Below are 57671 nucleotides of genomic sequence, written 5' to 3' on the forward strand. Positions count from 1 at the left end.
TTAAAAGGCCTGACTCCGGTTGAATATCGAAATCAGGCCTTACAAGCCGCTTAATAAAAGTGTCCAACTTTATGGGGTCACTTCAATTCATGGCGTTTTTTTATATAACTTTTATGTAATTACACTTCTAAATTAGTACAAAATTATCGTCAGTAACCTTATCCCTTTTCTTCTAACCTATTAAGTAATATATGGTTATTTTCTGAAATTCAGTATATTCAAGATGAGTATGGCGAAAGTTATATGGTGGAAATAATTAGTCTTACTCAATGACAACAAAATAAATTTTATTTATAAAAATCTACTAACAGTATTAAGATTTAATATTGGACAAGTAGAAAACAAGAAAACACTTTAAAAGTTTGATGTGGTTTATAACTGAATTTAAAATATTTCTATCATTAACCCCAGTGAGGACTGGGGTTATTATGTATTTTATTGTTTATAGGTAGATAGGAATTTAGCGAATCTTTCAATCGCATCTTCAAGTTCACCTGTATGAGGTAAGGCGACAATCCTAACATGATCGGGTTGATGCCAGTTAAATCCGGTTCCTTGTACCAGTAATACTTTTTGTTGTAACAAAAAGTCTAAAACTAATTTTTGGTCGTTATGAATATTAAATTTTTTCTGATCAAGTTTTGGGAATAAATATAAAGCACCTTGTGGTTTAGTGCATGATACGCCAGGGATATCATTGAGTAATCGCCATGCCAGCATACATTGATCATAGAGTCGCCCGCCGGGTACGATAAACTCATTAATACTTTGGTACCCCCCTAAAGCCGCTTGAATGGCATGTTGCAGTGGCACATTTGCACATAAACGCATTGAAGCTAGCATGTTTAAACCTTCAATATAGCCTTTAACGTGCTGTTTTGGACCACAAAGTGCCATCCATCCTTGTCTAAATCCTGCTGCTCGATACGTTTTTGATAAACCGCTCATGGTTATGACAAAAAGATCGGGAGCTAGAGCTGCGATTGAATGATGAACAGCATCATCAAATAAAATTTTATCGTAAATTTCATCAGCAAAAATAATCAAATTATTCTGTCGAGCAATTTCGGCAATCTCAAGTAACACCTCTTTACTGTAAACTGCACCGGTTGGATTGTTAGGATTAATAATCACAATTCCTTTGGTTTTGGAAGTGATTTTACGCTTAATATCTTCTAGATCGGGTGACCAATTAGCCTCTTCATCACATAGATAGTGAACCGCATTACCTCCAGATAGACTAATTGAGGCTGTCCATAATGGATAATCAGGCATCGGAACCAAAACTTCATCTCCACTATTAAGTAGTGCTTGCATGGATTGAACGATTAATTCTGAAACACCATTTCCGATATAGATATCTTCCACATCTAAATCAGTAATTCCTCTGGATTGATAATATTGCATAACCGCTTTACGGGCAGAGTAGAGACCTTTTGAATCACAATATCCTTGTGAAGTAGGTAGATTGCGGATGACATCCACTAATAATTCATCTGGAGCAGTAAAGCCAAACGGGGCGGGATTTCCAATATTGAGTTTGAGGATAGTTTGGCCTTCTTCTTCAAGACGTTTTGCATGTTCAAGAATTGGTCCACGTATATCGTAACAAACATGATCCAATTTATTGGATTTTTGGAAATTTACCATGATTCTGCCCTTTCTATTTATTGTGATAGTTTTTATTTTTTAATTAAAAAAACAATCTACTCCTATTTAGATAATTTTTGAAGATGTTATTATACTTAGCCTAAGAAATATCTTTTGATTGTGTGAAATTTGTGCGGAGAGTGTTATGAAAACTATTTTAACGGTAATTGGAAAAGATCAAACGGGGATTATTGCAGGTATCAGTCAGAAATTATATGAGTTAAATATTAATATTTTAGATGTGAGTCAAACCATTATGGGTGAATATTTCACCATGATTATGTTATTAGATTTATCTAAAATTAATATGTCATTTGATGATGTTAAAACTGCATTGACTGAGACTGGTGACAAACTAAAAGTAAAAGTGAATATTCAACGGGAAGAAATTTTTGATGCGATGCATCGTTTATAATCTAAATTTTGTACTTTATTATTAAAGGATAATACTTATGGAAACTAAACAAATCCTCGAAACAATTAAAATGATTGAGGAAGAAAAACTTGATATCCGCACAATTACCATGGGTATTTCACTTCTGGATTGTATTGACAGTGATGGTGAAAAAGCACGTCAAAAAATCTATGAAAAAATTACGCGATTAGCGAAAGATCTGGTTAAAGTTGGGGATGAGATTACCTCAGAATTTGGTATTCCAATTATTAATAAACGTATTTCAGTTACCCCTATCTCGCTGATTGCTGGTGCGAGTGACGATAAAGATTACGTTGAGTTCGCTAAAACACTTGATGCCGCAGCTAAAGCAGTGGGTGTTAACTTTATTGGTGGTTTTTCGGCATTAGTACAAAAAGGGTGCCATAAAGGCGATGAAATTTTAATTAAATCAATTCCTCAAGCATTAGCACAAACGGAAAGAGTCTGCTCATCGGTTAATGTTGGCTCCACACAAACAGGCATCAACATGAATGCTGTAAAACTAATGGGGCAGATCATTAAAGAAGCCGCGGCATTAACGGCAGATAATAGCAGTATGGCATGCGCCAAATTAGTGGTGTTTGCTAATGCAGTTGAAGACAATCCTTTTATGGCTGGGGCATTTCACGGTGTCGGTGAGGCCGATTGTGTTATTAATGTGGGGGTCAGCGGTCCTGGCGTTGTAAAACGAGCGCTTGAAAAAGTGAAAGGTGAATCGTTTGATGTTGTTGCTGAAACGATCAAAAAAACCGCATTTAAAATTACTCGAATGGGACAGCTTGTTGGTAAAGAGGCATCAGAGCGTTTAGGGGTGAAATTCGGTATTGTTGATCTATCCTTAGCACCAACTCCAGCTATTGGTGATTCAGTTGCACATATTTTAGAGGAAATGGGTTTAGAAGCCGTTGGTACCCATGGAACAACGGCGGCACTTGCCATGTTAAATGATGCCGTTAAAAAAGGTGGTGTAATGGCTTGTGGACATGTGGGTGGCTTAAGCGGTGCCTTTATTCCTGTATCAGAAGATGCGGGGATGATTGATGCAGTAAATAATGGCGCATTAAATTTGGAAAAACTTGAAGCAATGACCTGTGTTTGCTCAGTAGGGCTTGATATGATAGCCATTCCGGGCGATACCCCAGCAGAAACTATTTCGGCAATTATTGCTGATGAAGCTGCAATTGGCGTCATTAATCACAAAACTACTGCGGTGCGAATTATTCCAGCTGTTGGTTTAAAAGTAGGGGATAATATTGAATTCGGTGGGTTACTTGGACATGCGCCAGTGATGTCAGTAAATAAATTCTCCTCTTGTGATTTTATCAATCGTGGTGGACGAATTCCGGCTCCAATTCATTCATTCAAAAACTAATTAATTAGTCATAAATTGGTTATCTTTCATATTCCGTCTGTGGAAAGCAGACGGATATCAATCTATTTATCTTTTATTTTTCCTCAAAAATGTATTTATAAAACTCTGCTCAGTAAAATTGTTGTTACTGTTGTTATAACGCTCCCTATGATGAGCAATACCATGGCGACTATTTGGTATCAAATCCATTAGTTTCTTTTATTTTTATTTCCTAAAATCAATCACATCTAAACAATGCTAATTTAATTCTAGCAGTAGCAAATGGCTAATATTTTAAAAATTTGCTGATCACATAATGATGGAGGATGAAATGGGGAATGAATCTAGCGAGCAAATGTTTTTTGAAGATTTAATTCTTTTAGATAAAGACTTCCAAAATACTAATCAATTTTTTGAGTTCACATTTTCTGTTTTAAGAAAAAAAGGATATGTTAATGACTCTTTCTTAGAAGCAATTAAAAAAAGAGAATCTTCATTTCCAACCGCTCTACCTACAGAACCTTATGTAGTTGCTATGCCTCATACTGACATTGAACATGTGATTAAACCATTTATCTTTTTTACTCGAGTTAAAGGAACCATTCCATGGTGCGAAATGGCAAATAATGACCATGTTTTAAATGCTAATTTTGTTTTTTTACTCGGGTTTAACGAAAAAAATGGACATATTGATTTGTTGCAAAAATTAATGTCCTGCTTTGTGAATTCATGTTTTTTAGAGTCGCTTTTCCAGGCAAAAAACAAACATGAAGTTTTTACACTACTCACGTCGAATATTAATTTATAAGGAGGCATTATGAAAAAAGTTATTGTTGCATGTGGCAGTGGAGTTGCTACATCTCAAACAGTTGCAAGTAAGGTTACACGTTTATTAAAAGAACGAAATCTTGAAGACATAAAGGTCGAAGTTGTTGATCTCAAATCGGTTGATTCTCATATCAAAAGTAGCGTGGCATACATAGCGATAACCAAAATTGAAAAACAATATCCTATCCCAGTGATTAATGGCATTGCATTTTTAACGGGAATAAATATGGAAACTGAATTACAAAAAATTATCGATGCCTGTAAATAGGAGTGCATTATGGACTTTCTTGGAACAATTATAAATTATATTTTAAATTTAGGTGCTCCAGTTTTTGTACCTTTCATTATGCTCATTGCGGGTTTAATTGTCCGAATGAAATTTAGAGATGGTGCATCAGCCGCTATTACATTAGGTGTTGCATTTGTTGGTATGAGTATGTTGATCGGTTTTATGGTAAGCGCCATTGGCTCAGCAGCACAAACTATGATGGAACGCACAGGCATAGAACTTAGTATTGTTGATGGCGGTTGGACAACTATGGCAAACGTATCTTGGGCTTGGCCGTATGCTTTTCTTATGTTTCCTTTACAAGTGGGCGTCAATATTTTAATGCTCGTTTTAAAAAAGACAGATACATTTAACGCTGATTTATGGAATGTATGGGGAAAAATTTTTACAGCTTTTATTGTTGTCGCCGTTGCTACACCAATTTTAGGCTCTATTGTGGCATTGGCTCTTGCTTTTATTGTTGCTACATTACAAATCATATTGGAACTTAATTCTGGTGATATTAATCAACATCGTATTGAAAAATTAACCGGTATACCAGGCGTTACATGTACTCACCGAATGTTATTTTTCAGTGCAATTTATTATCCTTTTGATCTATTACTTCGCAAAATTCCTATTTTAAATAAACCAATGGATGCAGCAACATTACGTGCCAAAATTGGTATTTTTGCTGAAAATCATGTGATTGGTTTTTTATTGGGTGTGACCTTTGGAATTATTGCCGGTTATGATGTGGCAGCCATCTTAATGTTAGGTGTGCAAGCTGCTACTGCATTGATGTTATTTCCAATGATTTCTAAATTATTTATGCAGGCACTTTCGCCAATTTCTGAAGCAATCAGTGATTACATGAATAAGCGTTTTGCTGGACGTAAATTGTTTGTCGGTTTGGACTGGCCATTTATGGGAGGAGCCAGTGAGATTTGGTTTACTATAATTGTTGCTATTCCTTTTACTTTAATTTGGGCTGTTATTTTACCGGGTAATAAACTTTTACCATTTGCTGGCATTATCAACATTGCTCTTATTGTTCCTGCTTATATTTTAACTAAAGGTAATACTTTGAGAATGGTGATTTTAGCAATCATAGGTGTGCCATTTTTCTTATTTGTTGGTACCCAATTTGCGCCTATTATCACAGATTTAGGATTATCAACTAAAGCAATTGATATTCCAGCCAATCAATTAATTTCAAATAGTTCTATTGATGCACCGGTTTTTACCTATGCGTTTTCTTTTATTTGGCAATGTTTGCAAGGTTATTTTGTACCCTTAATTTTTGCAGTCTATTGGTGTGTAGGATATTTCTTTTATGCCCGTGAACTGCGCAGGGAAACAATACAAGATTTAGCTGAAAGTAATGGATAAATGAGCATTTAAACATTCGTTGAAAATAGTGTTTAGTATCTCTGATGGTAATGATAATTACCATCAGACAACGAACAAAAAGGTAATTGTTATATGGTTGTTGATAAGAGAATTCATACTGTTCTAAATGCCTTGATTCAAAATCCAAGTGTTAGTGGCGTAGAACTTCAAGCTGAATTTGGGTTAACACGCAAACAACTTAGTTATACATTTAAGAAAATTAATGATTTCCTTGAGTCTTCTAATCTTGAATTAATTAAACGTTTTAAAACAGGAAAATTTAGTGTACCAAAACATGTCATTGAAACATTTAGGGATGAACCTGTTTCAAAGGCTATCGGACGTTATATATATTCAGAAGATGAGCGAGTCCATTTGCTTTTGTTCTTTTTATTAACTCGGACCGAAAGATTTTCATTAATACATTTATCTTCCGCGCTGACTGTTAGCCAAAATACTGTTATTAATGATATTAAAAAAGTACAACTCATGATAGTGCAATATCATCTACAAATAAGTTATGACCGTGAAAATGGTTACAGAATTATTGGTAACGAAATTGACAAGCGGTATTTATTGTTGAAATTGATTCGTAGAATTATCAGTATGCCAGTCGCGGATAAAATATTTAAAGAAAACGATATTATTACCCAAGGTGGATTAGAACAAGTAGGGCAAGTATTTAGTGAAATAGAGAAAAAATTAAAAATTATTTTTACCGATGAGCAGTTACAAGAACTGACCTACTTTATCTGTTTTATGTTACAGCGCATTGAAACCGATAAAAAAATTGAGCACTTACCTGAAAATTATGCTGAAGTTGCCAATAGTCGTGATTTTCAATTGATGAAAAAGTTGATTGAAAAATTTGGTATTACCGATCTTAATGAGCAAATTTTTTTAACGATTCTTGTGCAAAGTTCAAATATCCAAACTTTATCAGACAAATATTTCCATTTAGATACTGTATTATTGGAAAGTGCGGTTGAAGTTATTAATAATTTTGAGCAGATTAGTTGTATCACTTTTAAGGATAAAAGTGAACTCATTGAACGCATCTATCAACATTGGAAACCTGCATATTATCGAATTCGTTATCATATTACCAATATTAATAGCGTCTATGACATAGTATTACAAGAGTTTGGTCATTTACATGAAATGGTACGAAAAGCCATTGCACCGTTTGAAAAAATTTTACATTGTAATATGCCTGATGAAGAAGTCGCTTTTATAACTGTTTTATTTGGCGGTTGGTTAACTCGTGAAGGTTTGATAAATCAAATCAAAACAAAAAAAATTGCGATTGTTGTCTGTGAAAATAGTGCAACGGTTTCAACTTATCTTTATTTAACTTTGCAGGTCTTACTACCCGAATTGCATTTTTCCGATGCGATGTCTAAACGTGAGTTTGAAAAATATAATCATTATTACGATATTGTGTTTTCAACATCCTATTTATCGACGGATAAACTTTTATTTATTGTTAATCCATCCGTTAATAATTTTCATAAAAATGCTTTTCGTAATCAGGTGATCGGTACTTTACAAGGAATTGATCCAAGCATAATTCAAGTTGAAGAACTGATGTTAATTATTGAAAAGTTCAGTAATATAAAAGAGAGAAAAGCCTTACAAAAAGAGTTAACCGCCTATCTGTATAACGATGAAGTAAATGACAACCCTTTACGTATAACCCAACAGGAAATTCCATCACTTGCCGATTTAATGCAACCAGAACATATCAATATTGCGCAATCAGCCGATATTTCATGGCAAGATGCACTTGAATTAGCTGCAAAACCACTTTTAAGTAATCAATCCATAGAGCGTTATTATCTTGAAAGAATGGTTAACAAAATTCAATTTGAACAACCTTATATTATGTTAGTTGATGGTTTAATCATTGCTCATGCTGGTATTGATGATGGTGTTAATAAAGTTGCGATGTCTTTACTTAAACTTCCTCAAAAAATTGATATTTGTGGTTACATGCATGCCGATTTAATCGTTGTTCTTGCTACCAATAATCCACAAAAACATCTTAAAGCTTTAGCCCAATTAAATGAATTATTAGAGCTTCATGAAGGAGCTGCAAATATACGAAAAGCAAACAATAACCACGAAATTTGGAAATTGTTTGCAAACTATCAATGAATATTTTGCCAAAAATAGGAGTCATAAAATGTTAGAGATTCAAAAGCAATATGTTGTCGATATGGCACAAAAATCCAGCGAATGGGGATTATGTAAACATAAAGCGGGTAACTCAAGTGTTAGAGATAAACAAACAGGGTATGTGCTTGTAACACCAACTACAATTGATAAAAAATTATTAACAATTCGGGATATTGTGGTCATGGATCTTGACGCTAATGTTATTGAAGCTGATTCAGGATTAAGACCTACCAGTGAATGTTTAATGCATCTTGAAATTTATAAGGCGCGTGAGGATGTTTTTGCTATTTCACATACGCACTCTATTTTTGCCACTTCATTTGCCGTACTCGCAAGGCCTATACCTGCCGTAGTTTATGAATGCGCCATCCTTAATTTGAAAGATGGTGTTATTCCAGTTGCGCCTTATGGCAGACCAGGAACAACAGAACTTTCACATAGTGTTATTGAACCAATTAAGCGTGCTGATGCGATTTTAATGGAAAAACACGGCGCTATAGCTGTTGATAAAGATCCTTATGAGGCCGTATTAAAAGCAGCCTATATTGAAGAAATGGCCGAAATTTATTATCACGCATTACTTATTAATGATGGTAAAGATCCTGGCGGTTTTCCACCCGAAGAGTTGCAAAGTTGGGCGTATCCTTCACAAATTAAATTTAAACACTAATGTTTCATGTTCTCTAATTTTATAACGTAATAACTTAACATTACGTTATAAAATGCAGATGTTTTAATTTATTTTGATAATATTAATTTAAGAATTTTTTTTGTGTTGTTTAATAGGGGGGATTTATAGACTGTTTTTGGATCTCCATACGCTTGCAGAAATCCGCCGATGACCAGCGGATTTTATTCTTTATTACATTTGAATTTTATTGCATATGAATATAGTCATTCATGTATTTTAAAATAAATGCCATTGAAACTGCGCCAGGATCCATATGTCCAATAGTCCGATCACCTAAATTTTTGGCACGCCCAAATACTGCAATCATTTGTTTGGTTTTTTCTGCACCTTCCATCGCTGATTTAGCAATTATTGGCAACGCTTCATTGAGTGGAAGCGTGGTTAATTCATTGGCTGATTTTGACGCTGCTGATAATGCATCAACCATCGTTTTATCGCCTGGCTCCGCATTACCGCGTTGATATACCCCTTGCCAACCGTCGTTAAGAAATTTTGCGAAGACTTCAGAATTCAATTCCATTGTGCCAACAATACTTTTTCCGCCAGTTCTAAATAATGTTCCAAATATAGCGCCCGAAGCACCACCCATACTGGTCATTAATTTTGTGCCAATCTTAATAAAAAAATCACCTATATCAGTAGGTTGAAATTTTTCATCTTGTAGCAACTCAATAATAGATGAAAATCCTCGTTTCATCCCAATCCCATGATCACCATCACCAACAATCTGATCTAACGCTGTTAATTCGGGTTCGCTTTCGACCATTTTTTGAGCGGTAAATAACATCATTTTACGTACTTGTAATAAATTCATTTTATTTTCTCCATCCAAGCGTTTGACAAGGTAGATCATAAAGACGTTGCAATTCATCATCTAACTTCATTAGTGTGATTGAAAAACCTGACATTTCAAGTGATGTACAAAAATGTCCGACAGCAATATCGTGACTGATAATACCTCGGTTATTAAGTTCAATACCGACTTTGCGTGTTATCACTAATAGTTCTGTATTACTAAGAGCGCCTAAATTGTTAATCAGTACGCACACACGGTCACCTGTTTGGAAAGGTAAATCATTACATAGGCGATCTATCATCTCTTTGACAACTTCATCACTTGATGTCATTGCTTGTCGACGTAATCCAGCCTCACCATGAATACCTATCCCAATTTCGATCTCATTTTCATCCAATTCAAAATTAAAATTATTTGACTGAGGTAAGGCACATCCATCAAGCGCGACACCTATAGTGCGAACATTACCGTTAGCTTTTGCAACAACTTGATAAAGATTTTCAAGATTGTATTTTTCAAATTGAGAAGCTGCGCCTGCAATTTTATATAAAAACATAATACCAGCTACACCACGGCGGTCGGACAGTTTGGATAAAGGGGCTGAGGCAATATCATCGGTTGCTCGAATAGTTTTAGTGACGATGTTTTCTTCCGCTAATATTTCGGCTGAAATATCAAAATTCATTCCATCACCTGAATAGTTACCATATAAAAAAAGCACACCATTACCCTTTTCAGTCGCTTTGGTAATTTCAATTATTTGGTCTGGTGATGGTGAAGTGAAAACTTCTCCTAATGCACAACCATCAATGCCTCCTTCACCGATAAAACCAGCAAAAGTTGGTTCATGACCACTACCACCACCCGAAATAACTACGACTTGATCGTTTGATATATGGTTACCATAAACAGCACAATAATCTGCAATAGCTGTTAATTTACCATTATAGGCATATACCAATCCTTGCATGACTTCTTGTCTTACGTTATTTGGATCGTTAAGTAATTTTTTGGGTTTACGCATTGATTTTTCCTCTTTATTAATCATATTTAACGACATTTATTGTAGGTAAAACTAGAAAGTCAAACGAATACATTTAATGACAAATAATATCCCTTTGATTGCTCATCACAGGGAGCAATCGCTTTCAGTTACTCATTTAGCAAAATATAAATTAGTTTGTAAAAAAGTTTCAGGTTATGGGTATGTTTCAGTAAAAATCATATTATGAATTCAATAAGATAAAGGCTATTTAAACCCTTTAGTTTGGTATTAGAAAAATTTTTGTTAAGAGATTCTGATAATGACAAAAATAACCCTTTGATTACTCATCATAGGGAGCAATCGCTTTCAGTTAATCATTTAGCAAAATATAAATCAGTTTGTAAAAAAGTTTCAGGTTATGGGTATGTTTCAGTAAAAATCATATTATAAATTCTATAAGGTAAAGGCTATTTAAACCCTTTAGTTTGGTATTAGAAAAATTTTTGTTAAGAGATTCTGATAATGACAAAAATAACCTTTTGATTGCTCATCATAGGAAGCAATCGCTTTCAGTTACTCATTTAGCAAAATATAAATTAGTTTGTAAAAAAGTTTCAGGTTATGGGTATGTTTCAGTAAAAATCATATTATGAATTCAATAAGATAAAGGCTATTAAACCCCTTTGGTTTGGTATTAGAAAAATTTTTGTTAAGAGATTCTGATAATGACAAAAATAACCTTTTGATTGCTCATCATAGGGAGTAATCGCTTTCCGCCACTCATTTAGCAAAATATAAATTAGTTTGTAAAAAAGTTTCAGGTTATGGGTATGTTTAAGTAAAAATCATACTATGAATTCAATAAGATAAAGGCTATTTAAACCCTTTAGTTTGGTATTAGAAAAATTTTTGTTAAGAGATTCTGATATAAATTGCTAACTTACATAATAAGGTTATAATCGACTTTAACGCATGATGATTTAATGAATAAATAGAGTAGAGAGTATGAAAAAACTTGGAGCGATCTTTACTGCATGCATTTTAATAAACATGCCAATTAATCAAGTATTATCTGCACCTAAAACGGATAAAATTTCAATTCAATCATCTGATGAAGCCTCGCCACAATTTCAGTTACCAGAGCAAAGTCGATTTCTTTCTGTCGATTTTAAGAAAACCGAATCGTTTACTTCTAATCATATCCAAAATTTCACTGATAATTATGTCGCACTTTATAGTAATGACTTGAATGGCGCACGAATTTTAATTATTAATGAAGTTGTTGCCAATGAACAAGAGGCCATGCAAATATTTCTTGGACAAGCTAAAACACGAGGTAATCAAAAACCAGAAATCAAGCTTTATAATAATGTGAAATATATTGAGGGCATTGATTCCAAATTAAACAGGCGTTATATCCTGATTCAACAATTTGATAAGGCTAACAGTTTAGTAACAATAAAATCATTAGTTTATCTATTAAATGCTAACAATAGTGATTTTTGTAAAAATGTAAATCTTATTGAACCACAGCAACTGGTTGGTGAATTAATAAATTTTGCTAAATAACAATTAATGTTGGCATTAGTATTTTGACGAGAATTAACCACAATATTGGTTAAATGTTCTTATATTTATGAATGATGTCGTTTTTTAATAAAAATCATTGATAACTTTAAAAGACATTTGGTGAGTTATAACAAATACCAAAAATTATTAGAATTAAAAATTTATTTATGATTTTTGCTTATTTAAATAATAACCATTTATGGAGATTGGTTAACATATTGCGCTTGTATTTGTGCGCTGTTAGTATGCTGGTATAATTTGATAGATGAATGGTACTTATGCAAAACACATTTTCAGATTCTTATTTTCAACGTTTTAGCGGAATTGCACGGTTATATGGTGAGTCTGCATTAACTTCTTTTTCTCAGGCACATGTTTGTGTAATTGGTATTGGTGGAGTAGGTTCTTGGGTTGCTGAATCACTCGCGCGTAGTGGTATAGGGCAAATTACCTTAATTGATATGGATGATGTATGTGTAACCAATACTAATCGTCAGATTCACGCCTTAAAATCTAATATTGGCAAACCTAAAACATCCGTCATGGCCGAACGAATTTTGCAAATTAATCCCGAATGTATTGTTAATGAAATCGATGATTTTATTAATATTAATAATGTTAGCCAATATTTGGGAACTAAACAAAATCCTCGTTATAATTATATTGTCGATGCGATCGATAGCGTTCGTGATAAAGCGGCTGTTCTTGCTTATTGTAAGCGTCAAAAATTAAAAATTATTACAATAGGGGGAGCTGGTGGTCAAAAAGATCCTACGCAAATAAAAATTGCGGACTTAGCAAAAACCATTCAAGATCCTTTAGCCGCTAAATTACGTGAAAAGTTAAAAAATGATTATAAGCTAAGTAAAGACAGTAAAGGTAAATATTCCATTCCGTGTGTATTTTCTACTGAACAGCTGACTTATCCAACTAAAAACGGTCAGATTTGTTTTGCTAAAAATCAAGCAGACAGTAATAAAAAAATGGACTGTGAATCGGGATTCGGAGCGATAACAACAGTAACCGCAACGTTTGGTTTTGTTGCTGTTAGTTATGTATTGAACAAATTGTGTAACGGATGATTATCTCACTTTAAATTAAAAGAATTTCTATTTTTCTAAAATAAATACCGCCAAAAGACAATTAAGATTTGACTAAAGTAATTGTCTTTTGGGTTCCTATTGCAAATATTCTTCTTAATTTACATTTTAAAATACCTAAATATATCTATTGATTAAAAAAAATAATCTTTTTTTGCGCATATCTTATTGTATAAAGCACAAATCTGATTTACGATAATGCCAATTTCGTTTTGTATTATGTCCAGGCATTAAAAAGTTTCAAGGAAGAGGCCAAACGATCCCTATTTATTTTTTATATTTCAAGGAGAAATCTATGGCAGTAACTAATATGAATGAGTTAAATGAGTTAATGGCTCGTGTGAAGAATGCACAAGAAACTTATTCAAATTATACTCAAGAGCAAGTCGACAAAATCTTTGTAGCGGCAGCAACAGCCGCAGCAGCAGCTCGAATTCCTCTCGCACAACAAGCGGTTGCAGAGTCAGGAATGGGAATTGTTGAAGATAAAGTTATAAAAAATCTTTTTGCTGCAGAGTATATCTTAAATAAATATCGTCACGATAAAACTTGTGGCGTAGTGGCTGAAAATGAACCATATGGTACAATTACTTTAGCCGAACCTTTAGGGATTATTTGTGGCATCGTGCCAACCACTAACCCAACTTCTACGGCGATTTTTAAATCGTTAATCAGTTTAAAAACTCGTAATGCGATTGTCTTTTCACCTCACCCAAGAGCTAAAAAATCCACTATTGAAGCCGCTAGAATTGTATTAAATGCTGCAATTAAAGCGGGTGCACCAAAAGATATTATTGGTTGGATTGATGAGCCATCTATCGAATTATCTAATGCATTAATGCATCATGATGATGTCGCAGCTATTTTAGCGACAGGTGGACCAGGTATGGTAAAAGCCGCATACAGTTCTGGTAAACCAGCACTAGGTGTTGGGGCAGGTAATACACCAGTAATTATTGATGAAACTGCTGATTTAAAACGTGCTGTTGCTTCAGTACTGATGTCTAAAACTTTTGATAACGGTATGATTTGTGCGTCAGAACAAGCAATCGTTGTAGTTGACTCTGTTTATGATGAAGTGCGTAGTTTATTATCTGAATATGGTGCATATGTTTTAAATGCTAAAGAAACCAAAGCGGTACAAGGTATCATCTTAAACGATAAAGGTGCTTTAAATGCTAATATCGTTGGTCAACCAGCAGTTAAAATTGCAGAGTTAGCTGGATTTAAAGCCCCAGCAGGTTCAAAAGTACTTGTTGGTGAAGTAACTAAAGTTGATTTATCTGAACCATTTGCTCATGAAAAACTTTCTCCTACTTTAGCAATGTTTAGAGCAAAAGATTTTGCTGAAGCGGTGGAAAAAGCTGAAAAATTAGTAGAAATGGGTGGTATGGGTCATACCTCTGTACTTTATACAGATCAAGATAGCAACCGTGACCGTATTGATTATTTCGGTAGTAAAATGAAAACTTGCCGTATTTTAATCAATCAACCTGCAGCCCATGGTGGTATTGGTGATTTGTATAACTTCGATTTAGCGCCATCTTTAACATTAGGTTGTGGTTCTTGGGGTGGAAACTCGGTATCTGAAAATGTTGGACCGAAACACTTACTAAACAAAAAAACCATCGCTAAGAGAGCAGAAAACATGTTATGGCACAAATTACCAAGTTCTATCTATTTTAAACGAGGCTCACTTCCAGTTGCTTTAAATGAAGTTGTTGAACAAGGCGCAAAACGAGTCTTTTTAGTAACTGATAAATTTTTATTTAACAATGGTTACTCAAAACAAATTACTGACCAATTAGAATCACAAGGCGTTATCTGCGAAACATTTTATGATGTTGAAGCCGATCCAACCTTGAGTGTGGTTCGAAAAGGTACTGAATCAATGACATCATTCCAACCTGATACTGTTATTGCTTTAGGTGGTGGTTCTCCAATGGATGCGGCTAAAATCATGTGGGTTCTTTATGAACACCCTGAAACAAAATTCGATGAGCTAGCATTGCGCTTTATGGATATCCGTAAACGTACCTGTCATTTCCCTAATATGGGTAAAAAGGCGAAACTAATTTGCGTTACAACCACTTCTGGTACAGGTTCTGAAGTGACACCATTTGCTGTGGTTACTGATGATGCAACTGGTCAAAAATATCCTTTAGCTGATTATGCAATTACGCCAAACATGGCTATTGTTGATGCTAACTTAGTAATGAATATGCCAAAATCACTTTGTGCTGCTGGTGGTTATGATGCGGTAACTCATGCTTTAGAAGCTTATGTTTCAATTATGGCAACTGAGTTTTCTGATGGACAAGCGTTACAAGCGTTAAGCATGCTTAAAGCTTATTTACCGGCAAGCTATAAAGAAGGCGCTAAAAACCCACAAGCACGTGAAAAAGTGCATAGTGCTGCAACATTAGCAGGTGTCGCTTTTGCACAAGCATTTCTAGGTGTTTGTCACTCAATGGCGCATAAGATTGGTGCTGCATTCCATATTCCTCATGGGGTGGCAAATGCAATGCTAATTAGTAATGTAGTGCGTTTTAATGCAACTAATAAACCGACTAAACAAGGTACCTTTAGCCAATATGGTTATCCTCAAGCTGTTAGCCGTTATGCAGAGGTAGCCGATCATTTAGGTTTAACTGCTGCAGCTGACAAAGATGAGAAGAAAGTTGAGAAATTAATTGGTTGGTTAGATCAATTAAGAAAAGAACTTGATATTCCATTCTCAATTAAAGAGTTTGGCGTGGATGAGAAAGCTTTCTTGGCACAAGTGGACCAACTTGCTGTTGATGCCTTTGATGACCAATGTACTGGCGCTAACCCGCGTTATCCGCTCATTGCTGAATTAAAACAAATCCTACTTGATACATACTATGGTCGTGCATATCAAGATAAAGGGGATATTAGCGAAGATGTTGCTGTACATACAGCAGCCAAAGGCGTAGCAGCTACTAAGAAAAAAGCACCAAAAAAGAAATAATCTAACACATTATTTTTGATTCAAAAAAAGCCTGAAATAGCCTATATTTCAGGCTTTTTTATGTTTTTTGACTTTTTTTTAAGCAAACAAAATAAAATTTGTTTTTTTTGCTTGCAAGGTTAAATGTTCTAGTACATAATGCGCAGCACTTAGGCCGGCTTAGCTCAGTTGGTAGAGCAACTGACTTGTAATCAGTAGGTCGCCAGTTCGATTCCGGCAGCCGGCACCATTTTCCTAAGTAGACAAATTAATAAAGATTCGGGGTGGGGTTCCCGAGCGGCCAAAGGGAGCAGACTGTAAATCTGCCGTGTCACACTTCGAAGGTTCGAATCCTTCCCCCACCACCATTAATCTAATATTAGCAATAGCTAATCGAAGCATTTAGGTAGCCGAGTTTGAACATGCGGGCATCGTATAATGGCTATTACCTCAGCCTTCCAAGCTGATGATGCGGGTTCGATTCCCGCTGCCCGCTCCAATTGCTGATATAGCTCAGTTGGTAGAGCGCACCCTTGGTAAGGGTGAGGTCGGCAGTTCAAATCTGCCTATCAGCACCATTCTTGTTATTCTCCTAAACTTCTAAAAATATCGAATTTGCCTGCTTTAAAGCTTGTCACTATACGGCTTTATCTGTTATTATTCAGAGCTAATTTTAAGTTAGTATTATGTTGATAATTAAATATGATACTTGGTTAATGTGGTGAATAACCACCGATTTGTATTACATTTGAGGGACAATCGATGTCTAAAGAAAAATTTGAACGTACAAAACCCCACGTTAACGTTGGTACAATCGGCCACGTTGACCATGGTAAAACAACTTTAACTGCAGCTATTACTTCTGTACTTTCTAAAAAATACGGCGGTCAAGCTCGTGCATTCGATCAAATCGATAACGCACCAGAAGAAAAAGCTCGTGGTATCACCATCAACACTTCACACGTTGAATACGATACACCAACTCGTCACTACGCACACGTAGACTGCCCGGGCCATGCTGACTATGTTAAAAACATGATCACTGGTGCAGCACAAATGGACGGTGCTATCTTAGTAGTAGCAGCAACAGATGGTCCTATGCCACAAACTCGTGAGCACATTCTTTTAGGTCGTCAAGTAGGTGTTCCTTACATCATCGTATTCTTAAACAAATGCGATATGGTTGATGATGAAGAATTATTAGAATTAGTTGAAATGGAAGTACGTGAACTTCTATCTCAATACGATTTCCCAGGTGATGACACACCAGTAATTCGTGGTTCAGCGCTAAAAGCGTTAGAAGGCGATGCAGAATGGGAAGAAAAAATTGTTGAATTAGCAGAAGCATTAGACAGCTATATTCCAGAACCAGAGCGTGACATTGATAAACCATTCTTATTACCAATCGAAGACGTATTCTCAATCTCAGGTCGTGGTACAGTAGTAACAGGACGTGTAGAGCGCGGTGTAATCAAAGTTGGTGAAGAAGTTGAAATCGTAGGTATCAAACCGACAGCGAAAACAACTTGTACTGGTGTAGAAATGTTCCGTAAATTACTAGACGAAGGCCGTGCAGGTGAAAACGTTGGTGTATTATTACGTGGTACAAAACGTGAAGAAATCGAACGTGGTCAAGTATTAGCAAAACCAGGTTCAATCACTCCACATACAGATTTTGAATCAGAAGTGTATATCCTAAGCAAAGATGAAGGTGGTCGTCATACTCCATTCTTCAAAGGTTACCGTCCACAGTTCTACTTCCGTACAACTGACGTAACAGGTACTATCGAATTACCTGAAGGCGTAGAGATGGTAATGCCAGGTGATAACATCAAAATGACTGTATCATTAATTCACCCAATCGCGATGGCAGACGGTTTACGTTTCGCTATCCGTGAAGGTGGACGTACTGTTGGTGCTGGTGTTGTTGCTAAGGTTATCAAATAATCTATGCTAACTTATTTAGAGCATTATGCTTAATGCTCTTTATCAGTACAAGAGGCGCGTATAATACGCGCCTTTTTTATGTTTATCTCGATTGCTTTAATAACGGCAATTTGTCATTTTAATTTTTATAAACTTTATTTGTCTTTTATAAAAGATTATTTCTAAACACTAACCACTTTTTTAAAATGAACGTTGAAAAGGTAGAGTAAGCTCTTTCAAATAAGTTTCATTTAGTATATTAATTCGATTATTTTCAACTTGAATAATTTGTTGTTTTCGCCAGCTCGACATTAATCGGCTTAACGTTTCATAACGAATACCTAACTTTGTTGCTAACTGACCACGAGAAATAGGCAATATAAATTGATAAGTGTTATCAGCGGAACATAATGACAATAAATAACTAGCCAAACGCTGTTCTGAGGAACTTGACGTTAACCAATCGATATTATTTATTTGCTCATATAATTTAGTACTGAAACGTATTAATAAACGTTGCATAATAATGGGATTAGTTTTGCAAACTTGCAATAAACTCTGTTTTTCAATTAATAATACCGAGCAATCTGTTTTAGCTCTAATCGTCATTGGAAAACGATTATGCGGCATAAAGATAGCAGCAATAGCCACTAATTGATAATGATTAAAAATACCAAAAATCTTTTCTTCACCTAAATAAGTACTGCGATAAACTTCAACCTCCCCAGTTAAAACAAGCACACAACAAGATGAGGGTTTACCTTCATAACTGATCATATCCCCTTTCGACAATTTCTTATAGCTAGCACTTTCAATAATAGGCATTAATGCCTCTTTGGTTAATCCTTGAAACAGCTCAACTTGAGTTAACCAACCAAAAATCTGTTGTTCAGTTGGTATATTTTTGACAAATATCATAGGTTTTGCCTGAAGATGCTTCTAGAATAAATTCAATATAATTGATAATAGTTCTTATTTCAATACTCATAATTACTTTAAATCATTGAAATAACCTTATGAAATATATGGCTTTATTCGCAAAACTGCAACAAATCGTCTACTCAATAAATATAGGAGTTGTTTATGACAAATAATACCATTAGCCCTGCTCAAGCATTCGAAATCACTTCATTAATTAACGCAACAGAACAAAGTATTGCCAGTCGGATTTTAGCTAAAACGACAGGTGGCAATTTAACGCTCTTTGCTTTTGATAAAGGGCAAGGATTATCCGAACACAGTGCCCCTTTTGATGCCATTGTCATGGTTATTGAAGGTGAACTAACCTTAATTATTGATGGCCAACCCGTTAAGGCTGTACCCGGTACCCTTGTCAGAATGCCTGCTAACATTCCTCACGCGGTTGAAGCTCCACAAGCAGCTAAAATGCTACTCATCATGTTAAGAGAAATTACACAAAATGCTAATTAAGGTGCTATATAATGGACGACATAAAAAAAGAAGCTGGGCATAAATTTCTTGCTCGCTTGGGTAAAACCAGATTACGCCCGGGCGGTAAAAAAGCTACCGAATGGTTATTTAAACAAGCACACTTTACACCACAAAGTCAGGTGCTTGAAATTGCATGCAACATGGGTACAACATCCATCGAAATTGCTCAACGTTTCGGTTGCCATATAATTGGTGTAGATATGGATAAACTTGCTTTAGAAAAAGCAAAGCAAAATGTTATTAAAAATAAAGTTACTCATTTAGTAGATATACAACAAGCCAATGCATCAACATTGCCCTTTGCTGATAATAGTTTTGACATAGTGATTAATGAAGCGATGTTAACAATGTATGCGAATAAAGCTAAAACGCATTTAATTAAAGAATATTATCGAGTATTAAAACCAGGAGGCAAACTCCTCACTCACGATATTATGCTAGTTAATCCAGCACAATCACAGGAAGTTATACAACGAATTCATCAAGCAATTAATGTTAATGCCCAGCCGATTAGCAATGAATCTTGGCACGCCCTTTTTGCGGATGTTGGATTTGTTGATATTCATTCACAACATGCTGCCATGACATTAATGTCTCCTAAAGGCATGATTCATGATGAAGGTTTATTAGGAACATGCAGAATTATTCGCAATGCACTACGTAAACAAAATCGACCACAATTTTTTAAAATGTTTAAAACATTCAAACAATACCGAAACCAACTTAATTATATTGCCATCTGTTCAGTCAAACCTAAATCAGCGATTTGACAACCACTATAACGCTATCAAAGAGGGGAATACCATGACTTTATAGCGTTTTTTTGCTATAGTAAACGCCATTTTATTTAATTTGGATTATTCATAACTATGGAATCTATACCTAACTGCCCTGTTTGCCAGTCTGAACATACTTATCATGATGGTTCATTTTATGTTTGCCCTGAATGTGCTCACGAATGGGATCCGAACGATGTTGCTTCAACTGATGAAGGATTACAAGTGAAAGACAGTAATGGTAATTTACTTGCTGATGGCGACGATATTATTTTAATTAAAGACCTTAAATTAAAAGGTTCTTCTACCGTTTTGAAAAAAGGTGCTAAAGCCAAAGGCATTCGTTTAGTTGAAGGCGATCATGAGATCGATTGTAAAATTGATGGCATGAAAATCATGCTTAAAGCTTGTTTTGTAAAAAAAGCTTAATTGATATCAATAAAATGCTGATTATATCAGCATTCCTTTCTTGTTTAGTTTTAACGCATCTTTTTTAAATTATTATTTAATGTAATTCAACCTATTTTTATACTGAAACGTATAGTTAACCTGAAACTTTTTTACAAAAATGAACATTGAATGTGATGAATAGCTAATGAAAAGCGTAATTAAATAAGAATTAAATTAATAAATTTCTCAATTATATAATCAATATCACATTACTGAACATCGCTTAAAAACCATAAAATAACAGAAATGTGATTAAACATCTGTTCAAAAACAAACTCAGTAAATGTCGGCAACATTGAAATTAAATAGCTTAACATGATTAATCCTAACAATAGTGTTAGTGGATAACCGACCACAAAAATGGATAATTGTGGTGTAATTCTATTTAATAACCCCAATGATATATTGATGATCAACAGTAAAGTCATCAAAGGAAGCGCTAACATAATACCATTAATAAACAGTTGGTTACTTACATCAATTAAGGCTAAATAACCATTTGCAGGCAATGTCATAAGTCTAATTGGAACAATATCAAAGCTATTTGAAATACCATATAATAACCATAAGTGACCATCTAAACTTAAAAAAATCAGTAACGCTATAATATTAATTAAGCGAGATAAAACTGAAGTGGATGGCCCCCCGATTGGATCAAAAAAAGTTGCCATTCCCAATCCCATTTGCATTCCAATTAATTCACCCGAAATTCTGACGGTTATAAACGCAAGTTGCATAGTAAAACCAATCAACACGCCAATCATTATTTGCTGAGCGATAACCCATACCCCCGTTAAAGAATAGATTTTTATATTTTCATCAAGATGAGGAATGGGTAGAAGCATAACAATTACTAATGCTAAACCAACCTTTATGCGATTTGGTACTTCTTTTTCACCAAAAATTGGCGCAACCATAATTAATGCCAAAATTCGCACAAACGGAAAAAAAACATCTTTAATCCAAGAAAAGAAATCAATATTAAATAGACTGTTAATATTAAAATCCATCATTTTTAATGAGTTAAGTTAGGAATATCGGTGATAACAATTTGAATGTAGTCAATCATTGTTGACAACATTGATGGTCCCAAAATAATTAAAACCACGATCACTGCTAAAATTTTGGGAATAAATGATAAGGTCATTTCGTTAATTTGCGTAGCCGCTTGCAATAAACTAATGACTAAACCAGTAACTAAAGCGGCTAACAGTAAAGGGCTAGCAAGAGAGGCTGCAACTTTTATGGCTTGCATTGCTAAGGTACTAATATACTCAGGTGACATACTATTCCTTCATTCGAATTTCTTAACTAGAATTTTTTGACTAAAATTACTTAACTAAAATTCCCTAACTAAAGAAGCTTTGCGCTAATGAACCAAGTAATAAGTGCCAACCATCTGCTAATACAAACAACATTAATTTAAATGGTAATGATACCGTTGCAGGTGGAACCATCATCATCCCTAATGCCATAAGTGTACTGGCTACCACTAAATCGATAATTAAGAAAGGAATAAAAATCGTAAAACCTATTTGAAAAGCGGTTTTTAACTCACTGACTACAAAGGCAGGTACCAAAATTTTTAACGGAATATCTTCTCGGCTTTGGATCTCGTTTTGGTGGGACATATTCACAAATAACGCTAAATCATTTTCGCGGGTTTGAGTAAGCATAAACGCCTGCAATGGTTTAGTTGCGGTGGATAAAGCTTCTTGCATAGTGATTTGATTTTGTGAATAAGGTATATAAGCATCTTGATAAATTTTATCAGTCACCGGTGACATAATAAAAAATGTCATAAAAAGAGCAATACCTAAAATAACTTGGTTAGGTGGAGCAGATTGTGTCCCTAAAGCATTACGCAATAAACCCAATACAATAATAATGCGGGTGAAACTGGTCATTAGCAGTAGTATTGCAGGAATAAAAGTGAGTAAGGTCAAAAAGACCAATGTTTCTACGGGTAATGACCAGCTTTGTTCATTGTCCAACGTAGTACGAGAAATGATAGATAACGGTGAGATTTCAGCAAAACTATATTGGCTAATCGACAATAAGCTCAGCAAAATAACAGATTTTAACCGCACTACCCATTACTCCTTTCTTAATTTCAAAATGGACTGTAACATTTGCTCAAATATCCTATTTCTGGAAAAATCTTTCACTCTTGAAGAAGGTTCTGCTAGTAGCATATCGGTTCGTTGTTCATTTATGGTATGCAGTAAAGTCATCTGCTGCCCAGTCACACCAACAACTAATAATTGATTATCGACATGAACCAAAACAATTCGTTCTTTAGGATTGATATTGTAAGTGGCTTTTACCTCAATCAATTGTTTATTTGGCGTTTTCCAATTAAAACGTTTTACTATCCACCCTAATAATAAAATTACTGCAATCACACCGATAAGCGACATCCCCATTGATGTAACTATTTGCGTGTTTACTTTTAATTCAGGTGATACAGAAGTTATCGCAATTGTATCTGTTGCAGATATTGAAGGCTGAGCCTTATTTTCGTATATAATATCCATTAACGACTCAACCTACGTACACGCTCTGATGGAGTTATAATATCAGTGATGCGTATGCCATAATTATCACCGACAACCACAATTTCGCCTTGGGCAATTAAATAACCATTAATTAATATATCTAAAGGTTCACCAGCAAGACCATCTAATGCAATGACTGATCCTTGAGTTAAATTCAATAAATCTTTAATTGCCATCTTGGTTCGACCAAGTTCGACACTCAAATCAATCGGAATATCTAAAATAAGATTAATATCCTGCTTTTGTTCTTCAGTTTGTTGTGGTGATAGTGTTTCAAAAATAACGCCTTGAGTAGATAATTCATCACCGCTTTCATCGACTTTCGGGATCTCTTCACTATCTTGTCTGATATCAGTCATTTTGCATTCCCTCATTTAATTGTTCTATTACAGGATTAATAACCTGTTCTACTTTAATTGCATATTGTTTATTAACTTTACCGTAATGACCTTTTAATACTGGTACCCCCCCGACGGTAACATCTAAATTTGTCGGTTTATCGATCACTAAAATATCGTCAGTTTTTAACGCTAATAATTTAGAGACAGTAGTTTGAATACGAGTAAAATTAGCAACTAATTCGACAGTGGATTGTTTAATGCCAGAGGTTAATGAACTCATCCAAATATTATCATCTTTATAAGTTTGCTGCTCGACAGGTGGTTTGATTAAAGATTCTTTAATTGGCTCAACCATGGCATAAGGTATACAAATATAAAATGTCGCTTTAAAGCTACCAATTTCAATTTTAAATTTGGTAGTTAAAACCACATCATCAGGAGAAGTAGTAATATTAGTAAACTTACTTTGTATCTCAGAGCGAATATACTCAGTTTCAATTGAATAGATATCTGCCCACGCATTTTGATAAATAGTTAATGCTAACTCTAAGACTCGTTTAATGATTTGTTGTTCAGTATGAGTAAACTCACGATCTTCTGTTGCAACCTTATTTGTACGTCCATCCCCACCAAATAATGTATCAACCACAATAAACACTAATTCAGGTGAAAACGAAAATAAAGCAGAGCCTCTTAAAGGATTAAGATGTACTAAATTTAAATGATATGTTGATGAAATATCGGAAAAATATTTAAAGTTTTGTGTTTCAATTGGAGATGCAATCACATCAGTATTGCGGCGTAACAGATTAAATAAACTTATTCTGAACTGGCGAGCAAAACGTTCATTAATAATTTCTAATGCGGTTAAACGTTCAGGAACAAAGCTATGTTTGACCGATAAATCGTAAGGTTTAACATCGGCTTTTTTGCCTGATGGTAATGATACAACACTTGTATCAGTAACGTTATCTTTAGTGGCAATTGAGCTTCCTGATACAGGGTTAGTATTCTTGTTGCCATTAATGTCGGTTATCGGTTCACGCTTATCAGACATAACAATCACCGTATAATAAAATCAGTAAAGAGCACTTCATCGATTTTTACTGAGTGTTTGATATCATATTGGCGTGATAACGTATTTTTTATCTGTTCTTGTAATTCAAATTTACCCGTTTCTTGTTTTAATTTACTAACATATTGTTTAGATAATAAAAAAAGGATATCGCTTCTAACTTCAGGTAAATATTCTAATAATGCGGTTTTTTGGTCTTCATCGGCAACACGCAATACCATACCAACATAAAGAATTTTATTAATATCACCATTATCTTCTGATGCAGGTAATGAGACAGTAAATGGTTTTAAGGTTAAAAAAACCGGCGATACGATAGTTATTTCATCTTGCTTTTTAGTCTTGGTTTTTGGTTGATTTTGGAACCATAAATAAGCAGCTGCACTTAATGCTAACAGCGTGATGAGAATAAGTATTAAGTTCAAAATATTCACTTTCTTTGGAGTAGTTGGCATATTTATTCTTATCCCAATAAAAAATTTATAACCATTAAATGGTAATAATGATAAGAATAATAAATCAAACATGTAAAATTGATTTGAAGAATAGGCAATAAAAATATTACCTATTTAACGTTTTCAATTTATTTTTAAGGTACTAAACAGACAATAAATCACAAACTATCTTTTAAGCAAATACGCTCAAACCTGACTTAACAATATGTTTTTCGTTGTTTGACTGCTCAGTAATTTTGTCTACCGTGCTTGATACAACGGTATTCGATTGTTGACGATGATTATTTTGATGATGCATCGCTGATTGCTCGCCATCACTCATCATCGAAAAATCACTTATATCAGTTTGTTGTAAGGTAAAACCTTGTTCTTGTAATGAAGTTCGTAAAAATGGTATTGCAGATTCTAACAACCCTTTTACCATATTATGTGCAGCCATCATATGAAGATTGATATTATCATCGGTCATATCAAGTTTAATATGTAACGAACCTAATTCTTGAGGATGTAATTTAATTTCGGCAGTTTGCACTCCCTGACGGTTAAACATCATAATGTGCTGAGTTAACGATTTTTGCCATTGCGCTACATCAACAGGCGTAGAGAGATCCATTGTATAAGGTGTTACAGTCGAATTCGCTGACGATAACAAGTTAGGTTCATTGGTCATCGGTGATAAAGACGAAGCTTGATGGATAGGCGTTATTACATCGTTACCCCCTAAATTCATAGCAAAATCAGTTTGCGCAGAGGTCACCTTTGGCATCACATCACTAATACTTGATAAGTTATTTGATGAATTAAATAAATAATTACTCGTATCATGGTTAATTTCAGTATTTTTTTGATTGATAAGTGTGGTGTCTGCTCGACGTTTTGCTTCAAATAATGACATAAAATTATTTTGTTGCGTTATCGAGTGAATGACACTCCTTTCATCATGAATAAATTCGTTGGCTGGCTCACTGTCTAATGGATTTGTCGATAGATTTGTCGGTAGATTAGTCAATAAGTTGGCTTCTAATATTTCAGAATTTATCTTATTTGTTGGCAGTGAAGATGGGTTGGTAGGTATATCCCTATTGTCTACACTGTTTACCGCTGTCGAACTGATAATAGCCAATTTTTCCTGATCGAAATACTCAACAGCAACGGGATAACCGCCAATAATTAACTCATCATCCTTAGCGTTATTATCATCAAGTTCCTCATTATCAATATCGTTGGATTTGATTTGAGTTGGCTTATTAGCAGGTTGACTATACTGTTCACTCAGTAACAATAACTGCTCAAACAGATTACTATCATTATCAATGGTATCTTTAGTAACAACCTCTGATTGATGCGCTGGCATTAAGTTTAAATTACCAATCAAATTAATACTCACTCAATATCCTCCTTGCTAATTGCTGCTGGGCAAATTCATCGGTCAGTTTTTGTTGTAAACGATTTTGCTGTTGTAAATATTTGTTATATTGCTTACTTAACAATGTTGTATAAGTGTTCAAACTTTTTTGTGATTGATTAAGCTGGTTAGTAATCTGCTTTTGTTTGATATCTAAGGTTAATAACAGTTTTTTTTGCTGCTCTATCCCTTGCTCAATTGTGGCAATAAAAGCATTAAAATTATTTAATTCATATCCTTTTATACCATCAGATAAGGCATCATTCAGTTTTTGTTGATACTCAACATAGTAATCATTTAAGACATTGAGTTGTGACTGTGCTTTATCTTGATTCTCATTTGCTTTTTTTAACTTAAGTAAATTATCGTCAACCGATTTTTGCGCTAATTTTTTTAATGTTGTAAAAGCTAATTGTGAAGGATTTTCATTCATGAGTACTTTCCTAACCGATTAATGTTGGCTCACAATCGCGGCTAATTGCTGGCACGCCTCTTCATATCCACAATGTTCGTAAATACCTTGTTGCAAAAATTTTTGCATGGCTGGATATAAATTTATTGCCTTATCTAGCAAAGGATCAGTACCTGCCACATAGGCGCCAACATTAATTAAATCGCGATTACGTTGAAAACTGGAAAATAGCTGTTTAAATAAGCGTGATTTCTTTTCATCTTCAGTAGCGGTAAGATCGGTCATTACTCGACTAATGGATGCTTCAATATCAATAGCGGGATAGTGGCCTGACTCAGCCAGCGCACGCGACAAAACAATATGCCCATCTAATATTGCCCTAGCCGAATCAGCTATCGGATCTTGTTGATCATCGCCTTCGGTTAAAACCGTATAAAAAGCAGTAATGGCCCCTTTACCATGTTCGTCATTGCCTGCCCTTTCAACAAGAGCCGGTAATTTTGCAAATACAGAAGGTGGATATCCTTTGGTGGCTGGAGGTTCACCGATTGCTAAGGCAATTTCTCGTTGCGCCATAGCATAGCGAGTCAAAGAATCCATGATTAATAAAACATTAAAACCCTGATCGCGAAAACTTTCAGCAATTCTTGTTGCATAGGCAGCGCCTTGCAAACGTAATAATGGTGATACATCGGCTGGTGCAGCGACCACAACAGCACGGGCTAAACCCTCTTCACCTAAAATATTTTCGATAAAATCTTTAACTTCTCGTCCACGTTCACCAATCAAGCCCACAACAATAATATCGGCTTGTGTATAACGAGTCATCATACCGAGTAAAACACTCTTACCGACACCCGAGCCAGCAAATAGCCCCATTCGTTGGCCTTGTCCGACAGTTAATAATGCGTTGATGGCTCTGACCCCAACATCCAGAACTTGATGAATCGGGGTGCGATTTAAAGGATTGAGTGTTTTATTGACTAAACCAGCATATTCAACATGTTCTGGTAGTGGCTTACCATCTAACGGTTTACCCATGGCATCAACGACTCGACCTAATAACGCCATACCGACGGGTAATAATTTATGGCTAAAATGCGCTAAATCATATTGTAAAGTATAAACTCGAGCACCTAATAAAATGCCATCGGTTGCCTCAAATGGCATCAAAAATAAAGTTTGCCCATTGAATCCAACCACTTCACACTCGACCGCATCCAGTTGACCATTAGATTGTCGCTCAACAAAACAGTTTGAACCTAATGGTAATTTTAACCCCACAGCTTCAAGCACTAATCCCGATGCTTTGACTAATCGTCCATATTGGCGAATTAAGGATAAAGATTGAAGTTTCTGCGTAGCTTGGCTAATTTTGTTGATCCATTGCGATGAGTAAGTCATATTAATGCTCACCTTTCATGTAAACAATCGGACATGATTTGCCAATGATTGTCAACATTGGTATCAATTTCATTGGTATCTGTAAAAATTTTACAGCCACCACTCTCAATATTAGGATCGGCGATAAATTGCCAATGGTATTGTTTAATTTCTTCACTTATTATTGGCTCTAACCACAACAGATCATCAGGGTTAAGATGCAATAAAATCGGTTCGGATAACATTGAACACTGTTCAATAAGCATTTGTATCGTAAAGACCAGCTGCTTTTGTTTGACTTTAGAAAGAGTGCCAACGGTTTTTTGTGCAGCAACCAATGCTAAATCAATTAATTTGGGTACGATTAACTCATCGATATCATTAATTGACTGCTGAAAATTGCGTATTAAATCAGTGATGTTCTCTACTGCTTTAAACTTTTCATCCCTAAGTTGCTGCTCTATCTGTTGACGTCCTTCTTGCTGTCCAAGCGCAAATCCCTGTTCATAACCAGAGTGTTTACCCACATCAAAACCTTCCGTTTGACCTAATGTGAACCCTTCTTGATAAGCTTGTGCTTTAACTTCTTGCTTTAACTGCTCAAGTGTTTCTTGGTCAACATCAGGTTCTTTATTCGATTCAATTAACTCTAATTCCTGTTCAGGCTGGCAAATTTCACTTTCTTGGGTACTGTCGTTAGTACTGAGTTGTGATAACGTTGCCGAGGTTAAATCCTGAAAAATAAGTGGTTTCCAGTTCAATCTACGGGATTGATTATACATACTCATCATCACCACGACTCAAGATCACTTCACCACTTTCCGCTAAGCGACGCGCAATAACCAAAATTTTCTTCTGTTCAGTTTCAACTTGCGATAGGCGCACAGGTGGTCTGTTTTCCAGATCTTCACGTAAAATAGAGGCAGCACGTTGTGACATATTACTTAATAACTTATCACGTAATGCGACTGATGCGCCTTTCAAAGCAATAATTAATGTTTCATTATCAACATCTCTAAGTAGACGTTGGATACTTCTGTCATCAACTTCAATGAGATTTTCAAATAAGAACATTTCATCAATAATTTTTTGAGCAAGTTCGTGGTCATAATCACGTAACGCATTGATAACAAGCTCTTCTTGATGAGATTTCATTAAGTTAATAATTTCTGCTGCGGTACGAATGCCACCCATATTATTCAGTTTAAGATTTTGACCATGTAATAATGTAGATAATGATGTCGATAAAACTTGTAGCGCTGATGGTTCGACACCTCCAAAAGTTGCAATACGTAACATGACATCATTACGTAATTCGTCATCAAACAGATTTAAAACTTCAGCAGCTAAATCCCGATTCAGATGAATTAAAATAGTAGCAATAATTTGTGGGTGCTCTTTTTTAACCAGATCAACTGCCCGTGCAGCATCAACAAAATTAAGCATTTCAAGACCATCGGTGGCTTCTTCTCGATCAGTTTCTAACAACTCATCAAGTAAACGTTCGGTTTTTTCACTACCAATGGATTTTTCGAGTACTGAACGTAAATAACCATCGGCATCGGTAGTTAAAACGGCACAATTTTCAAGTGTAAATTGACATTCATTAAGAATACTTTTCAATTGCTCTTGCGAAAGCTGTGGTAAAGACATCATTGCACTACTGATATGTTGTACTTCTTTAGGGTTAAGATATTGCATCACTTTGGCAGCAAGATCTTCACCCAATACCATCATTACTGTAGCGGCTTTTTGAGTTTCACTTAAATTCATTATTCTGTGTCCCTCTTATTCATCCAACCACGAATAATTAATGCCATTACCCGAGGCTCTTTCTCGACAATTTTTCGAATATATTGTTGTTGTTGCATATTATCTTCAAACATTTTCTGCTGCTGTTTACTGTGCGCTTTATAATCTAATTTATCATCTAGCGTTGCTTGAGCATCCGTCGATTTATTATTAACACTTAAGAAATGTCTTTGTAGTTTCAGCCATACTGAACGCAATACTTTTCGCCAGATAATCCAAATGATTAAAATATAGATTAAATATTTACCGCCTGTTTTGATAGAATCATAAAATTCAGGCGTTTTCCAAAACGCGATACCACTCTCTTCATCAAACTCTTGATCTGTAAATTTTAAATTGGCAACAGTCAAACTATCACCACGTAATTGGGAAAAACCCATCGCTTGACGAGCTAATAATTCAATGTCGTTTAATTCATTACTATCAAGTTTTACCCATTGTTCGGTTGGAAGTGATGATTTATTTTCATCATCACTCTCATTTGTCTCATTATTCTCTGATTCATTGGTCACAAGCTTATAGTTAACTAGTACTGCAACCGATAAACGTTTAATGCGCCCTTCAGGTATTTTGCTGTGTACAACTTGCCGATTCACTTCATAATTTAAAGTATTATTGGATTGCCAGTTGCTCGGCTGCTGCTTATCGGCAATATCGTTGGATTCCTTGTCTTCATCAATAGGGGCACTTGATGTAGGTACAGGTTGATTAGATAACGCACCTGGCACACCACCTATGCCATAACTATTAATTAATTGCCGATTTTCCGTTAACTGTTTACTGCGAATAGTTTGCTTGGCAATATCACTATTAGGATCATAAATTTCTGAAGTCGATTCTTGTCGGCTAAAATCAACCTCAGCATTCACTTGCACCCGAACATTATTTTTACCCAAAATAGGGATAATAATTTTTTCAACGCGCTCACGAACACTGTTTTCAATGCGTTCACTAAATTCTAATTGCGCCACATTAGCATTTCGGTCACGATAATTTTCACCGGTTAATAGATGACCATGTTGATCAATAATCGTAACTTTATCGGCCTGTAATTCAGGTACACTACTTGAAATTAAATGAATAATGGCATCAATTTGCCCTTGTGATAGACTGCGACCAGGTAATAACGTTAATGCCACAGATGCGGAAGGAAACTTTCGTTCTCGGACAAATAATGATGGTTTAGGCATCGCCAAATGCACTCTAGCATCATTAATGCTACTTATAATTGATATTGTTCTGGATAATTCGCCCTCCAAAGCACGTTGGTAATTAACCTGTTCATTGAATTGACTCATACCAAAACTTTCTTTATCGAGTAATTCAAAGCCAACAGCACCACCTTTAGGCAATCCTTGTTGAGCAATACGCAAACGCGTATCATAAACTTTATCTTCAGGAATTAAGATGGTCGATCCCGACGATGAAAATTTATAGGGGATATTCATCTTATCGAGCTGGCTGATAATCTCGCCACCATCTTTATCATTTAAATTACTAAATAAAACACTATAAGAGTCATCTTTAACCCATAAATAGATGATACTGATAATAGCAATAGCAATAACAGCTGCAATTGACCCTGCCATTTTGGCATTGTGTTTTATTTGGTTAATAAAAGGTAATTTATTTAATATTGATTCACCTTTACCGTCGACTGTTTGGCTAGCCATAAAAATCCTAATGCTAAGCTGATTAGATTAATTCTAGGCTCTATTATCTTTGTATTAATAAAAATCAATAGCTAAAAAAACACAGCATTTTCCCCTTACTTATGCCATTTAGTTTTTGCCTTGTATGATAAATTGCACAGTAAAGTGACAAAATGAAAATTACCAAGCCGTTATGACAACGATCAATACATTAAATACAAATGAACTTACAAATTTAAATGCACCCTATGCCACAAAGCCTCAATTAACCGATGAGAATAACTTTATCAATGAGTTAAAAACCGCATTGGATAACATTAGCCAATTACAAATACAAGCCAATCATTCAGCTAAAGCGTTTGAAATGGGAGAACCGAATGTTTCTCTAAATGAAGTAATGGTTAACATGCAAAAATCTTCAGTTTCGTTACAATTTGGTATTCAAGTTCGAAATAAATTAGTTTCAGCATATCAAGAAATCATGAATATGAATGTTTAAACCATTATCGGATAGCTAATCATCTACTAGATGATGGTATTTTGGTTTAAAAAATATGATTAATTAACTGCCAATTTTTATAGTAAATTGGCTTAACCTCACCACTATTGTTGCAACAACGACTAATCAATCGCTCTCCTTTTAAATTTTTATTATTTGAAAAAATTAAGATTATTAATTTTTAACACCATGCAAGTTATTACATACAATCGGCATGGTAAAGTTTGCCATTTAGTTTTACATTAATAAATAGTCTGGATCAAGTTAATACTCAGGTGATCAGTTTCCCGGCAATCTTTTCAACGGGCAATGCCACTTAAAAACTTTATAATGCTCGTTTATTTATTAGCAAGATATGTTTATAAACAGAACTAAGGTCTGAAGATTTTGAAAATGGAGATCTAAAATAGACAATCAATCCTAATGATCCTTTAGGAAATTTATTCGTTTGTGAATATACATATAGCAACCCCAGAAGTTATCCAGTGCTTGATGCAAAAGGTGCACGTTATTGTGAAATGAGCGAGTCGCCATTGCAAGCACAGTGTATGCTTTAAAGATGTAAAATTAATCAATAAAAAGTTTGAGGAAAGGTGCTTTTTATATGTTAAAAACCCTTTTCCTCAATTACGTTTAGTTAATTACTAACTTAATAAATAAGGTCAAGGGTATTTAGTTACTTATACTAGGTTGGCAACTTTTTGATAACTGCCTATTTTGGTTTGATAATCAACTTGTTCGCCAATAAGCTTGCTCAGTTCACTACGCCGCACATGCATTAATTGGACTAATTGCTGATGATTGCTAATGATATTGTTGAAATACATTTTCATAATATCTTGCTGTTGTGTAGACATATTTTCAATAACAGGCAAACCTTCATTTAGTTTAACATCCTCCGTTAATTGATGATATTTGGCTTGCCAACTGATTAAAGATTCCCAATCTTCTTTTTGAGAATCAATTAACATTTGTCCAACAATATAATTAAGTTGCTCATATTGTTCTAATAATAAATTAGTATTCAAAGCCAATACTCCCACTATGCTATCTCTCGCCAAGCTTGAGCAATATTATCAAGCAAATCAAAACAGGTTTGCAGTTTTTCCCTATCATTATGTAAGTTAGCTAAAACCAATTGCTGGCTAATATAGTGATAAAGCTGATCTAAGTTTTCGGCAATTTCACCACCCTGCTCTAAATTAAGACAACTTTTAAGCCCATTATCAATGATATTAATTGCTTTGGAAATGGCTTTTCCTTTACCTGCAATATCACCTTTCTGTATATATAAATCAGCGAGTCGAATAGCATTAAGCGCACCGTCAAATAACAAAACAATAAGCTGATGTGGTGATGCCTGACTGACACTGGTTTCTAAATTGACTTGTTTATAAGCTTGAGATCCCATTTTATACATTGTTATGCCTTATTTTTTTAAATTCGCCATCATTTCAAATTGGGTAGTAAGGTAATTACTCATACCATTTAATTGATTGATTAATATATCTAGTTTGGTAAATTGCACCCGATAACGCTCGATCGTTTGGTCAATGGAGTTATTAACTTGATCATAACGTTTATCTAATGATTTTAACGTTGAATTTAAACCGTTCGTTGCAGTATCAATCATGCCATCACTATCAATAAAGCTACTGACTTTGGCAAACACTTCGTTAGCAATGCCTGTTGTTTCACCATCGCCTGTAAATAAAATGGCTACCGCTTCACTGTTTTCTTTAAGGGCTTTTTCCAATTCGTTTTCTTTAATCACCAACTTGCCGTTGCTATCCATATTGATACCAATTTGTGATAGTACCGATAATTCACCTGCTTGACCTTTCGAAAATATAGAGCGAATGCTTTGATCAATATTACGTAGTGTGGAATCTCCAATCAGTGGTCCATTATTACTATTTAATTCATCTGAATTGGCATCGCTGGCAGTAAATTGCGTTAAAGTTGATATGGTTGATTGCAATTGATTGAATGCATCCACCCACTCTTTAAGTGCCTCTTGCGTTTTTTCATTATCCGCCGCGATAGTTAAATTTTGTGAGGTGGTTGTGACCGCTTTTAACGTGATATCAACACCCGGAATAACATCTTTAACAGTATTTGATGCACTATTAACTGTAATACCATTGAAACTAAATTTGGCATCTTGCGCTTTAGCGACTTCACTCATTGCCGATGAATCAGCTTGATTAATATCAAAGCCAATGAGTGAATTAAGCTTATCATCATCGGATGAAACAGAAGTAATGGTTTGTTGCTCACCGGTTTCTTTTGATGTAATAACTAACTGATAACTATCCTTTCCTGAACGCACAATGGTTGCATTTACGGTTGATTCACTGGTTGAACCATCTTCATTAACCACTTTTGCTTGATTGATCGCATTGGCAATCGACTCTAACGACGTCTCATCTTTGGATAAAGTAACATTTAACTTTTGGCCATTGGCTTGTTCAATGGTAAGTGTTCGAGTTTCATTATCATTGCCGAGCGCTGCATTTTTATCGTTTACCGCATTAGTTGCAACGCTATGTGCACGAGCAAGTTGTTCAACACTAACGGAGTAATTACCTAATTGAGCATTACTTCTGACATTAGTCGTAAAATAATTGTCATTACCTGATACGGTACGACCATGAAAAATTTCTTTTTTTTGCAATTTGGCTGTCGCATTATTAAATGTGGATAACGCACTTTTTAACTTGCCAAAACCACTAATCTTATTATTTATTGCTTTTTGCTGCGCTTTTATTGGGGTAAGACGATTTTTTTCAACGGCTTCTAATTGATCTAATACTTCATTTAAATCAATACCAGAACCAATTCCTAAAATACTCATTGCCATGATTAATTATCCTAATATAAATTCTTTCATCACTTGTTTTATCGACCAATGTAATAAAAAGTTTAGTATTGAGAATAAATTCACAGGTTAAAAGTAACAATCTGAGATTGTTTAATGCAGTAGGATATATTTTATAAAAATAATTTTTATATAACCAATTGAAAAATAAAAATAATGTTATTTATTTTTTAAAAAATTTTTTTAAAACCAATATTCGTGGAAAAAAATACTAAAGTTTCTTTTTTTAAAACCGATAACTAAAGTATCAGCAAACATATTGAATAACTCTCTTCAATATCGTGTTGATCAAACTTATTATATTAAAGGAGATAAAAATGGCACAGGTAATTAATACCAATAGTATGTCTTTAATGGCAAGAAATAATCTTAATCACTCTCAAAGCGTTCTTGGAACTGCAATTGAGCGTTTATCATCTGGTATGCGTATCAACAGTGCTAAAGATGATGCTGCAGGTCAAGCAATTGCTAACCGTTTTTCTTCAAGTATTCGTGGTTTAACTCAAGCAGCACGTAATGCAAATGACGGTATCTCAATTGCACAAACAACTGAAGGTGCATTAAACGAAATCAACAATAACGTACAACGTATTCGTGAGCTAACAGTTCAAGCGGCAAACGGTACTAACTCTGAAAGCGATCTTGCATCAATTCAAAATGAAATCGATCAACGTTTACAAGAGATCGACCGTGTATCTGCACAAACTGACTTTAATGGTACTAAAGTATTATCTGAAGATAAAACGCTTAACATTCAAGTAGGTGCAAATGATGGTGAAATCATTGCTATCAACTTGAAACAAATTGACAGTGAAAAATTAGGTTTAAATGGTTTCAATGTATCAGATGCGCCAACTGCTGATCCATTAAAAACAATTGATGCGGCATTATCAACAATTGATGAATTACGTGGTGAGCTTGGTGCGGTACAAAATCGTTTTGAGTCAACTGTAAATAACATCAACAATACTGTAAATAACCTAAGTTCAGCACGCAGCCGTATTGAAGATGCAGATTACGCGGAAGAAGTATCTAATATGACTCGCGGTCAAATCTTACAACAAGCAGGTACTTCAGTATTAGCACAAGCAAATCAAGTACCTCAATCTGTACTTTCTCTACTACAATAGAGTATACAATTAGAATTTATGGTCACTCTAATTTGTACTGTAGCAATAATGGTATTTTTTAATACCATTATTGTTAAAAAAGTTAATTACCTATTTTTTTCATCTTATTCTAGCCATTAATTCAATCAATTAGCGTGATAATATTCGTTAGCATTTTTTTATATTGGTTCAGAAAATGAGTGATAGCCTGTATAACTCTCAAGGTATAGTGAATCAAATTGATTGGCAACAGTATATCTATTTAGTTCGTAATGAAGCACTTAAATTAGCGGTTCGTTTGCCAACCACAATTGAACTTGATGACTTATTACAAGTAGGTTATATCGGTTTGCTAGAGACCATAAAGCGGTATGATGCTTCCCAAGGTTATTCTTTTACCACATTTGCCATTCCTAGAATAAAAGGCGCTATGCTAGATGAACTGCGTAGTCGAGATTGGTTACCAAGACAAACGCGGAAAAAAATTAAAGATGTGACAAATGCAATTAATGAGTTAGAAAAAAAACTAGGTGTACCTCCTAATGACCATCAGATAGCGGAATATTTGCAATTATCGATTACTGAATATCACAAAGTATTATTAGATTCAAATTACAGTCAGATATTTTCCTATGATGAAATACAAAAAAAATTAGGCGATAACATCGACACATTAATTGAATCAGGCTCTGACAATAACCCTTTTTCTTCAATCATTAATGATGAAATTCGCAATATTATGATTCAACAGATTGATAAATTACCTGAAAAAGAAAAAATGGTTTTAGCACTTTATTATCAAGAAGAGCTGAATTTAAAAGAGATTGGTAACGTGATGAATATTAGTGAGTCTCGTGTAAGTCAGTTACATAGTCAAGCAATTAAACGAATACAAAGTAAAATTACCTTATAAAAACAGAATTAAAAGAGAAAAGCGCGGAAAAATAATTCGAAAATAAATTGATATGATTTTTTTATTGACGTTTCTCATTTAAAAATGTAATTTTAAGTATAAAAAAATTATTGTTGTTTTATTTTATCAATTATTCGTTTTTTTATACGGATATAAATATGGATGGGTGATTAAATTGGGAAATATATTAGATGATGATATTTTGAAATCTATACACCACTTGAATCTTTCAACACTCTTGTTAAGTCAAAAGATGCTTGAAAAAGATAAAGCGATGGCAATGTATCGATTAGGTATTGATGAAGAAACAGCCGATATACTCAGCAGTTTAAATACGTCGCAAATGTTAGTTTTATCCGAAACCAATCAATTAACATTTCAATTGCGATTTGAAAACGCAGAAATGATGAAGAAACTCACAGAAGACTCGCGCATAAGTGATATAAAACAAATGCATACGGGCATACTTTTATCAAGTTTACTTTTAGATTCATTAAATAAGTAGTGGAAAGGAATCAGGATGAAAGATACAAGTATCATTCAAAAATATAAGGAAGTTCAATTAGCTACCCGATTAATTTCACTTGGTGCAAGAATTCAAATGCTAGAAAGTGAAACAAATTTAAGTCGAGGTAAACTAATAAAACTGTATAAAGAAATTCAAGGCTGTCCTCCTCCTAAAGGTTTATTACCGTTCTCCACTACATGGTTTATGACTTGGGAACCCAATATTCACTCTAGTATATTTTACAATGCTTACCGTTTTTTGGTGAAACATGGCACAAAGCCCGGTATTCAAACAATTTTAAAAGCCTACCAACTTTATTTAGAACAATGTTCATTCTCACATGAAAACAAACCCGTCTTAGGAATAACCCGCGCTTGGATCTTAGTCAAATTTGTTGAAAGTAATGTCATGCAACAATCCTGTTGTAAAGAGTGCCGTGGACGATTTATCACCCATGCTTACCAGCCATACAACAGTTTTATATGCAGTTTATGTCAGCCACCATCAAGAGCGGAAAAGAATAATAAAACCCCTAAAGAAAACCATGAAAAGTGTTTGCAGGTACTATCAATACCTAGTGGTTTTAATTCAGCAATTGCTAGAAAAATGACAGTTTGAAATTAATAGTAGAAACATAAATTATGGAGAAAAAGGAAATCCAATGCTAATAATTATAGGTTATATTGTTGTTATCGCTTCTGCACTACTTGGTTATGTTTTAAGTGGTGGTTATTTAGCAGTTCTTTTTCAACCATTAGAGTTTCTAATTATTGGAGGAACAGCAATCGGGGCTTTTATTGTCAGCAATGAAAAGAAAGTAATTAAATCGACACTTAAAGCATTAGGTCAATTGTTTAAATCATCCAAATATAATAAAACACTTTATCTAACACTGATTAATTTAATGTACACCATTCTTACCCAAATTCGACAAAATGGTACATTATCTATTGAATCTGATATTGATAATCCAAAAGAAAGTGAATTATTTAAAAAATATCCGCTTATTTTAGCCAATCCTCAAATCTGCGACTTTATCACTGATTATTTGCGATTAATGATTAGTGGCAACATGAATGTATTTGAAATTGAAGCACTGATGGATGAGGAGATTGAGACTTATATTCACGAATTAGAAAAACCTGCGGATGCAATTTCAGCTGTTGGAGATGGATTACCTGCTTTTGGTATTGTGGCTGCGGTTATGGGGGTTATCAATACGTTAGCACAAGCCGACAGACCTGCGAGTGAATTGGGAGAACTTATTGCACATGCCATGGTAGGAACTTTTCTAGGTATTTTGCTTGCTTATGGATTTGTCTCACCACTAGCGGCGTTATTAAAGCAAAGAAACGCCGGTGTGATCAAAACGCTGGAGTGTACCAAAGTCATACTGATTGCAAGTATGCACGACTATGCTCCGCAAATTTGCATTGAATTTGGACGAAAAACGTTATTTTCTCATGAAAGACCATCTTTCTTTGAATTAGAAAAATATATCCAAGATGTAAAAGATAAAAATGCCAACTCAAATGAAAATAATAAATAATGAAAGAGAACTCTGTAAGAATAATCACTAAGAAAAAATCCGGACATGGTGGCAGTCACCATGGAGGTTCGTGGAAAATCGCTTATGCTGACTTTATGACAGCGATGATGGCACTTTTTTTGGTCATGTGGTTAATTTCCAAAGCGAGTCCGCAAGAATTACAAGGTATTGCAGAATATTTTAGAACACCTCTTATTTTAGGGCAAAATGGCGGTAAAAACCTAAGTGATAGTGAAAGTCCTATTCCAGGTGGTGGTGACGATGTTATTAAAAACTTAGGTGAAGAAACAAATACGCTTCCAAACCAAAGCCTAACAGAATCTGAATCTAAACAACTTGAAAGATTAGAGCTTATAAAAACAGCTCAAAAAATCTATGAAGTGTTTGAAATCGATCCGAGGTTAAAAAATTTAGCGGCCAACCTGATTATTGAATTAACTGAATTGGGATTACGGATTCAAATTCTAGCAACGGATGACAACCCCATGTTTGAAGTAGGAAGTGCCGTTATTCATTCTGACATGCAACACATTTTACATGCACTTGCGCCAATTTTAAATTCTTTGCCAAACAAAATGACATTATCTGGTCACACCGATGAGCGTCAATATGTAACGGGTGATCGAGGGTATAGTAACTGGGAGCTATCGGCTGATAGAGCTAATTCATCAAGACGGGAACTTATTGCTGGCGGATTAGATTCTGGCAAGATTATTCGCATTATTGCTCTTGCCGATACAGTTAGTTTAAATAATAAAAATTACAGCAAAGATGCTAATCGTCGTATTAGTATTTTAATTTTGAATAAGTCGGCACAACAATATATTGAAGATGAAAATACGATGACGGGAATAGATTTTTTAAAACAAGCAAAACCAATTAAATCAGAGTAATACCAATAAAAACAATTTAATTGTGTACGCTAAAAAAATTAAAATCTAAAAAAATCCAATTTTATCTAAAAATAACTAAAGTTTTACGATTTTAGACCGATATAAAAGATAACCTTTTAAGTTAATAATTTGGTTATTAACTGAAATTATATTTAGGAGCTATTATGTCAAATTCATTGATGAATACAGGTATTAGTGGATTAAATGCAGCACAAAATATGCTTAATGTGATAAGTAATAACATTAGTAATGCACATACTGTTGGTTATAATCGGCAGCAACAAATTTTGCGGCAAGCAAATGGCACTAAATATAATTATGGATTTGTTGGTAATGGTGTATCAGTATCATCCGTTAATCGAGCGTATAATAGTTTTGTGGTAGGGCAATTACGCCAATCACAGTCACAAAATGGTTCGATAAAAGCTTATTACAACGAATTATCAAAAGTCGATAATTTATTAGCTGAAAATGAAAACAGTATTTCTTCACAATTAAATAATCTGTTTACTAGTTTAAATAAACTCTCCTCTAATGCAGGGAACGCTGCTTCGAAACAGACTGTCATTAATGATCTCAGCTCTTTAGTAAGTAAATTCAATAAAACAGAGTTAAATTTAAAAAATCAGATTGCCAATATCAATACTGAAATTGTTAATAACGTTGATACGATTAACTCATACACAAAACAAATTGCTGACCTTAATCAAAAAATTGCAAGATTACAGGCAGTAAGTGGTGGACTTGAACCAAATGCACTACTTGATGAACGAGATCAATTAGTTAATGAATTAAGCGAAATGATCGGAATAACGGTTACCGAACAAAATGGAGAATATAATATTTCGCTTCCTAATGGTTTAAGTCTAGTACAAGGATCTTCGGCAACTCAATTATCGGTACAACCGTCTAAAGATGATCCTGCTTTAAATACGATTATTTACACGCATAATTCTGGCGCAACTCAAGAACTGACAAGCCAAAATATTGCGTCAGGCCGGTTAAATGGATTATTAACTTTTCGTGATGGACCACTCCTTGAAGCACGCAATCAGCTCGGTTTAATTGCCTTAAATTTAGCTGAGCGTTTTAATGAAGTTCATATGTCAGGTGTTGATATTAATGGCGATGCTGGTGAAAAATTATTTGATTATCAGTCTCCTAGCAGTATTGCTAACACCAAAAATCAAGGTAATGCTACGGCTAAAATCAATTACAACAAAGTAACAGATGTAAAAGCGTCTGATTATAAAATTGAGTTCAATGGTAGTGACTGGGTCGTAACCAGATTATCAGATAGTAAACAAATTACACCACAAGTTGAAGATGGTAAGTTATTATTTGATGGATTATCTATTGAAATAGATGGCAATCCAGTTGCAGGCGATAGCTTTTTACTTAAACCTGTTGCCGATGTAGCATCATCATTACAACTATTAGTGAAAGATGTGAATAAATTCGCAACAGGCATTAATGACGATGAAAATGGTAATGGTGACAACCGTAATGTTGCTAAATTACTTGATATTCAAAACGAAAAATTAATTAACGGAACAAAAACCTTAAATAGTGCTTATAACGCGTTGGTCAGTTATGTGGGAAGTGAAACACAAACCGCTAAAATTTCAGCGCAATCGAGTCAAAATATTACCCAAGAAATTTATGAGCAAAATCAATCGATCTCGGGTGTGAATATTGAAGAAGAATATATTTCTATGCAAGTTTACATGCAGTATTACCAAGCTAATGCAAAGATTATTGATGCTGCAACGACAATATTCGACACCATTTTAGGTTTGGCTAAATGATAAAAGGATGAAAATATGCGTGTTAGTACTAATTCAATGTATCAAAAAAATTTAAATAGTATTTTAGATACCAATAATAAATGGCAAAAATCAGGATTACATTTAGCAACCGGAAAAAAAATCTTATCGCCGTCGGATGATCCAATGGGTTCATCACAAGCGTTAATATTAAAACATTCCCAATCAAGAAATAATCAGTTTCAAGCTGCACGTGAAAGTGCTAATAACTCGTTAAGTCGCCAAGATACCATACTAAAAGAAGCAAATACCGTTATCCAATCGATTCAAGAAACATTAGTTTATGCAGGTAATGAAACGCTAAACGATGAAAACAGAGTTGATTTAGCCAATAAACTACAAGGATTAAAAGATCAGTTAATATCCTTAGCCAATGCCAAAGACACGAATGGGAATTATCTGTTTGCGGGTAACAAAAATGACACGCCTCCTTTTGTTGTCGATGAAAATGGCAAAGTTAATTATGTCGGTGGCTCAACAACCATTAACATATTTATTGATGAAACACGTGAAGTAGCAATGAGTTTTACTGGTGAGCAAATTTTTATGACCGGTGCCAATAGTGCTGTTGAAAGTAATATTTTTGCCAGCATTGATTATGCGCTTGAAGCATTACAAATTGATTTAGATGACAACGATCCTGATTCGATTGCGCAATTTAGAGAGGGGCTATCCAAAGCCAGCCAAGGAATCGATAACTCGTTTGAAAACATATCAACCGTGAGATCATCGGGCGGTAATGTACTGGCAGAGGTCGAAAGATTAACAGCCCTTGGTAAGACCTTGGACATCGATTTTGAAATGCAAATTAGTCAAATCGAAGATGTAGATTGGTATGAAGCTATTTCAGACTATGTGATGTTACAAGCAAATTTACAAGCGGCACAATATACCTTTATGAATATGCAAAACATGTCGTTATTTCAAATGAAATAGCGGATTGTCAAAAAACTTCATTTATACAAAAACGTTAATACATTATAGTTAACAATATACATAACAAAACAGGAGGCAAAAGCCTCCTGCTCATTAATTTCTTTAAGTTAAAATCAATTTTTTCCGATACTATTTAAAAGCAATTTGTCTAAAACCCGATAGCGATTTAGGCGGTATACTTTTAGCAATTGTCTCAATACGATTGATAATTTGAATCAGTTTTTCACTATAGTTCGGATCGGTTGCATAATTAGCATCTTGTAATGCTTTAGCGGCTGTTCTTGCGTCGGGCGCATTAACCACTGCACGATAACGTGGATTTTTAGTGAGTAAATTAAGGTAATCCGTTATTGCATGTTGTTTACTATTATAGACTCTAAAATCATCTTGAATTTTAACGCTATTGTTATTTAAAAATTCTTGTGTTGTTAAACGAGTAGAACTGTCTTTCCATGATGGTGACGCTTTGATACCAAAATAGTTATGACTTGGCTGATTATCGGCTGTTTTTATCTGTTTTTTACCCCATCCTGTTTCTAATGCAGCTTGAGCAATAATAACTTCATAAGGAATACCTGAAGCTTTAGCAGCTTTTTTAGCTGGTTCAAACCATTCAACCACAAATTGCGTAATATGATCTTGATCAGAATGATTAGTGGGTAATGATAATTGGTTGACGTCAGCATTCGTTAAATTATTGGCTTTATGTTGCTGATAGAGCAATTGACCTAATGCCGCTGGCGATAGATTTGATGAATTACCACTAAATAGAGATTGTGCTAATTGCAGATTAGTTTGATTATTATTTGCTTGAGATTGCGCATTAATATTAACCGCAGAATGAGGCTGATTCGTTAATTGTTTGGCAATAATATTGGCAAGCCCAAGGCCTTTTCCTGCTGTTTGCTGAGCAATTTGCTGATCAAACATAGAGGTAAAAAGTTGCATGGCAGATTGATTAAATAAACCACCATTCGGAACGGCCTTGCGCATAGATTGCATCATCATATTAACAAATAATGTTTCAAACTGATCCGCAACTTGTTTAATGCTTTCATTTGATCCATTAACGGCATCGCGTCTTAATTGGTTAATGCTTGAAAAATCATAAGCAAAACGGTTAATGGACTGATTAACTAAATTTTTCATATTAATAATTCTGTTTTAAATCGTCTCCAGCGCGGCGTGTAAACAACCTGCCGTTTTTAATGCTTCGAGTATGGACATTAACTCCGTAGGATTTGCGCCCAATAAATTAAGTGAATGAATAACTCGGTTTAAGTCGGTACCTGAAGCCAAATTATGCAGTGCACCACCCTCTTGTTCAATGCTCACTTCCTCATCCGGAACAACGACAGTTTTTCCGTCTGTCAATGGTGTATTAGGTTGACTCACTTTTAATTTGTTATTGACTACAACCGATAAATTACCATGAGCCACAGCACAATTGTCTAATTTAACTTTTTGATTCATCACCACAACGCCAGTACGTGTATTTAACACCACTTTAGCTGAAATGGGTGTATTACCAATTTCAAGATTTTGTATGCGTGACAATAACTGTACGCGCGCCTGATTATCCTTAGGCATTGTTACCGTGACGGTAGTGCCGTCCATCGCAACCGCGGTATTTTTTTGTAACTTATTAATCGCCTCAGATATTTTTAAGGCACGGGTAAAATCAAATTGATTAAGGTGTAAATGAATCGTATCTTGTTCATCTAAACGAGTAGCAAGCTCACGTTCGATGGTTGCGCCATTAGGAATGGTCGCCCCTGCTGTTTGATTCACACTGACACTTGAACCTTTGCTACTTGCTCCCATTCCACCCACAAATAAATTACCTTGAGCAATAGCATAAACTTGATTATCAGTGCCTTTTAGTGGAGTCATAATTAATGTACCGCCACGCAAACTTTTAGCATTTCCCAAAGAAGACACTACAACATCAATTTGTTGCCCAACTCGTGCATAAGAAGGTAATTTGGCTGTCACCATTACTGCTGCCACATTTTTTAGTTGCATGTTACTGCCTGATGGAACCGTTATCCCCAATTGCGATAACATATTTGTGATACTTTGAATAGTAAAAGGCGTTTGTGAAGTTTGATCGCCTGTGCCATCAAGTCCAACCACAATACCATAACCTACTAAGGCGTTTTCCCTTACCCCTTGAATGGTAACAAGATCACGAATAGGTTCAGCATAACAAACAGGAATAACCAATAAAGTCATACCGATAAAATTGATAAAAATGCGTAACTTATTTAGCATAATGATACTCATTAAAATGGTGAAAAATTTAAAAATAGGCGCTGTAACCAGCCCATAGTTTGCGCTTCATCTATGTAGCCATTACCGACATATTCAATACGGGCATCCGCAACTTGTGTTGAAATAACAGTATTATTACCACTGATGGTTCTTGGATTCACTACACCAGAAAACCTTATGAATTCGGTGCCTTGATTAATCGCAATCTGTTTCTCTCCAATAACTTTCAAGTTGCCATTAATCATGACGTTTTGCACAGTAACTGTGATTGTGCCGCTAAAGGTATTTTTGGCATTCGCACCGCCTGATCCTTTAAAATCATTACTGCCCGAGATATCTGTATCGGCTTTACCCCGACCAACAAGTCCATCTAAAAAGTGAGGAACGGTCTTTACCCCGACATTTAACGCACCATTACGACCGGCATTAACTGATGAGCTTTTGCTGGCGCTAACATTTTCTTGTAAGACAATTGTTAATACATCACCAATGTTGCGTGGACGACGATCTTCAAACATCGGTTGATAACCAAAACTAGTCGGTTGGGCAGCCTGATAGATCGAACCGCTGGTATTGACAATATCAGGCATTTTTGGCACGATGCTGGTTTCACCCTCAACCAATGCTTTTTTAGGCAACTGTGCACAACTTAAAAGAAAAAACGCCATGAGAATATAAAGATATTTCACTATATTTATCATGTTATTATCTTTAAAGTTGGTTTAAACGTTGTAGCATTTGGTCCGATGCAGAAATGGCTTTACTGTTAATTTCGTAAGCACGTTGTACTTGAATCATATTAACTAACTCTTCTGCAACATTAACGTTAGACGTTTCGGTATAACCTTGATACAGCAAACCTGCTCCATTTAGTCCCGGTGTGTTTTCCGTTGGTGCACCTGAACTTTCGGTTTCTAAATACAGATTTTCACCCATACTTTCTAGACCAGTATCGTTAATAAACGTATGTAAGGTTAACTGCCCAACTTGTACTTGTGTTGATTGGTTGGCTAATGTCACATTGACCACACCATCGCGTGCAACGGTCATTTTGATAGCATTGGATGGAATGTTGATAGTAGGCTGAATTTCATAACCTGCTGCGGTAACCAATTGACCATTTTGATTGACTTGAAACGCACCATTACGCGTATAAGCTTGAGTACCATCAGGTAATAAAACTTGGAAAAAACCTTGTCCATTAATGGCCACATCACTGCTATTATCCGTTGCTTCTAAATTACCTTGGCTATGAATACGTTCGGTTGCAACAGGACGAACGCCCGTACCAATTTGCAAACCAGAGGGTAATGTTGTTTGCTCAGATGATTGCGCTCCTGGTTGGCGAACAGTTTGATAAAGTAGATCTTCAAATACCGCTCTCTGACGTTTAAAACCACTGGTACTCACGTTGGCTAAATTGTTAGAGATAATATCCATATTCATCTGTTGGGCGGTTAATCCCGTTTTAGCAATCCATAATGATTTAATCATCGCTATTCTTTCCTATGTAAGTGATAAAATTTGATTGGCTTTTTGAGCATTTTCATCAGCAGTCGTGATTTCTTTCATTTGCATTTCAAATTGGCGAGCATGAGAGATTAAATCCACCATAGCGGTAACAGGATTCACATTACTGCCTTCTAAGACCCCTGACATTAATTGGGCTTTTGGATTATCTGGCATTACTGCGCCACGCTCATTTTGTGTTGCTTGCGTTAAATGAAAAAAACCATCATCGCCACGCTCAATTTCTTGTGGCAAAAGATGGACTTTTTTTATTTTACCGACTTGAGCTATCGTGGTCGGTTTATTACCTGCACCTAAAGCAGAAACTGTACCATCACTACTAATACTCACTTGAGATTGTTGTGGTACGGTTAAAACACCATTATCACCTATTAATGGATGGCCTTGAATATAAAGCCCCCCGTTTTCATCAATCTCAATTGCACCATTACGGGTATAACCCTCACGACCATCGGCTAACTGAACAGCGAGCCAATCGTCTTGAGATAGGGCGACATCTAAGTTTCGCCCTGTATAATTAAATGCCCCCATTGTTGAATCGTAGGTTGGTGTGGTTGCAGCAACCATCGTTCGTGTCGGCATATCATTGCCAACTATTGGTACGGCTTTCATTGCAGTTAATTGAGCACGAAATCCCACCGTTGATACATTTGCTAGATTATGTGAGGTAACCGCCTGCTGATTAAGAGTTTGGCTTGCGCCCGACATTGCAGTATAAATAACCCGATCCATAAATAATCCTTAAACTAACGCAAATTAACCAATGTATTAAGTATTTGGTCTTGAGTTTTAATGGTTTGTGAATTCGATTGATAATTACGCTGAGCCACAATCATATTGACCAGTTCTTGACTCATATCAACATTAGACGATTCAACCGCACCACTGGCTAGTGAACCAAACGTCCCACTATTGGCGGAACCTAATACTTCTGCTCCAGAATTAAGCGTTGATCGCCAGTTATTATTGCCTGCTGATTCTAATCCATTGACATTGGCAAAATCAGCCATGGCAATTTGACCTAATAACATGGTTTGTTGGTTAGAATAAATACCATAAATTGTGCCATCATCATTAATACTATAGCCAACTAAATCACCTGCCGCATAACCATCAACGATAGGCGTTTTAACACTACCGAGTTCTTTACCCATATTTTGTTGAGTACTGCTTGCTAATGACAATGTAAAAGTATTATCCGCTGAACCATTTAGACCATTAAGATTGATCGTCATTTCTGGATCACTGATTAATTTGCCAGATGAGTCAAATTCCATTTTTCCTAATGTCTGAAGAGTTGCATTAGGATCGCTGCTATCAAGATAATGAACATCCCATTGGTTATCTGCGGTTTTAACATAGAAAAGCTGAACATTACGTTGATTACCTAAGGAATCATAAGTTGTAATGGTGGTTGAATAATTAAATGTATCCGCATCGGTTGCATTAATCGGTTGTTTTTCTGGGACTTTACTATTTGAATTTAAATTCGTTTGCAAAGAAGCCTTACTGGTTGCTGATGCATTTAACATCTCTTGCGAAATTTTTAATGGTCCCGGTGCCGCACCTTGTTGGATTTGTGGTGGCGTACCTGTTGCTAAATAGCCCGTTAATTTCAATCCATCGGCAGATACGATATTACGCTCAGCATCTAATTGGAACTGACCATTACGGGTATAATAGATTTGACCGCTGCTATCGACTAATCGAAAAAATCCATTACCGGAAATGGCAACATCTAAACTATTATTGGTTGAGGTTGTCGTGCCATCATTAAAATTTTGCAAAACCGATGCAACTTTAACGCCCATTCCAACTTTTGAGCCAGCATAGATATCAGCAAATGAGATACTGGCACTTTTAAAGCCAACCGTTGCAGAATTGGCAATATTATTACCAATAACATCTAATTGTTTTGAAGCGGCATTCATACCACTAATTGCTTGAGAAAACCCCATATGAACTTATTCCCCTTTAAAGAATTTGACGCACTTCGTCAATACTAATTGAACCCAGTATCCCTAAATCTAGTAATACTTTATTGTTAACTTTGCTGTTAATTACTCCGTATACAACTGAGTAAGATAATGGTGTTGATGATACTTTTTGCCCATCGTAGCTGGCATTAATCGAAAACGTGTAGCTACCGTCTGGCGCCTTAGTTCCATCGTTAAGCTCACCATCCCAAGTAAAAGAGCTGACCCCAGCAGGAATCGAACCTAAATCGACCTCACGCACAACATTGCCGTTTTCATCTTTTATAGTAACAACCACTGAATCAGCATCTCGCATAAGTTCAAAGCCAAATGGTGTGGTAACGGTCTCTTTTTCTGTTTCTGACCCTTCGACTGCCGATGTGGCAACCAAAATTTTATTACCGGGAACCATGACACCTTTACCAATCATATTACTTGCATTGACCGATAGACTGTCGTCAATTTGACCAGAAACCATACCCAAAGTCGTATTCAGTCGTTCAATACCCGCTAATGTATTGATTTGAGCAAGTTGTGAGGTTAGCTGGCTGTTGTCCATTGGATTGGTGGGATCTTGATTCTTCATTTGGGCAATAAGTAATGTTAAAAAATTATCTTGTAATTCCTGACTAGAGTTCCCATCAGATGTCCCTTTTCTCACTGGACTGGTCATATTTGATGATTCTGACACTGCTACATTAGAAATACCCATGAATTACGTTCCTCTATTGCCCTAAAGTAAAGGTTTTTAGCATTAAACTTTTTGCTGTATTAATCACTTCTACATTTGCTTGATAGCTACGAGATGCGGATATGGTATTGACCATTTCTGCCACAACATCAACATTTGGTTTTTGAATGTAACCTTTCTCGTCTGCTAAAGGATGATTCGGTTCATAAACTAAATTCATTGGTGCAGGATCTTCAATCACCTGTGATACCTTTACGCCTGCTACGCTATTTTGGTAACCCTTATCATCAACTTGAAAAATCACTTGTTTAGCTCGATAAGCTTGACCTGAAGTACTGGTAATACTATCGGCATTGGCTAAATTGCTGGCACTGACATTCATACGTTGGGTCTGCGCCATTAGTGCTGAACCGGAAATGGTAAAAATAGAAAAACTCATCACAATTATCCTTGCTGTAATACTGACATCACATTTTTAAATTGTTCACTTAAAAAAGTAAGGTTACTTTGATAGTGAATACTATTATCTATAAACGCTGTACGCTCTTGATCCATCTCTACCGTGTTACCATCCGCTGAAGCTTGATAAGGTATTCGATACAGTAGATTTTGATTGATAGTCATTGAATTTGACACTTGAATATGATGATTAGAGGTAGTACGAAGTGCGATATTATTAGCATTACTTTGATTTTTTAAGGCGTTATTTAATTCTGTCTTAAAATCAATATCTCGAGCTTGATAATTAGGTGTATCACTATTAGCTATATTGGCCGCTAATATATTTTGCCGTGTTTCACGCACATTGAGTGCCTGACTGTGAAAATGAACCCAGTTATCCAATTTATCAAACATAAAATCACCCTAATTTTTTTTGATAAAAAAGATTTTAAGTGAAGCTAAAAAAAATCATCCTACAAATAACGGTTAAAATTGTCCTTATTTCAACATTCAGACTTTTCATGCATAAAGTAGAATTTACTTTATAAATAATTTAGAAAAAATAAGAATGATTACAATTGTGAAATTAATAATCGGTATGTTTATGCTATTTAGCTGCCCTATCGTGTTAGCTAACCCGCTTAGCAAACAGGTTAAAGATCTCATCGCGCAGCAATTTAACCATAAACCAGAAGCGATAACCATTGGCTATGCCAAAGATATTCCTAAATTAAGTTGTGACACCCCCACCTTATCTTTACTTAATAAAAATAAGCCATGGGGCAATATGACCATCAGTGTGCAATGTGAAAATAAAAAAAGGTTTATGCAAATTTATGTTGCCGTTAGCGGACATTATCTTATTGCTAAACAACCTATAACGGCAGGCTCCGTTATCACTGAAGATTTGCTAGATTTAAAATTTGGTTGGTTAGATAAACTCCCCTCTTCAGTGATTTTGAATAAATCCGATGCCATTAATCATATTGCTTCACGCAATATCAATCAGAATGAAACCATAAAAACGGCAATACTCCAAAAAATTTGGCTGGTTAAAGTCGGTCAAATGGTTAAGGTTATTATTGATGGCGAAGATTACCAAGTAACGACAAATGGTAAAGCGCTCAATAATGCCATATTAGACGATAAAATCAGTGTTAAACTTAGTTCCGGTAATATTGTTGAGGGGATATTAACAAACCAAGGTGTAATAATTTTCAACAAAAAATACTAATGATTTTTCTATTATTGCCGATAATAGGACTAAACAAATTATATAAAAACGTAAATATGATTAAAGGTACTTTATGAGCATTGATGCAACAAAATCTATTACCGCCATATCAGGACTTATTAGTCGTGATGCAATTACTGAGCAACAAAAAAATCAGACAGCGGTAATACCTGCCCAAAATGATACCAAAGTAAGTGCTAATGTGAACCTATCACAAAATGCAAGGACACTATTACGCACGACCAGCAATGATATTGACGTAAAAAAAATAGAAAAAATAAAACAAGCCATTGCCGATGGTTCATTAGTGATTGATTCACAAAAAATTGCTAAAGAACTTATTGAGCAAATACTACAAAACATTGAAAAATAATGAAAATTTAAGGAATGCAAACATGTTAGAATTAGAGGATATTTTAAATAACGTAACAAAAATGTTACAAACTCTCTCTGAAATTCTGCAAACAGAACAACAAATACTAATTGATAATAAGTTAATCAATCAATTACCTGATATTATCGATAGAAAAAGTCAGTTACTTATTGAGTTAAAATTATTGGATGAAAAACGAGTTAAATTAAGCCAAAAACTGAATATGCAACCACCTTATAGTGAAAATCCAACGGTTGCTGCTCAATGGCAATCAATTACCGATACCACCAAGTTATTGGCAAACATTAATCGTGATAATGGTTTGATTATTGAAAATCGTATGAACATGACAGAACAATCAATTAATTATCTTAAAAATTTAAATAATCCAGCAGTTTATACAAATAATGGCTATCAGCAAACCGAAGTTATTTCATCTAAAAGAGCGAAAGTTTAAAATTAGAAGAAACAAACTATTGATATTGAAAACCATTAAACGAGATAAATACCCCATAAATCATCGCCTTTTCAAAGCAATAATTCTTAAGTAATAAGTTCATACTGTTAACATGCAAAAACGCGTTTAACAGTATAATTTTATTTTCGCCATGGCTAATGATAGTGATCTAGATAAAAGCGAACAACCCACGGATAGCAAAATAAAAAAGGCTAAGGAAAAGGGGCAAATACCACGATCTCGAGAATTAACTTCGCTGTTTATTCTGTTAATCGGTATTTCACTACTTTTAGTAATCGGACCTTATACCATTAATCAATTGATCACCATTATAAAAATGGCGATCAAAGTATCACACTCACCAAAAGATGACTCATTAACCATTTTATATTTAGTTAATTTGGTTACAGCGGGTATTTGGTCTATTGTGCCCATTCTCATAGGGTTGGCCATTACAGCCATATTTGCTCCCCTTGCTATCGGGGGATTACTTTTTAGCCTGCAATCAATTAAACCAAATTTTTCAAAACTTAACCCTATTGCTGGGTTTGGTCGGCTATTTAGCATTAGAATTTTTTCGGAACTACTTAAAAGCGTACTTAAAGTTATATTGATTGCAACAACGGTTGCCCTATTTTTGTTGCATTATTTTCCAAATATACTTTCCTTGCCCAATATGTATTTAAATAATGCATTAACCAATGCAATACAGTTAATCATTATTTGTGGAATATTAAGTGTATTATCTTTAATACCAATGGTGGGATTTGATATTTTTTATCAAATTTGGAGTAATTTAAAAAAATTAAAAATGTCCAAACAAGAGATAAAAGATGAGTTTAAAGAACAAGAAGGTGATCCGCAAATAAAAGGACGCATTCGACAAATGCAACAAGCGGTAGCTAGACGTCGAATGATGAAAGATGTCACTAAAGCCAATGTTATCGTAACTAACCCAACCCACTACGCCGTTGCCCTACAATATGATGAAAAAATCATGGCAGCGCCAAAATTATTGGCGAAAGGTACGGACAAAATTGCGCAACGTATTAAAGAAATAGCAAGCGAACATAATATTCCTTTATTAGAAGCACCGCCATTAGCTCGTGCTTTATATCATCATGGTGAAATTGGCGAAACGATTCCAACCGAGCTCTATACTGCTGTCGCACAAATTTTAGCTTGGGTTTATCAGTTAAAACGTTGGCATAAATATGGTGGTGACAAACCATTAGCGCCGAATAATTTACCTGTACCTGAATCGCTATCCAAAAATAAATAACAGTAATTACTAATTTTATGATTAAATCAAAGCTACAGACATTATTATCATTTAATAATTTAAAAAACGGTCAATATCAAATTTTAGCAGGGCCAATACTTATATTATTGATTCTGTCGATGATGGTATTACCTTTGCCAGCATTTATTTTAGATCTCTTTTTTACATTTAATATTGCCTTATCCATTATTATTTTAATTGTAGCTTTATTCACTAAAAGAGTACTTGATTTTGCGGCATTTCCAACGGTTTTATTATTTGCTACTTTATTGCGCTTATCGCTTAATGTTGCCTCGACGCGAGTAGTATTATTAAAAGGTCATACCGGGAGTGATGCCGCAGGGCGAGTGATTGAAGCGTTCGGCCATTTTTTAGTTGGCGGAAATTTTGCAATTGGTATCGTGGTCTTTATTATTCTGGTCATCATTAACTTCATGGTTATTACCAAAGGTGCGGGGCGAATTGCTGAAGTGGGCGCTCGCTTTGCATTAGATGGTATGCCGGGTAAACAAATGGCCATTGATGCGGATCTTAATGCTGGATTAATCGGTGAAGATGAAGCTAAAGCACGAAGAGCAGAAGTGACCCAAGAAGCCGATTTTTACGGCTCAATGGATGGTGCTAGTAAATTTGTTCGTGGTGATGCTATTGCGGGTTTGCTCATTATGGCAATTACCATTATTGGTGGCTTATTAGTCGGTGTTATGCAACATGGCATGACCTTTGCTGATGCAAGCCACACTTATGTGTTATTAACAATTGGTGATGGCTTAGTTGCACAAATCCCATCATTAATTATTTCAACCGCAGCAGGTGTTATTGTGACTCGAGTCAGCTCACAAGATAGCATCAGTGAGCAAATGCTTAACCAGCTATTTAATAGCCCTAAAGTATTAATTTTAACAGCGGTTGTAATTGGCTTACTTGGATTGATTCCGGGCATGCCCAATATTGTATTTTTAATGTTCACAGGTTTTTTAACCGTACTGGCATGGTGGCTAAACAAACATAAAAGTGCTGAACCGCAAAACACCACAAAAGCCACAGAGATGCCCGCTACTGCACCAGCAAATTTAGAGGCAACGTGGTCAGATGTAAATATTGAAGATATTTTAGCTATGGAAGTCGGATACGGACTTATCCCAATGGTCGATCAAACACAGAACGGCGAATTATTAGGTAAAATTCGTAGTTTACGCAAAAAATTTGCTCAAACACTCGGCTTTTTACCGCCTCAAGTGCATATTCGCGATAATCTTTCATTAGCGCCTTATCAATATAAAATCTTTATCAAAGGCGGTGAGATTGGCAAAGGTGAAATTGTTAATAACAAATGGTTAGCCATTAATCCTGGTAATGTAACTGAAACCATTAAAGGCACACCAACGATTGAACCTGCTTTTGGATTACCTGCTATTTGGATCGATAAAAATGATAAAGAAAATGCGCAGATATTAGGTTATACCGTTGTTGATACCAGTACCATGATTGCAACGCACTTTAATCACTTGTTACAACAATTTGCGAGCGATTTACTTGGTCGATTAGAAACGCAAGAACTACTCGATCGAATTAAGCAAGAAGTACCGAAACTTGTTGAAGATTTTATTCCGGGCGTTATAACCTTAACAACGTTTCATAAAATATTGCAAAATTTGATTGCTGAAAAAGTCTCTATTCGTGATATGCGCACCATTATAGAAACCATTTGTGAGCATGCACCCACTCAGAATGATGCTTACCAATTACTTAGCATGATCAGAATTGCTTTAGGACGCGTCATTACACAACAATGGTTTTCTGATAGTGAGCAAATCAATGTGATCTGTTTAAATATCAATTTAGAACGATTGTTATTACAAACGCTACAAAATACCAGTAATTTCGAGCCCGGGTTAGCAGAACACCTCATTCAACAACTACAACAAGCTCTTCATCAACAAGAAGCAATTGGTGCTCCGCCTGTTTTATTGGTTAATCACTCATTACGAGCAATGCTTGCACAATTTTTAAGACCTAATTTTCCTCAATTAGCGGTATTGTCAAATTTAGAAATTCCGAATAATCGAGAGATCAAAGTAACCTGTCAAATTGGCAGCGAAACGTAATATAACAATAGGACAATTAAAGAGCAGTTTTGCTTGCCATTTTAAACTCTCTATCTCTTTTCAAAGATCGTCCCTTTTTTGAAAAGAGATTGCTTAAACGCGTATTTGGTTAATAAGATATAACTTATTCCACCAACAAAAAAACCGACAACCCACGATAAACTTACTTCATAAAATGCCGCTGCAGAACCAATCAGCATCGCTAAAATAGCAGCAGGGTTATAACCTGCAAACTGGCCTTTATTATCGTATAAGGCATTTATATTAATTTGTTGACGACGTAATAGATAATATTCCACCAATAATATCGCAACAATGGGGCCCAAAAATGCGGAGTAAATGAGAATAAATAACCCTAATCCTTGTGCTGATGTATCTTGCACTAAAATCCAAGGGAAAGAAGCAATCGCTAATAACCCGGTAATTGTTACCGCCAATTTATAATTGGCTTTAGTTAACAGAGTAATCACATAGGCTGGAGGAATAATGTTCGCGACAATATTTACCGCAATGGTGCCTAACACAATAAAAGTTGATACGACCAGAGTGATATAGGCGTTATCGACCACAATTGCAAAGGCTTTCACTGGATTGGAGTTACCTGTGACAGATGCCAACATCACCCCAATCGTAATAATAAATCCATAAGCAATAAAAATTGGTAGAAAATAGAGTAATCCTCTTTTACGATTGCTAAAGCCCGATTTAAGTTCTCGAGAATAATCGGCCGCACTAAGAAAAATTGCGGCATAGTTGCCTAAAAACATCATAATAAAGCCATAAAAAGGCAGTCCCCAAGTTCCTTCCGGTTTTACCCATTTATCCATAATAATAGCTTGATGATTATTGAGTAATAGAATAAAGACATAAATTAATGCACAAATAATAACCACTGAAATTAAGGTTTCAACCCACTTTATGGCATGAAATCCATAGAGCGAGAGGGCGATTTGGAAAAACTGCAAAACAAGAAAACAGATAAATACCTGATTAAATTCGCCATTAGACAATATTTTGATAATCTCATTAAGTGCTGTAGCACCAATCCAGCTTTGAAAGCCATACCAGACAATAGCAGGAATACCACGTAGCAACGATGAGATAATGGCTCCTTTTATTCCAAATGACATACGCAGTTGCACGACATAAGGAATTCCAGTGCGATACCCTAACCGATCATTAAAGACAAAAATTGTGGTAATAATTAATATTGCTATGAATGTTGCAACGAAAGTTTGAAAAATATTCATCGTAGCAACGCCCGCAACGACCAAACTTGCACCTAAAGTCATATTACCCAAATTCATACCATCACCGATCCACATAAACGCATAGGTAAAACAATTCATGGTTCGATCTTTGTTGTCTTTAGGTAGTAATGATCTGTCAATGGTTAGTGAATCAGATGATGACTGCTTTGTGTGATTTTTCATAATCCTATCCCTTAATTACCTGAATTTTTTTATTATGTCTTTATGATTAACGGCGAATAAATGTCCCTCTTGGCGTTAAATCAATACCAGAATCAATCTGATAAATGGTCTTTCCTCGTAACAATGTTTGAATGACTTGTGCACCAATTTCCCTACCCACATAAGGACTAAATTTATTGCGATATTCAAGATCTTGTTCTTTTAATACATAGTGTGAATGCGGTTTTATAAAGATGAGATCGGCATCTTTACCAACTTGAATAGATCCCTTAGTAGGTAAGTTGTATCGTTCAGCTGGATTTTTAGCGATGATATCGGCAAACTGCTTTAATGACATCCCACGTTTTTGTACCGCTTCATCAAAAAAGATATCCACATTATTTTGAACACCAGAAATTCCGCCCCAAGCATCAAACGCATTGGTTTTATTTTTTAAGTCATAAGTACAAGGTGAATGGTCAGATACGGCGGTAATAATGTGTCCAGCAAAAAGGTATTTCCATAATCCGTCTTGAGCTTGCTGATCGCGGATTGGCGGTGAACATTTCGCAATAGGTCCAATCGCATCTAATTGATCGGTAGTGAAATAGAGGTAATGGATACACGTTTCACACGTCACATTCACGCCTTCTTGACGAGCTTTGATCACCTCCTCAACCCCTTCGGGGCAAGCCACATGGCAAATGTGAATCGGGCAACCCGTTTGCTTAGCAAAAAAGATGGCTCGACGAATGGCTTCGACTTCAGTAAATACCGGACGAGTTGCTACATATTGTGATAATTTGCTTTCCCCTCGTGCTTTGGCTTGTTGCCCTAATATATCTGTAATGGCAGCATTTTCTGCAT

General features: G+C 35.2%; 58 protein-coding genes, 4 tRNA genes and 1 pseudogene (1 of these 63 running past the window's edge). 32 read left to right on the forward strand and 31 right to left on the reverse strand.

The features are described 5' to 3' along the window. Positions 1-435: 435 nt before the first annotated feature. Complete coding sequence (locus H3S88_RS01300) at positions 436-1650, reverse strand: pyridoxal phosphate-dependent aminotransferase (protein ID WP_198228690.1); 1215 nt, start codon at positions 1648-1650, stop codon at positions 436-438. 145 nt (positions 1651-1795) lie between these two features. Here H3S88_RS01300 and H3S88_RS01305 point away from each other — a divergent pair, with 145 nt between their 5' ends. From H3S88_RS01305 to H3S88_RS01335, 7 genes are all read left to right on the forward strand, one after another. After that, positions 1796-2065: an ACT domain-containing protein gene (locus H3S88_RS01305; RefSeq protein WP_065738442.1), complete on the forward strand. Its 270-nt coding sequence runs from the start codon at positions 1796-1798 to the stop codon at positions 2063-2065. Between the two features lie 37 nt (positions 2066-2102). Next, a complete protein-coding gene (locus H3S88_RS01310) occupies positions 2103-3458 on the forward strand; it encodes a PFL family protein (protein ID WP_144093426.1) in 1356 nt (451 codons plus the stop codon). A 310-nt stretch (positions 3459-3768) separates the two neighbouring features. Continuing rightward, on the forward strand, positions 3769-4245 hold the full coding sequence (locus tag H3S88_RS01315; RefSeq protein WP_198228689.1) for a PTS sugar transporter subunit IIA: 477 nt from the start codon (positions 3769-3771) through the stop codon (positions 4243-4245). A gap of 9 nt (positions 4246-4254) precedes the next feature. Then, positions 4255-4533 carry a PTS sugar transporter subunit IIB gene (locus H3S88_RS01320; protein ID WP_039129500.1) on the forward strand — a complete coding sequence of 93 codons (279 nt, stop codon included), beginning with the start codon at positions 4255-4257 and terminating at the stop codon, positions 4531-4533. Positions 4534-4542: 9 nt separating this feature from the next. After that, positions 4543-5925, forward strand: coding sequence for a PTS galactitol transporter subunit IIC (locus H3S88_RS01325; protein WP_198228688.1), 1383 nt, complete (start codon positions 4543-4545; stop codon positions 5923-5925). A 93-nt stretch (positions 5926-6018) separates the two neighbouring features. Further along, entirely contained in the window at positions 6019-8082 is a 2064-nt protein-coding gene (locus H3S88_RS01330) for a BglG family transcription antiterminator (RefSeq protein WP_198228687.1), read from the forward strand. Positions 8083-8110: 28 nt separating this feature from the next. Next, entirely contained in the window at positions 8111-8773 is a 663-nt protein-coding gene (locus tag H3S88_RS01335) for a class II aldolase/adducin family protein (RefSeq protein WP_144093418.1), read from the forward strand. Positions 8774-8978: 205 nt separating this feature from the next. Here H3S88_RS01335 and dhaL read toward each other — a convergent pair whose 3' ends face one another. Together dhaL and H3S88_RS01345 are read right to left on the reverse strand one after the other, a co-directional pair. Further along, complete coding sequence (gene dhaL / locus H3S88_RS01340) at positions 8979-9608, reverse strand: dihydroxyacetone kinase subunit DhaL (RefSeq protein WP_086326828.1); 630 nt, start codon at positions 9606-9608, stop codon at positions 8979-8981. A 1-nt stretch (position 9609) separates the two neighbouring features. Further along, positions 9610-10614, reverse strand: a complete 1005-nt coding sequence (locus tag H3S88_RS01345) for a dihydroxyacetone kinase subunit DhaK (RefSeq protein WP_198228686.1) — start codon at positions 10612-10614, stop codon at positions 9610-9612. 966 nt (positions 10615-11580) lie between these two features. Between H3S88_RS01345 and H3S88_RS01350 the strand changes: the two genes are divergently transcribed. From H3S88_RS01350 to tuf, 8 genes are all read left to right on the forward strand, one after another. Further along, the gene (locus H3S88_RS01350; protein WP_198228685.1) at positions 11581-12144 is read left to right on the forward strand and encodes a hypothetical protein; all 564 of its coding nucleotides are present in this window, start codon (positions 11581-11583) and stop codon (positions 12142-12144) included. Between the two features lie 278 nt (positions 12145-12422). Beyond that, the gene (tcdA, locus tag H3S88_RS01355; RefSeq protein WP_198228684.1) at positions 12423-13226 is read left to right on the forward strand and encodes a tRNA cyclic N6-threonylcarbamoyladenosine(37) synthase TcdA; all 804 of its coding nucleotides are present in this window, start codon (positions 12423-12425) and stop codon (positions 13224-13226) included. 313 nt (positions 13227-13539) lie between these two features. Continuing rightward, on the forward strand, positions 13540-16236 hold the full coding sequence (gene adhE, locus H3S88_RS01360) for a bifunctional acetaldehyde-CoA/alcohol dehydrogenase (protein WP_198228683.1): 2697 nt from the start codon (positions 13540-13542) through the stop codon (positions 16234-16236). A gap of 153 nt (positions 16237-16389) precedes the next feature. Further along, a tRNA-Thr gene (locus H3S88_RS01365) sits at positions 16390-16465 on the forward strand. A gap of 33 nt (positions 16466-16498) precedes the next feature. Next, positions 16499-16583: transfer RNA gene (locus tag H3S88_RS01370), tRNA-Tyr, on the forward strand. Between the two features lie 56 nt (positions 16584-16639). Then, positions 16640-16714 (forward strand) — tRNA-Gly (locus H3S88_RS01375). Positions 16715-16717: 3 nt separating this feature from the next. Further along, positions 16718-16793: transfer RNA gene (locus H3S88_RS01380), tRNA-Thr, on the forward strand. Between the two features lie 184 nt (positions 16794-16977). Further along, positions 16978-18162: an elongation factor Tu gene (gene tuf / locus H3S88_RS01385; RefSeq protein WP_065737967.1), complete on the forward strand. Its 1185-nt coding sequence runs from the start codon at positions 16978-16980 to the stop codon at positions 18160-18162. Between the two features lie 180 nt (positions 18163-18342). On the opposite strand, the gene H3S88_RS01390 is transcribed toward tuf, so the two are convergent. Then, on the reverse strand, positions 18343-19059 hold the full coding sequence (locus H3S88_RS01390; protein ID WP_198227167.1) for a Crp/Fnr family transcriptional regulator: 717 nt from the start codon (positions 19057-19059) through the stop codon (positions 18343-18345). A 165-nt stretch (positions 19060-19224) separates the two neighbouring features. Here H3S88_RS01390 and H3S88_RS01395 point away from each other — a divergent pair, with 165 nt between their 5' ends. The 3 genes from H3S88_RS01395 to H3S88_RS01405 all read left to right on the forward strand — a co-directional run bounded on the left by H3S88_RS01395 (position 19225) and on the right by H3S88_RS01405 (position 20798). After that, positions 19225-19572: a cupin domain-containing protein gene (locus H3S88_RS01395; RefSeq protein WP_198227169.1), complete on the forward strand. Its 348-nt coding sequence runs from the start codon at positions 19225-19227 to the stop codon at positions 19570-19572. 11 nt (positions 19573-19583) lie between these two features. Beyond that, positions 19584-20363: a class I SAM-dependent methyltransferase gene (locus tag H3S88_RS01400; RefSeq protein WP_039129052.1), complete on the forward strand. Its 780-nt coding sequence runs from the start codon at positions 19584-19586 to the stop codon at positions 20361-20363. Positions 20364-20462: 99 nt separating this feature from the next. After that, positions 20463-20798, forward strand: a complete 336-nt coding sequence (locus H3S88_RS01405) for a zinc ribbon domain-containing protein YjdM (protein WP_065602954.1) — start codon at positions 20463-20465, stop codon at positions 20796-20798. A 230-nt stretch (positions 20799-21028) separates the two neighbouring features. Here H3S88_RS01405 and fliR read toward each other — a convergent pair whose 3' ends face one another. The 13 genes and pseudogenes from fliR to fliF form a co-directional block, all read right to left on the reverse strand. Further along, positions 21029-21832 carry a flagellar biosynthetic protein FliR gene (gene fliR / locus H3S88_RS01410; RefSeq protein ID WP_086326431.1) on the reverse strand — a complete coding sequence of 268 codons (804 nt, stop codon included), beginning with the start codon at positions 21830-21832 and terminating at the stop codon, positions 21029-21031. Positions 21833-21834: 2 nt separating this feature from the next. Further along, positions 21835-22104, reverse strand: a complete 270-nt coding sequence (gene fliQ, locus H3S88_RS01415; protein ID WP_086326430.1) for a flagellar biosynthesis protein FliQ — start codon at positions 22102-22104, stop codon at positions 21835-21837. A gap of 64 nt (positions 22105-22168) precedes the next feature. Further along, a complete protein-coding gene (fliP, locus tag H3S88_RS01420) occupies positions 22169-22870 on the reverse strand; it encodes a flagellar type III secretion system pore protein FliP (RefSeq protein WP_370528576.1) in 702 nt (233 codons plus the stop codon). Positions 22871-22915: 45 nt separating this feature from the next. Then, complete coding sequence (fliO, locus tag H3S88_RS01425; RefSeq protein ID WP_144092456.1) at positions 22916-23356, reverse strand: flagellar biosynthetic protein FliO; 441 nt, start codon at positions 23354-23356, stop codon at positions 22916-22918. Beyond that, positions 23356-23673: pseudogene (gene fliN, locus H3S88_RS01430) on the reverse strand (flagellar motor switch protein FliN); the annotation flags it as partial. The gene fliO and the pseudogene fliN, both read right to left, overlap by 1 nt. Positions 23674-23728: 55 nt before the next feature. Continuing rightward, positions 23729-24775: a flagellar motor switch protein FliM gene (gene fliM / locus H3S88_RS01435; protein WP_086326427.1), complete on the reverse strand. Its 1047-nt coding sequence runs from the start codon at positions 24773-24775 to the stop codon at positions 23729-23731. 5 nt (positions 24776-24780) lie between these two features. Further along, positions 24781-25248, reverse strand: a complete 468-nt coding sequence (locus H3S88_RS01440; protein ID WP_172398442.1) for a flagellar basal body-associated FliL family protein — start codon at positions 25246-25248, stop codon at positions 24781-24783. 172 nt (positions 25249-25420) lie between these two features. After that, positions 25421-26635, reverse strand: coding sequence for a flagellar hook-length control protein FliK (locus H3S88_RS13430; protein ID WP_198227171.1), 1215 nt, complete (start codon positions 26633-26635; stop codon positions 25421-25423). Next, positions 26625-27086 (reverse strand): flagellar export protein FliJ, encoded by a 462-nt coding sequence (fliJ, locus tag H3S88_RS01450; protein ID WP_039126434.1) that lies wholly within the window; start codon positions 27084-27086, stop codon positions 26625-26627. The genes H3S88_RS13430 and fliJ overlap by 11 nt, the downstream gene beginning before the upstream one ends. 18 nt (positions 27087-27104) lie before the next feature. Then, positions 27105-28469, reverse strand: a complete 1365-nt coding sequence (gene fliI, locus H3S88_RS01455) for a flagellar protein export ATPase FliI (RefSeq protein ID WP_198227172.1) — start codon at positions 28467-28469, stop codon at positions 27105-27107. Between the two features lie 8 nt (positions 28470-28477). Then, positions 28478-29230: a flagellar assembly protein FliH gene (locus H3S88_RS01460; RefSeq protein WP_198227174.1), complete on the reverse strand. Its 753-nt coding sequence runs from the start codon at positions 29228-29230 to the stop codon at positions 28478-28480. After that, positions 29223-30221, reverse strand: coding sequence for a flagellar motor switch protein FliG (gene fliG, locus H3S88_RS01465; RefSeq protein WP_039126443.1), 999 nt, complete (start codon positions 30219-30221; stop codon positions 29223-29225). The genes H3S88_RS01460 and fliG overlap by 8 nt, the downstream gene beginning before the upstream one ends. Next, positions 30221-31933: a flagellar basal-body MS-ring/collar protein FliF gene (gene fliF, locus H3S88_RS01470; RefSeq protein WP_198227176.1), complete on the reverse strand. Its 1713-nt coding sequence runs from the start codon at positions 31931-31933 to the stop codon at positions 30221-30223. Before fliF ends, fliG begins: the two co-directional genes overlap by 1 nt. A 172-nt stretch (positions 31934-32105) precedes the next feature. On the opposite strand from fliF, the gene fliE reads away from it, so the two are divergent. Continuing rightward, a complete protein-coding gene (gene fliE / locus H3S88_RS01475; RefSeq protein WP_039126446.1) occupies positions 32106-32411 on the forward strand; it encodes a flagellar hook-basal body complex protein FliE in 306 nt (101 codons plus the stop codon). Positions 32412-33091: 680 nt separating this feature from the next. Here fliE and fliT read toward each other — a convergent pair. From fliT to fliD, 3 genes are read right to left on the reverse strand one after another with little or no spacing between them, the layout of a single operon-like run. Beyond that, complete coding sequence (gene fliT / locus H3S88_RS01480; RefSeq protein ID WP_144092468.1) at positions 33092-33439, reverse strand: flagellar protein FliT; 348 nt, start codon at positions 33437-33439, stop codon at positions 33092-33094. Positions 33440-33453: 14 nt separating this feature from the next. Further along, positions 33454-33831, reverse strand: coding sequence for a flagellar export chaperone FliS (gene fliS, locus H3S88_RS01485; RefSeq protein WP_039126450.1), 378 nt, complete (start codon positions 33829-33831; stop codon positions 33454-33456). Between the two features lie 9 nt (positions 33832-33840). Then, positions 33841-35274: a flagellar filament capping protein FliD gene (gene fliD, locus H3S88_RS01490; RefSeq protein ID WP_086326419.1), complete on the reverse strand. Its 1434-nt coding sequence runs from the start codon at positions 35272-35274 to the stop codon at positions 33841-33843. Between the two features lie 335 nt (positions 35275-35609). On the opposite strand from fliD, the gene H3S88_RS01495 reads away from it, so the two are divergent. The 8 genes from H3S88_RS01495 to flgL all read left to right on the forward strand — a co-directional run bounded on the left by H3S88_RS01495 (position 35610) and on the right by flgL (position 43026). Next, a complete protein-coding gene (locus tag H3S88_RS01495) occupies positions 35610-36422 on the forward strand; it encodes a flagellin (RefSeq protein WP_039126453.1) in 813 nt (270 codons plus the stop codon). A 175-nt stretch (positions 36423-36597) separates the two neighbouring features. After that, the gene (locus H3S88_RS01500) at positions 36598-37314 is read left to right on the forward strand and encodes an RNA polymerase sigma factor FliA (protein ID WP_039126456.1); all 717 of its coding nucleotides are present in this window, start codon (positions 36598-36600) and stop codon (positions 37312-37314) included. A gap of 184 nt (positions 37315-37498) precedes the next feature. Beyond that, positions 37499-37819 (forward strand): flagellar transcriptional regulator FlhD, encoded by a 321-nt coding sequence (flhD, locus tag H3S88_RS01505; RefSeq protein WP_039126561.1) that lies wholly within the window; start codon positions 37499-37501, stop codon positions 37817-37819. Positions 37820-37834: 15 nt separating this feature from the next. Further along, a complete protein-coding gene (gene flhC, locus H3S88_RS01510) occupies positions 37835-38440 on the forward strand; it encodes a flagellar transcriptional regulator FlhC (RefSeq protein WP_198227181.1) in 606 nt (201 codons plus the stop codon). A gap of 43 nt (positions 38441-38483) precedes the next feature. Further along, complete coding sequence (gene motA, locus H3S88_RS01515; RefSeq protein ID WP_039126458.1) at positions 38484-39371, forward strand: flagellar motor stator protein MotA; 888 nt, start codon at positions 38484-38486, stop codon at positions 39369-39371. After that, a complete protein-coding gene (motB, locus tag H3S88_RS01520) occupies positions 39371-40264 on the forward strand; it encodes a flagellar motor protein MotB (protein ID WP_086325974.1) in 894 nt (297 codons plus the stop codon). The genes motA and motB overlap by 1 nt, the downstream gene beginning before the upstream one ends. A gap of 164 nt (positions 40265-40428) precedes the next feature. Beyond that, on the forward strand, positions 40429-42072 hold the full coding sequence (flgK, locus tag H3S88_RS01525; protein ID WP_086325975.1) for a flagellar hook-associated protein FlgK: 1644 nt from the start codon (positions 40429-40431) through the stop codon (positions 42070-42072). A gap of 15 nt (positions 42073-42087) precedes the next feature. Then, a complete protein-coding gene (flgL, locus tag H3S88_RS01530) occupies positions 42088-43026 on the forward strand; it encodes a flagellar hook-associated protein FlgL (protein WP_086325976.1) in 939 nt (312 codons plus the stop codon). 129 nt (positions 43027-43155) lie between these two features. On the opposite strand, the gene flgJ is transcribed toward flgL, so the two are convergent. The 9 genes from flgJ to flgB are packed head-to-tail and all read right to left on the reverse strand — an operon-like array spanning position 43156 to position 50352. Continuing rightward, positions 43156-44175 (reverse strand): flagellar assembly peptidoglycan hydrolase FlgJ, encoded by a 1020-nt coding sequence (gene flgJ / locus H3S88_RS01535; protein WP_198227183.1) that lies wholly within the window; start codon positions 44173-44175, stop codon positions 43156-43158. Between the two features lie 15 nt (positions 44176-44190). After that, positions 44191-45300 carry a flagellar basal body P-ring protein FlgI gene (locus tag H3S88_RS01540; protein ID WP_198227185.1) on the reverse strand — a complete coding sequence of 370 codons (1110 nt, stop codon included), beginning with the start codon at positions 45298-45300 and terminating at the stop codon, positions 44191-44193. Between the two features lie 11 nt (positions 45301-45311). Further along, a complete protein-coding gene (locus H3S88_RS01545) occupies positions 45312-46001 on the reverse strand; it encodes a flagellar basal body L-ring protein FlgH (RefSeq protein WP_039126472.1) in 690 nt (229 codons plus the stop codon). Positions 46002-46011: 10 nt separating this feature from the next. Further along, positions 46012-46794 carry a flagellar basal-body rod protein FlgG gene (flgG, locus tag H3S88_RS01550; protein ID WP_039126475.1) on the reverse strand — a complete coding sequence of 261 codons (783 nt, stop codon included), beginning with the start codon at positions 46792-46794 and terminating at the stop codon, positions 46012-46014. 12 nt (positions 46795-46806) lie between these two features. After that, the gene (locus H3S88_RS01555; RefSeq protein WP_039126478.1) at positions 46807-47562 is read right to left on the reverse strand and encodes a flagellar basal body rod protein FlgF; all 756 of its coding nucleotides are present in this window, start codon (positions 47560-47562) and stop codon (positions 46807-46809) included. A 14-nt stretch (positions 47563-47576) separates the two neighbouring features. Next, on the reverse strand, positions 47577-48788 hold the full coding sequence (flgE, locus tag H3S88_RS01560; protein WP_086325979.1) for a flagellar hook protein FlgE: 1212 nt from the start codon (positions 48786-48788) through the stop codon (positions 47577-47579). A 16-nt stretch (positions 48789-48804) separates the two neighbouring features. Continuing rightward, the gene (gene flgD, locus H3S88_RS01565; protein WP_039126483.1) at positions 48805-49518 is read right to left on the reverse strand and encodes a flagellar hook assembly protein FlgD; all 714 of its coding nucleotides are present in this window, start codon (positions 49516-49518) and stop codon (positions 48805-48807) included. A gap of 13 nt (positions 49519-49531) precedes the next feature. Next, a complete protein-coding gene (gene flgC, locus H3S88_RS01570) occupies positions 49532-49939 on the reverse strand; it encodes a flagellar basal body rod protein FlgC (protein WP_198227187.1) in 408 nt (135 codons plus the stop codon). 2 nt (positions 49940-49941) lie between these two features. Next, complete coding sequence (gene flgB / locus H3S88_RS01575) at positions 49942-50352, reverse strand: flagellar basal body rod protein FlgB (RefSeq protein ID WP_039126489.1); 411 nt, start codon at positions 50350-50352, stop codon at positions 49942-49944. 166 nt (positions 50353-50518) lie between these two features. On the opposite strand from flgB, the gene flgA reads away from it, so the two are divergent. The 5 genes from flgA to flhA all read left to right on the forward strand — a co-directional run bounded on the left by flgA (position 50519) and on the right by flhA (position 55392). Next, the gene (gene flgA, locus H3S88_RS13435; protein WP_186279262.1) at positions 50519-51172 is read left to right on the forward strand and encodes a flagellar basal body P-ring formation chaperone FlgA; all 654 of its coding nucleotides are present in this window, start codon (positions 50519-50521) and stop codon (positions 51170-51172) included. A 73-nt stretch (positions 51173-51245) separates the two neighbouring features. After that, entirely contained in the window at positions 51246-51545 is a 300-nt protein-coding gene (gene flgM, locus H3S88_RS01585) for a flagellar biosynthesis anti-sigma factor FlgM (protein WP_039126494.1), read from the forward strand. A 22-nt stretch (positions 51546-51567) separates the two neighbouring features. Further along, a complete protein-coding gene (locus tag H3S88_RS01590; RefSeq protein ID WP_039126497.1) occupies positions 51568-52002 on the forward strand; it encodes a flagella synthesis protein FlgN in 435 nt (144 codons plus the stop codon). A 151-nt stretch (positions 52003-52153) separates the two neighbouring features. Further along, complete coding sequence (gene flhB / locus H3S88_RS01595) at positions 52154-53284, forward strand: flagellar biosynthesis protein FlhB (protein WP_198227189.1); 1131 nt, start codon at positions 52154-52156, stop codon at positions 53282-53284. 17 nt (positions 53285-53301) lie between these two features. Beyond that, positions 53302-55392 (forward strand): flagellar biosynthesis protein FlhA, encoded by a 2091-nt coding sequence (gene flhA, locus H3S88_RS01600; protein ID WP_039126503.1) that lies wholly within the window; start codon positions 53302-53304, stop codon positions 55390-55392. Positions 55393-55442: 50 nt separating this feature from the next. Here the strand turns inward: flhA and H3S88_RS01605 are convergent, their stop codons facing one another. Next, on the reverse strand, positions 55443-56825 hold the full coding sequence (locus H3S88_RS01605) for an NCS1 family transporter (protein WP_198227191.1): 1383 nt from the start codon (positions 56823-56825) through the stop codon (positions 55443-55445). Between the two features lie 46 nt (positions 56826-56871). Further along, positions 56872-57671 carry the 3' portion of an allantoinase AllB gene (gene allB, locus H3S88_RS01610; protein WP_198227193.1) on the reverse strand. The gene runs 568 nt beyond the window's last position, so the window shows 800 of its 1368 coding nt (coding positions 569-1368); its start codon lies off the right edge, out of view — the gene reads right to left on this strand; it ends in the stop codon at positions 56872-56874.

The sequence above is a fragment of the Gilliamella sp. B14448G11 genome, assembly GCF_016101765.1.
Classification (GTDB): Bacteria; Pseudomonadota; Gammaproteobacteria; order Enterobacterales; family Orbaceae; genus Gilliamella; species Gilliamella apicola_N.

Coding starts and splice junctions, on each gene's coding strand:
- H3S88_RS01405 (WP_065602954.1), top strand. CDS start 20,463: ATGGAATCTATACCTAACTGCCCTGTTTGCCAGTCTGAACATACTTAT.
- flhC (WP_198227181.1), top strand. CDS start 37,835: ATGAAAGATACAAGTATCATTCAAAAATATAAGGAAGTTCAATTAGCT.
- flgJ (WP_198227183.1), bottom strand. CDS start 44,175: ATGAAAAATTTAGTTAATCAGTCCATTAACCGTTTTGCTTATGATTTT.
- fliG (WP_039126443.1), bottom strand. CDS start 30,221: ATGAATTTAAGTGAAACTCAAAAAGCCGCTACAGTAATGATGGTATTG.
- fliF (WP_198227176.1), bottom strand. CDS start 31,933: ATGGCTAGCCAAACAGTCGACGGTAAAGGTGAATCAATATTAAATAAA.
- flgG (WP_039126475.1), bottom strand. CDS start 46,794: ATGATTAAATCATTATGGATTGCTAAAACGGGATTAACCGCCCAACAG.
- H3S88_RS01305 (WP_065738442.1), top strand. CDS start 1,796: ATGAAAACTATTTTAACGGTAATTGGAAAAGATCAAACGGGGATTATT.
- fliD (WP_086326419.1), bottom strand. CDS start 35,274: ATGGCAATGAGTATTTTAGGAATTGGTTCTGGTATTGATTTAAATGAA.
- H3S88_RS01350 (WP_198228685.1), top strand. CDS start 11,581: ATGAAAAAACTTGGAGCGATCTTTACTGCATGCATTTTAATAAACATG.
- fliI (WP_198227172.1), bottom strand. CDS start 28,469: ATGACTTACTCATCGCAATGGATCAACAAAATTAGCCAAGCTACGCAG.
- H3S88_RS01300 (WP_198228690.1), bottom strand. CDS start 1,650: ATGGTAAATTTCCAAAAATCCAATAAATTGGATCATGTTTGTTACGAT.
- flgB (WP_039126489.1), bottom strand. CDS start 50,352: ATGTTTGATAAATTGGATAACTGGGTTCATTTTCACAGTCAGGCACTC.
- tuf (WP_065737967.1), top strand. CDS start 16,978: ATGTCTAAAGAAAAATTTGAACGTACAAAACCCCACGTTAACGTTGGT.
- H3S88_RS01440 (WP_172398442.1), bottom strand. CDS start 25,248: ATGCCAACTACTCCAAAGAAAGTGAATATTTTGAACTTAATACTTATT.
- flgM (WP_039126494.1), top strand. CDS start 51,246: ATGAGCATTGATGCAACAAAATCTATTACCGCCATATCAGGACTTATT.
- H3S88_RS01555 (WP_039126478.1), bottom strand. CDS start 47,562: ATGGATCGGGTTATTTATACTGCAATGTCGGGCGCAAGCCAAACTCTT.
- dhaL (WP_086326828.1), bottom strand. CDS start 9,608: ATGAATTTATTACAAGTACGTAAAATGATGTTATTTACCGCTCAAAAA.
- flgK (WP_086325975.1), top strand. CDS start 40,429: ATGTCAAATTCATTGATGAATACAGGTATTAGTGGATTAAATGCAGCA.
- H3S88_RS01315 (WP_198228689.1), top strand. CDS start 3,769: ATGGGGAATGAATCTAGCGAGCAAATGTTTTTTGAAGATTTAATTCTT.
- fliQ (WP_086326430.1), bottom strand. CDS start 22,104: ATGTCACCTGAGTATATTAGTACCTTAGCAATGCAAGCCATAAAAGTT.
- H3S88_RS01545 (WP_039126472.1), bottom strand. CDS start 46,001: ATGATAAATATAGTGAAATATCTTTATATTCTCATGGCGTTTTTTCTT.
- fliE (WP_039126446.1), top strand. CDS start 32,106: ATGACAACGATCAATACATTAAATACAAATGAACTTACAAATTTAAAT.
- flgL (WP_086325976.1), top strand. CDS start 42,088: ATGCGTGTTAGTACTAATTCAATGTATCAAAAAAATTTAAATAGTATT.
- H3S88_RS01460 (WP_198227174.1), bottom strand. CDS start 29,230: ATGTATAATCAATCCCGTAGATTGAACTGGAAACCACTTATTTTTCAG.
- H3S88_RS01390 (WP_198227167.1), bottom strand. CDS start 19,059: ATGATATTTGTCAAAAATATACCAACTGAACAACAGATTTTTGGTTGG.
- tcdA (WP_198228684.1), top strand. CDS start 12,423: ATGCAAAACACATTTTCAGATTCTTATTTTCAACGTTTTAGCGGAATT.
- H3S88_RS01330 (WP_198228687.1), top strand. CDS start 6,019: ATGGTTGTTGATAAGAGAATTCATACTGTTCTAAATGCCTTGATTCAA.
- H3S88_RS01310 (WP_144093426.1), top strand. CDS start 2,103: ATGGAAACTAAACAAATCCTCGAAACAATTAAAATGATTGAGGAAGAA.
- H3S88_RS01335 (WP_144093418.1), top strand. CDS start 8,111: ATGTTAGAGATTCAAAAGCAATATGTTGTCGATATGGCACAAAAATCC.
- fliR (WP_086326431.1), bottom strand. CDS start 21,832: ATGATGGATTTTAATATTAACAGTCTATTTAATATTGATTTCTTTTCT.
- H3S88_RS01500 (WP_039126456.1), top strand. CDS start 36,598: ATGAGTGATAGCCTGTATAACTCTCAAGGTATAGTGAATCAAATTGAT.
- H3S88_RS01605 (WP_198227191.1), bottom strand. CDS start 56,825: ATGAAAAATCACACAAAGCAGTCATCATCTGATTCACTAACCATTGAC.
- flhB (WP_198227189.1), top strand. CDS start 52,154: ATGGCTAATGATAGTGATCTAGATAAAAGCGAACAACCCACGGATAGC.
- fliO (WP_144092456.1), bottom strand. CDS start 23,356: ATGGATATTATATACGAAAATAAGGCTCAGCCTTCAATATCTGCAACA.
- adhE (WP_198228683.1), top strand. CDS start 13,540: ATGGCAGTAACTAATATGAATGAGTTAAATGAGTTAATGGCTCGTGTG.
- fliS (WP_039126450.1), bottom strand. CDS start 33,831: ATGTATAAAATGGGATCTCAAGCTTATAAACAAGTCAATTTAGAAACC.
- flgD (WP_039126483.1), bottom strand. CDS start 49,518: ATGGGTATTTCTAATGTAGCAGTGTCAGAATCATCAAATATGACCAGT.
- H3S88_RS01590 (WP_039126497.1), top strand. CDS start 51,568: ATGTTAGAATTAGAGGATATTTTAAATAACGTAACAAAAATGTTACAA.
- H3S88_RS01495 (WP_039126453.1), top strand. CDS start 35,610: ATGGCACAGGTAATTAATACCAATAGTATGTCTTTAATGGCAAGAAAT.
- H3S88_RS01325 (WP_198228688.1), top strand. CDS start 4,543: ATGGACTTTCTTGGAACAATTATAAATTATATTTTAAATTTAGGTGCT.
- H3S88_RS01400 (WP_039129052.1), top strand. CDS start 19,584: ATGGACGACATAAAAAAAGAAGCTGGGCATAAATTTCTTGCTCGCTTG.
- flhA (WP_039126503.1), top strand. CDS start 53,302: ATGATTAAATCAAAGCTACAGACATTATTATCATTTAATAATTTAAAA.
- H3S88_RS01395 (WP_198227169.1), top strand. CDS start 19,225: ATGACAAATAATACCATTAGCCCTGCTCAAGCATTCGAAATCACTTCA.
- motB (WP_086325974.1), top strand. CDS start 39,371: ATGAAAGAGAACTCTGTAAGAATAATCACTAAGAAAAAATCCGGACAT.
- motA (WP_039126458.1), top strand. CDS start 38,484: ATGCTAATAATTATAGGTTATATTGTTGTTATCGCTTCTGCACTACTT.
- H3S88_RS01345 (WP_198228686.1), bottom strand. CDS start 10,614: ATGCGTAAACCCAAAAAATTACTTAACGATCCAAATAACGTAAGACAA.
- fliM (WP_086326427.1), bottom strand. CDS start 24,775: ATGTCTGATAAGCGTGAACCGATAACCGACATTAATGGCAACAAGAAT.
- flgE (WP_086325979.1), bottom strand. CDS start 48,788: ATGGGGTTTTCTCAAGCAATTAGTGGTATGAATGCCGCTTCAAAACAA.
- fliJ (WP_039126434.1), bottom strand. CDS start 27,086: ATGAATGAAAATCCTTCACAATTAGCTTTTACAACATTAAAAAAATTA.
- H3S88_RS01320 (WP_039129500.1), top strand. CDS start 4,255: ATGAAAAAAGTTATTGTTGCATGTGGCAGTGGAGTTGCTACATCTCAA.
- H3S88_RS01540 (WP_198227185.1), bottom strand. CDS start 45,300: ATGCTAAATAAGTTACGCATTTTTATCAATTTTATCGGTATGACTTTA.